Origin of the sequence: Atopobium fossor DSM 15642, from assembly GCF_000483125.1 — a bacterium.
Lineage (GTDB): Bacteria > Actinomycetota > Coriobacteriia > Coriobacteriales > Atopobiaceae > Atopobium > Atopobium fossor.
Genome location: NZ_KI519553.1, coordinates 173,014 through 221,113 on the forward strand (window position 1 = coordinate 173,014; position 48,100 = coordinate 221,113).

39 protein-coding genes and 1 tRNA gene (1 of these 40 cut by a window edge) are annotated in these 48,100 nt (G+C 45.9%); 31 read left to right on the forward strand and 9 right to left on the reverse strand.

From position 1 onward, the window contains the following. A protein-coding gene (locus G469_RS08255) for a flotillin family protein (protein WP_084522291.1) crosses the window boundary here: on the reverse strand, positions 1 to 1,406 show its 5' portion. It extends 190 nt beyond the left edge of the window; only the first 1,406 of its 1,596 coding nucleotides appear in the window; it begins with the start codon at positions 1,404 to 1,406; its stop codon lies beyond the left edge, outside the window. A gap of 286 nt (positions 1,407 to 1,692) precedes the next feature. On the opposite strand from G469_RS08255, the gene G469_RS0103535 reads away from it, so the two are divergent. Continuing rightward, a complete protein-coding gene (locus G469_RS0103535) occupies positions 1,693 to 2,424 on the forward strand; it encodes a nitroreductase family protein (protein ID WP_028263871.1) in 732 nt (243 codons plus the stop codon). A gap of 5 nt (positions 2,425 to 2,429) precedes the next feature. Here G469_RS0103535 and G469_RS0103540 read toward each other — a convergent pair whose 3' ends face one another. From G469_RS0103540 to G469_RS0103560, 5 genes are all read right to left on the reverse strand, one after another. After that, on the reverse strand, positions 2,430 to 3,209 hold the full coding sequence (locus tag G469_RS0103540; protein ID WP_028263872.1) for a class I SAM-dependent methyltransferase: 780 nt from the start codon (positions 3,207 to 3,209) through the stop codon (positions 2,430 to 2,432). Positions 3,210 to 3,360: 151 nt separating this feature from the next. Next, positions 3,361 to 6,273 carry an ABC transporter permease gene (locus G469_RS0103545; RefSeq protein ID WP_028263873.1) on the reverse strand — a complete coding sequence of 971 codons (2,913 nt, stop codon included), beginning with the start codon at positions 6,271 to 6,273 and terminating at the stop codon, positions 3,361 to 3,363. A gap of 12 nt (positions 6,274 to 6,285) precedes the next feature. Next, entirely contained in the window at positions 6,286 to 6,981 is a 696-nt protein-coding gene (locus G469_RS0103550) for an ABC transporter ATP-binding protein (protein WP_028263874.1), read from the reverse strand. A 108-nt stretch (positions 6,982 to 7,089) separates the two neighbouring features. Next, positions 7,090 to 8,214 (reverse strand): sensor histidine kinase, encoded by a 1,125-nt coding sequence (locus G469_RS08260; protein WP_051353744.1) that lies wholly within the window; start codon positions 8,212 to 8,214, stop codon positions 7,090 to 7,092. Further along, on the reverse strand, positions 8,205 to 8,918 hold the full coding sequence (locus tag G469_RS0103560) for a response regulator transcription factor (protein ID WP_028263875.1): 714 nt from the start codon (positions 8,916 to 8,918) through the stop codon (positions 8,205 to 8,207). The genes G469_RS08260 and G469_RS0103560 overlap by 10 nt, the downstream gene beginning before the upstream one ends. 313 nt (positions 8,919 to 9,231) lie before the next feature. On the opposite strand from G469_RS0103560, the gene nifJ reads away from it, so the two are divergent. From nifJ to G469_RS0103580, 4 genes are all read left to right on the forward strand, one after another. After that, positions 9,232 to 12,771 (forward strand): pyruvate:ferredoxin (flavodoxin) oxidoreductase, encoded by a 3,540-nt coding sequence (gene nifJ, locus G469_RS0103565; RefSeq protein ID WP_028263876.1) that lies wholly within the window; start codon positions 9,232 to 9,234, stop codon positions 12,769 to 12,771. Positions 12,772 to 12,970: 199 nt separating this feature from the next. Next, positions 12,971 to 13,423 carry a hypothetical protein gene (locus G469_RS08895; protein WP_051353745.1) on the forward strand — a complete coding sequence of 151 codons (453 nt, stop codon included), beginning with the start codon at positions 12,971 to 12,973 and terminating at the stop codon, positions 13,421 to 13,423. A gap of 144 nt (positions 13,424 to 13,567) precedes the next feature. Continuing rightward, positions 13,568 to 14,620, forward strand: coding sequence for an ABC transporter substrate-binding protein (locus G469_RS0103575; protein ID WP_028263877.1), 1,053 nt, complete (start codon positions 13,568 to 13,570; stop codon positions 14,618 to 14,620). A gap of 41 nt (positions 14,621 to 14,661) precedes the next feature. Next, the gene (locus tag G469_RS0103580; protein ID WP_028263878.1) at positions 14,662 to 16,095 is read left to right on the forward strand and encodes an ATP-binding cassette domain-containing protein; all 1,434 of its coding nucleotides are present in this window, start codon (positions 14,662 to 14,664) and stop codon (positions 16,093 to 16,095) included. A 29-nt stretch (positions 16,096 to 16,124) separates the two neighbouring features. Here the strand turns inward: G469_RS0103580 and G469_RS08270 are convergent, their stop codons facing one another. Genes G469_RS08270 through G469_RS0103595 form a run of 3 tightly spaced genes read right to left on the reverse strand, consistent with a single transcriptional unit; the run spans position 16,125 to position 22,084 of the window. Beyond that, on the reverse strand, positions 16,125 to 18,290 hold the full coding sequence (locus G469_RS08270; RefSeq protein WP_084522293.1) for a HelD family protein: 2,166 nt from the start codon (positions 18,288 to 18,290) through the stop codon (positions 16,125 to 16,127). A 14-nt stretch (positions 18,291 to 18,304) separates the two neighbouring features. Beyond that, positions 18,305 to 18,895: a ribosome biogenesis GTP-binding protein YihA/YsxC gene (gene yihA, locus G469_RS0103590; RefSeq protein WP_028263879.1), complete on the reverse strand. Its 591-nt coding sequence runs from the start codon at positions 18,893 to 18,895 to the stop codon at positions 18,305 to 18,307. A gap of 54 nt (positions 18,896 to 18,949) precedes the next feature. Continuing rightward, positions 18,950 to 22,084 carry a glucose PTS transporter subunit IIA gene (locus G469_RS0103595; protein WP_084522294.1) on the reverse strand — a complete coding sequence of 1,045 codons (3,135 nt, stop codon included), beginning with the start codon at positions 22,082 to 22,084 and terminating at the stop codon, positions 18,950 to 18,952. A gap of 143 nt (positions 22,085 to 22,227) precedes the next feature. Between G469_RS0103595 and G469_RS0103600 the strand changes: the two genes are divergently transcribed. From G469_RS0103600 to G469_RS0103725, 26 genes are all read left to right on the forward strand, one after another. Continuing rightward, positions 22,228 to 22,707 carry an S-ribosylhomocysteine lyase gene (locus G469_RS0103600; RefSeq protein WP_028263881.1) on the forward strand — a complete coding sequence of 160 codons (480 nt, stop codon included), beginning with the start codon at positions 22,228 to 22,230 and terminating at the stop codon, positions 22,705 to 22,707. A 4-nt stretch (positions 22,708 to 22,711) separates the two neighbouring features. Continuing rightward, positions 22,712 to 23,833, forward strand: coding sequence for a hypothetical protein (locus G469_RS08275; RefSeq protein ID WP_156908400.1), 1,122 nt, complete (start codon positions 22,712 to 22,714; stop codon positions 23,831 to 23,833). Between the two features lie 52 nt (positions 23,834 to 23,885). Further along, positions 23,886 to 25,361, forward strand: coding sequence for a vWA domain-containing protein (locus tag G469_RS08280; protein ID WP_051353746.1), 1,476 nt, complete (start codon positions 23,886 to 23,888; stop codon positions 25,359 to 25,361). 21 nt (positions 25,362 to 25,382) lie between these two features. Beyond that, entirely contained in the window at positions 25,383 to 26,951 is a 1,569-nt protein-coding gene (locus tag G469_RS0103615) for an ATP-binding protein (RefSeq protein ID WP_028263883.1), read from the forward strand. Next, a complete protein-coding gene (locus G469_RS0103620) occupies positions 26,951 to 27,607 on the forward strand; it encodes an HAD family hydrolase (RefSeq protein WP_028263884.1) in 657 nt (218 codons plus the stop codon). The genes G469_RS0103615 and G469_RS0103620 overlap by 1 nt, the downstream gene beginning before the upstream one ends. 101 nt (positions 27,608 to 27,708) lie before the next feature. Next, positions 27,709 to 29,262, forward strand: a complete 1,554-nt coding sequence (locus G469_RS0103625) for a C69 family dipeptidase (protein ID WP_028263885.1) — start codon at positions 27,709 to 27,711, stop codon at positions 29,260 to 29,262. A 27-nt stretch (positions 29,263 to 29,289) separates the two neighbouring features. Continuing rightward, positions 29,290 to 30,342 carry a S66 family peptidase gene (locus G469_RS0103630; protein ID WP_028263886.1) on the forward strand — a complete coding sequence of 351 codons (1,053 nt, stop codon included), beginning with the start codon at positions 29,290 to 29,292 and terminating at the stop codon, positions 30,340 to 30,342. Positions 30,343 to 30,362: 20 nt separating this feature from the next. Then, entirely contained in the window at positions 30,363 to 31,427 is a 1,065-nt protein-coding gene (mnmA, locus tag G469_RS0103635) for a tRNA 2-thiouridine(34) synthase MnmA (RefSeq protein WP_028263887.1), read from the forward strand. Continuing rightward, on the forward strand, positions 31,414 to 31,836 hold the full coding sequence (locus G469_RS0103640) for a 6-pyruvoyl trahydropterin synthase family protein (protein WP_028263888.1): 423 nt from the start codon (positions 31,414 to 31,416) through the stop codon (positions 31,834 to 31,836). The genes mnmA and G469_RS0103640 overlap by 14 nt, the downstream gene beginning before the upstream one ends. 60 nt (positions 31,837 to 31,896) lie before the next feature. Further along, positions 31,897 to 32,940 carry a glycoside hydrolase family 5 protein gene (locus G469_RS0103645; RefSeq protein ID WP_028263889.1) on the forward strand — a complete coding sequence of 348 codons (1,044 nt, stop codon included), beginning with the start codon at positions 31,897 to 31,899 and terminating at the stop codon, positions 32,938 to 32,940. A 9-nt stretch (positions 32,941 to 32,949) separates the two neighbouring features. After that, positions 32,950 to 33,876 (forward strand): 16S rRNA (cytidine(1402)-2'-O)-methyltransferase, encoded by a 927-nt coding sequence (gene rsmI, locus G469_RS0103650; protein WP_028263890.1) that lies wholly within the window; start codon positions 32,950 to 32,952, stop codon positions 33,874 to 33,876. A gap of 48 nt (positions 33,877 to 33,924) precedes the next feature. Then, positions 33,925 to 35,532 (forward strand): methionine--tRNA ligase, encoded by a 1,608-nt coding sequence (gene metG, locus G469_RS0103655; RefSeq protein WP_028263891.1) that lies wholly within the window; start codon positions 33,925 to 33,927, stop codon positions 35,530 to 35,532. 3 nt (positions 35,533 to 35,535) lie between these two features. Continuing rightward, on the forward strand, positions 35,536 to 36,450 hold the full coding sequence (gene rsmA, locus G469_RS0103660) for a 16S rRNA (adenine(1518)-N(6)/adenine(1519)-N(6))-dimethyltransferase RsmA (protein ID WP_028263892.1): 915 nt from the start codon (positions 35,536 to 35,538) through the stop codon (positions 36,448 to 36,450). Between the two features lie 10 nt (positions 36,451 to 36,460). Beyond that, entirely contained in the window at positions 36,461 to 37,543 is a 1,083-nt protein-coding gene (locus G469_RS0103665) for a TatD family hydrolase (RefSeq protein ID WP_028263893.1), read from the forward strand. Between the two features lie 57 nt (positions 37,544 to 37,600). Further along, on the forward strand, positions 37,601 to 38,782 hold the full coding sequence (locus G469_RS0103670; RefSeq protein ID WP_028263894.1) for a CPBP family intramembrane glutamic endopeptidase: 1,182 nt from the start codon (positions 37,601 to 37,603) through the stop codon (positions 38,780 to 38,782). A gap of 68 nt (positions 38,783 to 38,850) precedes the next feature. Beyond that, positions 38,851 to 39,558: a ComF family protein gene (locus G469_RS08285; RefSeq protein WP_035425374.1), complete on the forward strand. Its 708-nt coding sequence runs from the start codon at positions 38,851 to 38,853 to the stop codon at positions 39,556 to 39,558. Between the two features lie 310 nt (positions 39,559 to 39,868). Beyond that, positions 39,869 to 40,852, forward strand: coding sequence for a substrate-binding periplasmic protein (locus G469_RS0103680; RefSeq protein ID WP_028263895.1), 984 nt, complete (start codon positions 39,869 to 39,871; stop codon positions 40,850 to 40,852). Between the two features lie 153 nt (positions 40,853 to 41,005). Continuing rightward, positions 41,006 to 41,578: a ribosome hibernation-promoting factor, HPF/YfiA family gene (hpf, locus tag G469_RS0103685; protein WP_028263896.1), complete on the forward strand. Its 573-nt coding sequence runs from the start codon at positions 41,006 to 41,008 to the stop codon at positions 41,576 to 41,578. Continuing rightward, positions 41,571 to 42,575, forward strand: a complete 1,005-nt coding sequence (locus G469_RS0103690; RefSeq protein ID WP_035425376.1) for a DegV family protein — start codon at positions 41,571 to 41,573, stop codon at positions 42,573 to 42,575. Before hpf ends, G469_RS0103690 begins: the two co-directional genes overlap by 8 nt. A 15-nt stretch (positions 42,576 to 42,590) precedes the next feature. Further along, the gene (locus tag G469_RS0103695) at positions 42,591 to 43,628 is read left to right on the forward strand and encodes an NAD(P)-dependent oxidoreductase (RefSeq protein ID WP_028263898.1); all 1,038 of its coding nucleotides are present in this window, start codon (positions 42,591 to 42,593) and stop codon (positions 43,626 to 43,628) included. Positions 43,629 to 43,639: 11 nt separating this feature from the next. Then, positions 43,640 to 44,158 (forward strand): hypothetical protein, encoded by a 519-nt coding sequence (locus tag G469_RS08290; protein ID WP_051353747.1) that lies wholly within the window; start codon positions 43,640 to 43,642, stop codon positions 44,156 to 44,158. An 8-nt stretch (positions 44,159 to 44,166) separates the two neighbouring features. Continuing rightward, positions 44,167 to 44,943, forward strand: a complete 777-nt coding sequence (locus tag G469_RS0103705) for an NYN domain-containing protein (RefSeq protein ID WP_028263899.1) — start codon at positions 44,167 to 44,169, stop codon at positions 44,941 to 44,943. Positions 44,944 to 44,994: 51 nt separating this feature from the next. Beyond that, a complete protein-coding gene (locus G469_RS0103710) occupies positions 44,995 to 45,561 on the forward strand; it encodes a hypothetical protein (protein WP_028263900.1) in 567 nt (188 codons plus the stop codon). Between the two features lie 149 nt (positions 45,562 to 45,710). Further along, positions 45,711 to 46,571, forward strand: coding sequence for a hypothetical protein (locus tag G469_RS0103715; RefSeq protein ID WP_028263901.1), 861 nt, complete (start codon positions 45,711 to 45,713; stop codon positions 46,569 to 46,571). A 135-nt stretch (positions 46,572 to 46,706) separates the two neighbouring features. Then, the gene (locus tag G469_RS0103720; protein ID WP_028263902.1) at positions 46,707 to 47,897 is read left to right on the forward strand and encodes a purine-nucleoside phosphorylase; all 1,191 of its coding nucleotides are present in this window, start codon (positions 46,707 to 46,709) and stop codon (positions 47,895 to 47,897) included. Positions 47,898 to 47,974: 77 nt separating this feature from the next. Further along, a tRNA-Thr gene (locus tag G469_RS0103725) sits at positions 47,975 to 48,050 on the forward strand. Positions 48,051 to 48,100: the final 50 nt, after the last annotated feature.

The following is a 48,100-nucleotide window of genomic DNA, read 5'->3' on the forward strand; positions in this document are numbered from 1 at the left end:
GCATCATAGGTTTCGGCGCGCATAACATCACTTAAATCCACGCCAGTCACGCTCTTAACCATGTCAAATGCAGCCTTAATAGACTGAGGTGCAATGGCCGAGACACTCGATGTAGGAGCACCAGTACCATCAGATCCGTCGCCACCTGCGCCACCAGTAGTGGAGTAGATGTTAATGGAATCAATGCCCTCAATAGGCTTGGCTGCAGCGGCAATAATTTCGGGCAGCACATTAATAATCTGTTGTGCAAGAGCAGCCTGGCCATACTTCTTAAGGGCCTCAGCTTTCTTGTCCATGGCTTCCGCCTCAGCAATGCCTTTGGCGCGTGCGGCTTCTGCCTCTGCTTCACCACGGGCCTTAATGCCCTCGGCTTGCTTACGAGCAGCATACAGTTCTGCCTCGGACTGCTTTTGCTTGGTTACCAAGTCTGCCTGAGCCTTTTGCTCTGCAGCATAACGCTCGGCGTCTGCCTGTTTACGAATGGATGCGGCAAGCTCTTGCTCCTTAACCGCAACTTCTTTCATCTTGAGCTCGGCTTCGCGGTCTGCCTTGGCAATCTCAGCGTTTACCTGTTCGGTATTAATGGCTTTTTGCTGACGCTGAGCCTCAATGGACATGGCAGCGTCTGCCTTAGCGGTTTCTGTATCTGCCTCTGCCTTGAGTGCAGCCTGCTTAAGTGCAAGTGCATTGTTTTGCTCGGCAATTGCGGTTTCGGACACAATGCGTGCATCGTTAGCAATCTTGTTAGCGTTTGCCTGCGCAACTGCAATTTCCTTTTCGGCATTGGCACGAGAAATCTCTGCTTCCTTGCGGATGCTTACCGTGTTGGCAATACCAAGATTTTCGATAACGCCCAGGCCATCATCATCGATGTTCTGGATATTAAACGAGACAATCTCTAAGCCCATGTTGCTCATGTCGGTGGAGGCATTGTCCTGCACCAGTGCTGCAAAGGCCTTGCGGTCGTTCATAATCTCGGTGAGCTTCATGCCGCCAATAATTTCGCGCAGATTACCTTCCAGTACACTGCCTACCATGGCATTAATGTACTCAGAATCGCGGTTCAGGAAGTTCTCGGCAGCTTTTGATAGGCCATCCTCTGTGTTAGACACCTTAATGACTGCCACGGAGTCAACCATGATGTTGATGTAATCCTTGGTGGGGATGGTCTTGGTGGTATTGACGTCTACGGATAGCATTTTAAGAGATAGCTTATCCAAGCGCTCAAAAAATGGAATGCGGATGCCAGCTTTACCAATTAGGTAGCGAGGTTTCTTGCCACTACCAGAAATAATGTATGCCTGATCAGGTGGTGCCTTAATATATCCCTGAGAGAGAATTACAATTATCAGAATAATTGCCGCAACAACTGGGAAAACAGGTCCCCAAACAATAAGGTCTGCCATTACTTCACCTTTTTCTATTAGCAAACCAATAACGACAATAGGAATTATATACAAGTTATATTGCTTCTTATGCGAGTGGGTTTCCATCATGATTCTGTCATAGATGGCTACCGAGAAAAGCTGTAAGAATGTCTCCGATAATACTTACAAACTGTATTTTGCGCCATCAACTTACTCCTATGGAGAATCGCTTATCAGCTGTGCATAGTGGTGGTTACTCTTGTTAGCTGCTATAGCTTTTTGGGCACAATACATAACAATATTGCAACGTTAGAGATGAGACGTTATGCCCTTAGAACCCACAACCGATGTAATGGTGCTTATTCGCAATCGTCATGCAGTACGAACTTTTATCGAGAAGCCCATTCCGCAAAAAGTAGCCCAAGTTTTGCAGGCTGAAGTGGACCAAGCAAACGCGCAATCTGGCTTAAGTCTTAGGCTTATGCTCAATGAGCCTACTGCATTTACAGGCTTTTTGGCACACTATGGAAAGTTTTCTGGTGTGGCTAACTATTTAGTAGTTGCTGGTCCTAATAATAAAAATTTGGATGAAGTTTGTGGCTACTATGGCGAGAAAATCGAGCTTAAGGCAGCAGAACTCGGCCTTAATTCCTGTTGGGTAGCACTTACATTTTCCAAAGCGAAGGTCAAGCAATTGGTGGCTCCAGGACACAAGCTCCTTTGCGTTATAGCTTTGGGTTATGGATCTACGCAGGGCGTGCAGCATGCGTTCAAGCCAGAGGCTACGCGCTTTAAGCAATTACCGTCTACAGATAACAAGGCAGATGCCTGGTTTGTTGCTGGTTGTGAGGCGGCAAAATATGCTCCAACTGCCCTCAATAGGCAATCGTATTGCATTGTTCAAACGTCACCTCACACAGCCCGCATAGAGAATAAGGGTGGATCTTATTCAGCCATCGATTTAGGGATTGTGCGGTATCATTTTGAATTGGGTGCGCAGGCAGTTGCGGGAATTGATGCCTTTAACTGGGATAATCCTTTACCGCTTATGTCCTAGTAATACTACCATTCAAATACGGCAAGGCGGTTGTTGATATTTTTTCCGATGATAGCAAACAGCTTGCCACGCAGTGTATATTTACGCATTTCCTCGTTGTAGCTATGTTCTGAAACTACACGCAAACGCGGCTCTAACGGTAGATATTCTTCTGCTGATTTAGTTCCCCAGCCAAACTGTGCTTTGGTGTTTTTTACCGCATCATGATGCTGCGAGTTTCTTTCAAGTATGGGATGATGCAACTCAGCAAGCAAATAACCATGCTCAAAAGAGTCACAGAGCATATGCAAACAAGTTTGTACTTGTTGCTTTGAGAAATACTCCAACACGCCTTCCATAATTACGATGGTTGGGTTGGATTGGGGAATATTGCAGGTCCAATAGCCATTCAGAGCATCGCCATCAAGCATGTGGCAACGCTCGCTATTTTTGTATACCTTTTTGCGAACGGCAATTTGATCGGGAAGATCTACGTCAAACCAAGTGATTTTGCCATTATCTACCTGCGAAAATTTATCATCAAAACCACAGCCAAGGTTAACGCATACTGCCTGAGGATACAGTGCAATAAGGCGCTTAAGCTCGTTTGCAAACATAATAGTGCGTGCTACAACGCCCTCATGTGACAAGAATGGATCAAATTTACTTACATCCACACCAAGCGTTTTGATAATCTCTTGAGCTTTGGGATCGCGGATGCGCGGATTTGGGCGAGAGGTCTCACTTGCGCGTATAGCAAGGGTAATGAGCGCTGTTTCTTGAACGTCACCAAACTGTAAATCCATACGCTACCTCCTTGTGTGTCGTAGAGCAATGGGATCGCGAGCATACGAGGCGACACGCAGAAAGCTGCGACCTAGGCATGACGTCGCAAAAAATACTTGCGTATAGTATACGCAAGTATTTGTTAAAAAGTTAGATTAAGATTACTAATCGTTAGATGACTTCATTGCGAAGCACTTCAACCACGTTGGTGGCATGTGTTTTACGGAGCGCATACACGACACTTACAATCAAAACTACAACCACACAAATAGATGCATCAAGTAGAGAAGGCAATGGCAGTTTAAATGTTAAAAGACTGTTATTTATAGATGACGTATCAGCGCTGTCAATAACCAACTTCCAGAAAATCCAGCATGCGCCTATGGAAAGTACAGCTCCTATCACCAAACCACGCAGAGCATAGCTCAAACATTCGCAAAATATCATGAGGTTAAACTGTTTTTCGTCCATACCAACAGAGCGCAAAACAGCAAATTCGCGTGTACGAAGCATCATAGAGTTACATAGGGTGTTGAATACGTTTGCAATAGCAATAAGAACCATGATGCCAGTAAAGAGCAAGAGGAACAGTAGCATAGTTTGGGTAACAAGTTGTTGGTTCTGACGATCTGTGCTGAGGTCAGATATGTGATAGCTCTCGTTTGCCAAATCTGCTGCTTCCAAAGCATCGCTCAGCTGTTCCGTTGCCTTTGCAGAATTTTGAGCGGTGTAGTACACGTTTACCATTGTGTCATTAGCAGGAGTTATGATCTGATTGGCAAGCTCGGGGGCCATGAGTATGTTCAGGCTTCCGTTGTTGTCTTGAGGCAAATAAGGGGCATCTGTCTTGGTGTTTTGGACAAGTGCAATGCTTGTGACGGTATGGGTAGCTATTTTATCGCCCAAAGCATCTAATGGTGTATAGATGGGTTCAGCTGTGGTGTCAGAGGTGTTAGAACTGCTAGAGGTATCTGTTTGATTAGAGTCACTATTGAGTTCACTGGGGTAGATGGGAACTACAAGTGTGCCCATAGAATCAAACCATAGGTATAGACCACGCTTGTGAGACCAGGTGTACAAGTCCATACTATTTAAGTTGGTAAAGGGCTCAATTATCTGTTGCTTCTCATTAAAAACAGCAGCCATATTGTTTAGAACAAGAATTCCATTGTCTTTGTCTACGTGATATTTCTTAACAAGCTTATCCCATGTTTCCTGGCTGGGAACACGTACAGAAAAAGTATCTACATAGGTATTAGAGTGCTTGCTGTAATTACTATAGTTACTGGATGGGCTATGGCTGCTAAAAGAACTGGATACATATTCTTTCATAGAGCTGGTAAGTGCATCACCACTTGTTGTTGCAGATACTTGAAAATCGATTACACGTTCTTGACAGGTTAAACCTGGAATATTGTTCTCAATGTCTTCTAGAATTTTGCTGGAATCTACTGCGGTTTTGTTGTTGGTAGAGTAGAGAGTGATTGCAATGTCTGCATCGGAATAGTTATTTTGAGCATCAATGATGGGCAGTAAGATACGCACAAAATTACCGGTAATAACGATAAGCGTTACGCTCACAGCAAGAGAAACCACAATGGTTGTTCCGCGCGAGCTACTGCGGGATAGATTACGTGAGCTTAATGTGCCTGCAATACCTGCAAGGCGCGCATAGATTCCATGTGTTGTGGAAGTAATCTTGCATGTAAGGCGTTTGCTCATTTTAATATCAGCTGTCTGGCGAATGGCGCTCATGGGAGAAAGCCTACTTGCGCGTAGGGCAGGAACAGCGGCGCCAATGAGTAACACAACAAGTTCAAACGCGGCAGAAAGTGCTAAGGCAAAACTACTTACACTGAGTGATACCGTTTGTCCATCGTTGGAATTAAGCAGTACAGTAAAACCTTGTTTGGCTATTTGTAATGCTGCAGCAACACCGCCAATACCTGCGATAATTCCTAGCGGAATGCCAATAACACCAATGAGTATAGATTCCAAATATACTGTGCGTCGCATCTGTTTTTTGGAAGCTCCAAGGCTGGATAACAGACCAAACTGTCGTGTACGTTCGGCAACGGAAATAGCAAACGAGTTGTAAATCAACACAATGGAAGCCACACTAATAATTACTGCCAAGAACACGCCAAAATTCCATAGTGCATCCCATGTCGCCGACTGTCCACGCAAGCCTTGATACCTCAAAAGATTTGAGTGAAAAATCGTGCGTGTAATGGTGTTGGGATTTTGCTGGTCGGCGGAGTTTGTGTTGTTGGATAATATTTTGTCAGCAACATCAGGGTTTGTGGAAAGTATGCTGTCTACAAAGTTGGTTAATTCATCTTGTGTTGAGAAACCCGTCAGCTCAAACCACACCATGCCTTGACCTTTGGTGGAGTAATTGGCAGAGTTGGGGGATGCCAAAGCTACCAAGAGGTTGTCTCCTGCTACCAAAGAGTTACCAAAGAAGGGACTTGTAGCTTCATAAAAGCCGCTTACGGTATAGCTGCGTAGTTCAGCTGTTTCACTGTTGGCTGTTGTGGTGTTTGCGTCGGATATGTTTACATGAATAGTGCTGCCTACATTGATTTTCTCGTCAGACCAAAGATTGGCGTCTGTAAATTGAGTTTCGCGAAAGCGTTCGGGAAGTGCCAGCTGGTTGGTCTGAGTGGGGTAGGTACCCTCGGTAATGGTGGGCGTTATGGTTAACCCGCGTGTGGTATCTGCTGAACCCTTGATTTGTTGTGGAAGCGTACGAATTTGGAACACGCCATCTACATCGTGGGTGTATATCTTACCAGAAAGCTGTGCGGTGCCCAATACGGTAGAAGAAGCTGCTGCACGTGTATGCTCGCTTGCTACCAGCTTATCTACATGTTTAGGGTCCACATTTTGGGACATAGCACTCCATGAACCCTCAGTGGAAATAGTGCGCTTGAGCATGGCTGCATGGATACTAGTTACTGTGGTAAACACACCACAAATCAGCGCAGTAGACAACATTACACCAATGATAGATACCACCGTACGTGTTTTATTGGCACCTAATGAGCGCTTAGTAAAGTTAAACATAATAGAGTTTTTCATGGTTTCCACCGCCTACAAAGAGCGTGGGGCATTGCGGCGCTCGTCAGACACAATGCGACCGTCTTCTATAGCAATCACGCGTGAGGCCATAAGTGCTACATCTTCATCATGCGTAATGACAATCAACGTCTGTTTAAGGTCCTTGTTGCTTGCTCGAAGCAACTGCATGATTTCTGCAGAGTTTTTGCTATCCAAATTGCCAGTGGGCTCATCTGCCAAAACAATAGCTGGCTCATTCATAAGGGCACGCCCAATAGCTACACGTTGCTGCTGACCACCAGAAAGCTGGTTGGGAAGATGATTTTCATAACCATTGAGGTTAAGTGCATATAGCAAGGTCTTAAGTCGCTCGTCGTTAACCTTACGACCATCGAGGCGCACAGGTAGCGTCATATTTTCTACGGCTGTTAACACAGGTATGAGATTATAAAATTGGTACACCAAACCGACTTCACGACGGCGAAAAATTGCCAACTGTTCATCGCTGCGAGCATAGATATCCTCGTTGTTAAGACGCACGGTGCCCGATGTAGGGCGATCAACACCGCCTAACAAATGCATTAATGTAGATTTTCCTGAGCCCGAGCTACCGATAATGGCAACAAATTCACCGCGCTCAACCTCAAAACTAACATCGCTCAGTGCTGTAGTCTGTGCTTGGCCACGACCATATACCTTGCTTAAATGTTCAACTGACAGAAAGCTCATTATGCCTCCCTTAACAGGTGGATTGTCACTTTCTATCCTGCCAAATTATCCTGTCAATTCCGTGACAGTTAGATGACAGTTCTGTCATTGTTGGACAACCTCTTTGTGTTAGACAACAGTTTTGTAAAATGCAATCTCAAAGCACGCGCCTATAGTCTGGCCATTGACGTCTTTTTTATTGAGTGCGCGAATACGCCCACCCTGAGCAAAAATAAGAGCTTGTGCCAAAGATAAACCAATGCCTACGCCGCTAGGATTAACAGGCGATGCGTTGCTTGCAGTATGAGACAAAATACCGTCCGCAGATACATCGGTCGCATTGTGAGTGGCTGGTATGTCCCTGTCTTGCACCGTTGATGTTGTACGCCCGCGATAAAAGCGTTCAAAAATGTGGGGGAGTTCCTGCTCATCAAAGCCGGTTCCACTGTCTGTAATAACAATGCGACATGCTAGACTGTCTTCACTGACTTGTATGGTAATAGTGCCGCCAACAGGGGTGTGTTCCAAGCAGTTTTTAAGTACATTTTGTAGTGCCTCACAAGACCAGGCAGGGTCACCTATAAAGCTGGCATCTGCATCAATGTGCTGCTCAATAGTAATATCTGCCAGGTCAAGCGCTACTTCGAGTGGTCGTAGTGCATCACGTACCAGTCCCACTACCTGTACCTGTTTTTGTTCTAGATGAATAGCTCCCGCGTCAATACGCGCTAAGCGCAGAAGGGTTTCTATGAGCCAGCGCATACGATCAATAAGTTGCTCACCATGACGCAAGCGACGCGACACTTCAGGGTCTGCTGTGTGTTTACGAATGAGTTCCAGCTCTAAGCCCAAACTGGTCATGGGGGTACGCAGCTGATGGCTAATGTCTGCTAGCGAATCTCCCAAAGACTGACGCTCTACTTCAAGCTGGGTGTTTATGCTTACTAGCTTGCCAAAGGTTTTATCAATTTGATTGCCTAACAGCGCCAACTCGCCCTCACGCATATCTGCAAAGGAAAGAGGATTGTCTGCGTGTAGTGCATCATCCACGCGTTGGGTAAGCTTGGCAATTTGCTTGGTATGCCACATGGTAAAACCAATGTGTGCGCAGGTAAGTGCTAGGGCCATGACGCCTACAACCACAGCGTTTTTATTGCCAGCAAAAATCCAAGTAACAGCCGTGCATGCCAATCCAATAAGCAGCAAGCATATTAATTCTGCTTTTATATGCCTGTTGTGCAGTACTAGTTCCATGCTGGGGCCGCCTTATAGCCGCGTCCGCGCACTGTCAAAATTATGCGAGGCTCTACGGGGTCATCTTCTAGTTTTTGACGTAGTCGCTTTATGTATACGGAGATAGTGTTGTCGCCAACATATGCGCATGCATCATCCCACAAAGCTTCTCGTAAGGCATCGCGTGTTACCAAAGAGTCAGGGTGTGTTGCCAATACCAACAACAGCCTGTATTCAATGGCAGATAAATCAATTTCCATACCAGTCTTGGTTACTCGAGCGCGCGTTACGTCAATCACCACATCGCCCGTTTTGAGCAACGATTCTGTTACAGGACGTTGTCTGCGTAAAATGGCAGTAATACGGGCCATGAGCTCGCGTGGCCTAAAAGGCTTGGCAATGTAATCATCGGCTCCCATCGAGAATCCCGTAACGGTGTTAAATTCATCTCCCGAAGCCGTTAAAAAGACTACTGGCAGGTTGGGCTGAACCGCTTTAATTGCGGAACATGCAGCAAATCCGTTGCCCTGTGTCAGGCTAATATCCATGAGTACAATATCAAATGGTGTGGCCTCACCGAGTTTCTTGGTAGTACCTGTGGCATATGCAATGGCTGCATCCTGTGTATCACAACAAATAACCGTTGCGCCCTCGCTTGTTAACAACTCAGAAAGCGAATGCACTATTTCCCTATCGTCTTCCACTAACAAAATTCGAGCCTTCATAGCATGCCCTTCTCGATATCTTTATGCATACTTTATCCGAACTTGTGAATATGCTTGTGCATGAGTTGTTGTACATGCGGGTATAGGAGTAGTTATATCCAAAGTATTAAGTAAATCCCACTTAACTTTGGGAAATTATAGAAAAAAATACTCAGTCTATGCAAAAGTTTCTTTTTTAGAACACGTATGCATGGAGTATTATGAGAAGGGCATGACTGTGTCTCCTTTAGGGAGGAGGTTGGTCAGCAGCCATTTAAGCGCTTTATTAATACTGCTTGTACGAAAGCAGTTCGCTATGTTCGAAGGAGAGGAAATGGCGAGAAAATTTAAATCCATGGACGGCAACGAGGCCGCCGCATGGGTGTCGTACGCCTTCACGGAAGTTGCTGGTATTTACCCCATTACGCCTTCCAGTCCTATGGCAGACCATGTAGATCAGTGGGCAGCTCGCGGACTCAAGAACGTTTTTGGCACGCCTGTTAAGGTTGTAGAGATGGAGTCTGAGGGTGGCGCTTCCGGAACCGTTCACGGTTCTTTGGGCGCAGGTGCTCTTACCACTACCTACACCGCTTCTCAGGGTTTGCTCTTGATGATTCCCAACATGTATAAGATTGCCGCAGAGGGTTTGCCTGCGGTATTTCATGTGAGTGCTCGTACCGTAGCTACCCATGCACTTAACATCTTTGGTGATCATTCTGATGTTATGGCTGCTCGCCAGACTGGTTTTGCCATGCTCGCAGAGGGCAATGTACAAGAAGTAATGGACCTTTCTCCTGTTGCTCATCTTTCCGCAATTTCTGGCAAGGTTCCTTTTGTAAACTTCTTTGACGGCTTCCGTACTTCTCATGAGATTCAGAAGGTTGCTACTTGGGACTTTGATGACTTGGCAACTATGCTTGATCATGATGCTGTACAGGCTTTCCGCGATCATGCTCTTAACCCAGAGCATCCTGCAGCTCGTGGTTCCCACGAAAACGGTGACATTTTCTTCCAGCATCGTGAGGCTTGCAACACCATCTATGATGAGCTTCCTGCCATTGTTCAGGGTTATATGGACAAGGTTAATAAGAAGCTTGGTACTAACTATCACCTGTTTGATTACTATGGCGCTCCAGATGCAGACCGTGTAGTAGTTTGCATGGGCTCTTTCTGCGATACCTTAGAAGAGGTTATCGATTACCTTACCGCTCAGGGCGAGAAGGTAGGTCTCGTAAAGGTGCGTTTGTATCGCCCTTGGTCTGTAGATGACTTTATTGCAGCACTTCCTGCAACGGTTAAGAAGATCGCTGTCTTAGATCGTACCAAAGAGCCTGGCTCCATTGGTGAGCCTTTATATCAGGATGTTGTTTCTGCTCTGTATGAGGCTGGCAAGTCCGAGCTTACCGTTGTAGGTGGCCGCTATGGCTTGGGCTCCAAGGACGAGCCACCAGCAGCAGCATTCTCTGTATACGATGAGCTTAAGAAGGATGCACCTCAGCGTGAGTTTACTCTGGGTATTGTTGACGACGTTACCAATCTATCCCTGCCTATGGATCCCGATGCTCCCAACACTGCAGCTGAGGGTACCATTGAGTGCAAGTTCTGGGGTCTTGGTGGCGATGGTACGGTTGGCGCAAACAAGAACTCTATTAAGATTATTGGTGATCATACCAATAAGTATGTACAGGCCTACTTCCAGTACGATTCAAAGAAGACTGGTGGCGTAACCATTTCCCACCTGCGCTTTGGTGATTCTCCCATTCGCTCTCCTTACTATGTAACTAAGGCAGACTTTGTTGCATGCCACAATCCCAGCTACGTTATCAAGGGCTTCAAGATGGTCCGCGATGTTAAGCCTGGTGGCAGCTTCCTGCTTAACTGTCAGTGGAGTGATGAGGAGTTTAACAAGCATTTCCCTGCAAATGCTAAGCGCTATGTTGCCAAGAACAACATTTCTATCTACCTCATTGATGCAATTGACCTTGCACAAAAGGTAGGTATGGGTAAGCGTACCAACACGGTATTGCAGTCTGCATTCTTTGCGCTAGCAAATGTATTACCTGCGTCTGAGGCTTTGCAGTACATGAAGGATGCTGCCGAGAAGAGCTATTCCAAGAAGGGCCAGGCTATTGTCGAGGCCAACTGGAAGGCTATTGATGCTGGTGCAACGGCATTCCGCAAGTTTGAGATTCCTGCAGATTGGGTAGATGCTGCAGACGAGCCTAGTCACCTTACCCTTGAGGGCCGCGAGGCTATTGTTAAGCAGGTCAAGGAGCTTCTGACTCCTATTAACCTTATGGATGGCGACTCTTTGCCCGTATCTGCATTTGCTCACAATGCAGATGGTCAGTGGGAGCTTGGTGCTTCTCAGTACGAGAAGCGTGGCACTGCAGTATCCGTTCCTCATTGGGATGAGACCAAGTGCATTCAGTGCAACCAGTGCGCATATGTATGCCCTCATGCAACCATTCGTCCTTTTGCTATGACCGCCGAAGAGGCAGCTGCTGCTCCTGAGGCTACGCGCATGCTTGACCTTAAGATGCCTAAGGATACCGGTTACAAGTTTGGTATTACGGTTAGCCCTCTGGACTGCATGGGTTGCCACAACTGCGCAAACATTTGTCCTGCAAGCGCTTTGACCATGGTTCCTCAAGAGGACGAGCTTGATCAGCAGCCTGTCTGGGACTACATCTACAGTGAGGTTAAGCAGAAGGATGAACTGTTCTCTTCTAAGAATGTTAAGTCTTCTCAGTTCCACAAGCCTTTGCTTGAGTTCTCTGGATCATGTGCTGGTTGCGCCGAGACCAGCTATGCTCGTTTGGTAACACAACTATTTGGCGATCGTATGTATATCTCCAATGCTACCGGTTGTTCTTCCATTTGGGGTAACCCTGCAGCTACATCGCCCTTTACCGTTACTGCTTGTGGTCATGGTCCTGCATGGAATAACTCTTTGTTTGAGGACAATGCAGAGCATGGCTTGGGCTTTGAGATTGGCTACGAGTCTCAGCAAAATCGCCTCGTTGCTGCAACGCAGGCATTGCTTGAGTCCGGTACTGTATCCAATGAGTTTGCAGAGGCTGCAAAGGCTTGGATGGATAACCGCAACGATAACGGTCGTTCACAGGACGTATCCGCAGCTTATATTGCTGCTCTTGAGGCTAATGGCTCTGATGCTGCTAAGGCAATCTTGGCAGACAAGTCCTTCCTCTCCAAGAAGTCCTTCTGGATCTTTGGTGGCGATGGTTGGGCATACGATATTGGCTTTGGTGGCTTGGATCATGTTTTGGCATCTGGTCGCAACGTCAATGTCTTTGTCTTTGATACTGAGGTTTACTCCAACACTGGTGGACAGGCTTCTAAGGCATCTAACTTCGGTCAGGTTGCACAGTTTGCAGCCGCTGGTAAGGATGTAAAGAAGAAGTCCCTGGCAGAAATTGCCATGAGCTACGGTTATGTGTATGTTGCTCAAGTTGCAATGGGCGCTAACCAGTCTCAGACGCTCAAAGCAATTGCCGAGGCAGAGGCTTACGATGGTCCTTCTCTGATTATTGGTTACAGCCCCTGCGAGATGCACTCCATCAAGAAGGGTGGCATGCAGCATGCGCAGGAAGAGATGAAGAAGGCAGTTGAATGTGGTTACTGGAACCTCTTCCGCTTTAACCCGGAGGCCGAGAAGGGTAAGAAGTTTAGCCTAGACTCCAAGGCTCCGAAGGAAGGTTACCGTGAGTTCCTTATGAATGAGGCACGTTATGCTCGCCTTACCACGGAGTTCCCCGAGCGTGCAGAAGAGCTTTTTGCCCGCAATGAGCAGGCAGCAATGGATCGCTATGAGCACTTACTCAAGCTCAAGGAGCTTTACGCTGAGCTATAAGTTCTAGCCTGCAACATAGGGTTTGTTACGAACCGGAAGACTTGGTCTTCCGGTTCTTTTTTGTAAATGAGCATATTTAAATAGGTTATTATGTATCTAAAATAAAACATCGATTTATTTTTGATAATCTTTATTGTGAGCTTGCTGTTTCTAAAGAAAAGGTAATAGCTTTTATCGGATTCGGTGGGTTGGAGTAGGGATGAAGACACGTGTTCTGAGAATATCTGTCGCTTTATTTGGTTTGCTTGCTATAGCGGGGATTATCTTTTTGCTTGGAGCGTTACGGGAAGCAAATCATTTTAAAAAAGGAATTATCGACGGGTTTAATATTGATGGTGTATATAGAGAGCATCAGAAAATTGGTGGTAACTTTTCCTTTCATACAGAAGGTAATAACCGCTGGCAGATGGTTGATTTTGAAGGAAACATTACTAATGGGACTTTTAAAATAGCAGAGGATCCAAACATATTTTTCCTAACTGATGCAGAGGAAAACGAGTATGGTGTTGTTCATTTAGCATATGTATCTCCTGAGGGAGATCAAGGATACCTATATCTCAAAAATAAGTCTGGCACAGTAATAGTATTTGATAAAGTAAGTAAGCATCCAGGTTTCATGTATGATAACGGCTCTATAGAATACTTTAACTAAAAATGTGCCTTGTCACAGAGGTTCATCCTGTGAGCAATTCAAGCCATAACCACCTTTTACCGGATTTGTTGATGTGTTTAGCGCGCGACTAATAAAATGAGAGAGTAAAACAGTGCTCATACATGCTTATTAAAGGAGATTTGTATGAAACAGTTGGTTTCTCGTCGTGAAGCGCTTGGTATATTGGGGGCTAGCTGCTTTTTGACATTGTCAGCTTGCTCTTCTTCTAAAGATGAACGCTCTACTTCCAAAACCAATCAGACTTCCAGTACAGTAACGGTGCGCGTAGCCTCTCTTAAGGGGCCAACTGCTATTGGATTGCTTCCCATGATGAAGGATGCCTCTGGTATTCCAACCACAGATATGGCTACTACTCCTCAAAAGGCTGATGGTATTACCTACTCCTATACCATTTCTGGCGCACCCGATCAGGTACTGCCTCTAATTATCAAGGGCGATGCAGATATTGCTTTGGTTCCTTCTAATGCCGCATCAGTGCTCTACAACAAAACTAAGGGTGGTGTGCAGGTTATTGATATTAATACCTTGGGTGTATTGTCTGTGGTTACGGGCGATACTTCTGTAAACACCTTTGCTAATCTTGAGGGTCGTACAGTATACATGGCGGGTCAAGGCGCGAGTCCCGAGTACACCTTCCGCTACCTGCTTAAGCAGGCTGGCCTTACAGATAAAGTTACTTTGGAGTTTAAGAGTGAACATACCGAATGTGTGGCTCTTCTTGCGTCCGATCCTAAAGCTGTAGCAATTCTTCCGCAACCTTTTACTACCGCTGCTTTGGCCAAGGATACCAATCTTAAAGCTCCTATTGCTTTGGTTGATGTATGGAATGAGTATGCTAAAGATTCTGGCAGTCAATTTGTTACGGGCGTAACGGTAGTGCGCAAAGAATTTGCTCAGCAGTATCCCGATGCCATCGTAGATTTTCTCGACCGACATAGTCGTTCGGTTCATGCTGTTAATGAGGACCCTGTATCTGCGGCTCAACTTGTTGTTGAAGCAGATATTGTTCCTAACGAGAAAATAGCCCAAGCTGCAATTCCTGGATGCAATATTGTGTGCGTGACGGGCGGCGAGATGAAAAAGGCCTTGTCTGGTTACCTCAGTGTGCTTCACGACTTTGATTCTGCTTCTGTAGGTGGTAGTCTGCCTCAGGACAATTTTTATTACAGTATCTAAATGCAAGCACGTGATACATGTCTTTGAGCTCAAGGAGAGCCGTGCAAAGTTCTGAGAAGCACAATGTAATTGGTGTACTTTCTGGCGGGATACTGGTGCGCATTGGTGCGGTTGCACTTTGGCTGGTGGTTTGGCAGTTTGTGGCCAGCGTTATTGGAAATGACCTCATTTTGGTAGGTCCGCTTGTTGCTGTCGAGCGCTTAGTGCACATTATGGTTTCTGAAACCTTTATACCTGTGGTGAGTTTCTCATTTGTACGTATTGCTCTTGGCTTTTGTATAGCGTTTGTAGTTGCCTGTGCTTTAGGTGTGGGGGCATCTTACTCAAAGTTGCTCAAAATGGTGCTTCAACCAGTGGTTTCCATGCTTAAAAGCACTCCTATTGTGTGCATTATTGTTGTGCTGCTTATATGGGTTGGCTCGGCAAGCGTGTCGGGTATAGCGGTGTTTTTAGTTGTATTTCCTGCAATCTATCTAGCAACACTGCAGGGTATAGAGAGTTCTTCGCATGACATGCGATGCTTGCTTGAAGTGTTTGACGTGGGTCTAGTACACCAATTTTTGGTTGATGGGTATCAGCAGGTACTTCCATACTTGATTGCTACGAGCAAAAATGCCTGCGGCATGGCTTGGAAGGCTGGTGTTGCTGCAGAGTTAATAGGAACACCTGCAGGCTCTATGGGTCTCTTCATTTACCAAGCAAAGTTGCTGTTTGAAGTGGGGGATGTTTTTGCGTGGACTATAGCCATAGTAGCGCTTTCTTGGTTTAGCGAGAAGTGTTTTGTATGGCTGCTTACGCAATCTGGTACGTGGGCATTGCGTTTGGCTCTTCCAAGATATGTTGAGACTGCTTATATTGACAAAGCTGATGCTAAGACGCTGGTACATTTTCAAAAAGCAACCCTCGGTTATGATGGCAATGCTACGGCAACTGATTTTGATTTCACACTAAACATGGGTAATCGTGTTGTGGTTTGTGACCCTTCCGGTACAGGTAAAACTACGCTTATTAATACCATTGCGGGAATAATTCCGCTTATACAGGGCCAAATGAACAGTGCTTCTGAGTTGCGTATTTCTCTTATGAGCCAGCAGAGCTTACTTATAGAAGCACTGTCTGCTGTACAAAATGTTCAACTAATATGCGGTGCACGTATAACAGAGCATGATATTCGTGCAGTATTGAGCGAGCTCTTGTCACAAGATGAGACGAGTGATCTTCTAGATAAACCAGTATGCCAATTGTCTGGTGGACAGAGACGTCGAGTTGAGCTTGTGCGAGCGCTGTTACATGATTCACAGCTGGTATTGCTTGATGAACCCTTCTCATCATTAGATGCGGCAGCGCATGAACATGCTGCTCAATTTGTGTTAAAGCATTTGCATGGGCGTGCTTTACTTGTGGCTTCTCATGCTACAAAAGAAGCGCAGTTGCTTAATGCAACCGCGCTTGAGCTTTTTAATAACAAACCTTAATAACAAACCAATGGATGCATAAAACCTAATTAGCGGTTGGTGGCAAGCGCACACGTTAAAGCTGGACTCAGTTCACCTTGAGCCAAAATGGTTACTTGATGCATGGCACGGCTAATAGCTGTATACAAGCGACGACGAGATAAATCTGAGTTGTCATATTCGGTCGCTTGCGCATCTGGGATGATGACCTCATCAAATTCCAATCCCTTTGCTAAGGCTAGGTCAATGAGAATGACTCCTTCTTTAGGTAGAGGTTCATTATCATGTATTCGCAAGACGCTATCACCAAGTTGTTTGGCCATCCAAGAAGCGCGGTCTTTATGAGCGCAAATTACTGCAGTTAAACCATCACGCTCATGAGCCTGAGCTACCGCCTTGCGTAGTCGCGTCACATATTCGTTGGTATTCTCGATAGCCATGATTTGCGGCTCAATGCCAGGACGATGCACGGAACTTAAGGTGCGCTGCTCATCGGGATCAAGTAGGCTTGCAAAAAGCTGTGTGATCTCAGGGGAAGAGCGATAGCTGGTAGTGAGCTTGATGTCCTCAATGGAGCCATGACTTTGTGTAAAAATAGCCTTAAGCTCATCAAAGCTAGCGGTACCTTCAAAAATGGCTTGGTGTTTGTCACCAAGTAGCATGAAGTGCGCGCGCTTAAAGTAGCGTGCCAACACAATAAGTTGCGTTGCTGTGTAATCTTGCACCTCGTCGATAAGCACAAAGCGCGCGTCACGAGCGTTTGCACCGGTAATAAGCATCTTGAGATAAAGCCACTCTGCTGCTGTGAGATGGTCTGTCTTAAGCATACGCATACCAATACGGTCAAAGCGCAGCCAATTTGCCTGCTCAACCTCTTCATGTGCGTCCGAGAAAAGTAAATCTACATAGCGTTTAGCATATGCTTGAGTTTCTTCGTCGTTAACGGGATTGAGGGATTCTCCAAACAGTTCTACCTGCTCTTCTAAGGTAAGGGACAGCATCTCTTCTTGAAGATCTTCATTTTTGGCTAATTGGCCCATGCGGCGATTAAGACGCTCGTGCAGTTCGTCCTTGGTAAGTGCAATAAGCTTGGGGCTAGGAGGAAACTGAGAAAACTTTGCAAGTGCAGATGCAATTTGCTGCGGCTTAAGCAATACCGTGTCATGCATGCGGATTTCTTTGAAATCCTCATTTTGAAAATGTAAATCTTTTAGTGCAAGCTCGAGAGCTTTTAATGACTCTGGAGAATCGCTTGCACCAGAATTACGCTCAGAAAGGCCAAGCTTTGACATGAAGCTTTTCCAAGTAAAGACCTGTGGGTTTGACTCACCAAGCGAGGGGAGTACCTGATCTATATAGGATTCAAAAACGCTATTAGGGGTAAAGAGATATACCTGATCAGGGCGTAGCGTTTCTCTTTCTTGATAGAACAAATAAGCAATGCGTTGGAGCAAGACAGAAGTTTTGCCAGAACCTGCAATGCCGTCTACCAGCAAAGCGGGTACATCCTCATGTCGGACAATTTGGTTTTGTTCACGTTGAATAGTTGCCGTGATGGCCTGGAGTTTTTCGGAATGATGCCTCTTAAGGGAGTTGAGCAGCATGGAATCTTGGATGGCTACGGTGGTGTCAAAATAGTTATGTAAGATGTTACGGGAGATATCGTACTGACGACGCAGCTCAAGAACAACCTTGCGTTCCTTACCGTCTACAAGGTAGGATGTCTCGCCCATTTGTTGATTGTAGTAGGTTTCTGCAACAGGAGAACGCCAGTCCACAATGAAGGGACGGCGTGCATCATCCGTAACACCAGCGGCACCAATATAGATGTCACGTGCAGGACGATTAGGCCGCATTTGTAGGCGGACCATAGCAAAATAGGGGCGTTGGAGTGCCAAAAGAATACGACGTAGTTTGTCTACCGAGAAATCATGGTATTGGTTATAGGCATCAATAACGGCATTGAGCGTCTCAATGGCAGCTAAGGTTTCCATAGTTTCATCGGCACCACCAAAGTCTACACGAATCTCGTCCGAAAGATCACGTAGGTCTTTAGCTGCGCCTTCATGAGCAGTTTCTAGCTCTGAACTTAAGGCATCCCGTAACTCTACCAGCTTGTTGTAGGTTTGAGTGAGATGCTCTTGCTCTGCAATAAATATAGGATCCTGATTGGAGTTGTGATCAGGAGTATTTGCATCAAACATATCTTGGGACATATAACCTATTTTCTTTAGTCTTCTTCAATAGCGTTAGCAATAAAGCGCTTGAGCTCATCAATGCCCTGCCCTGTTTCGGAAGAGGTAATTACCAGAGCCATACGATCCAAGCCAAACTGTTTAGCAAGGGTATTGGCCTGTGCATGTTGTTTAGATTTACTGAGCTTATCTGCTTTGGTAAGGGCGACTATAAAAGGAATTTGGTTTGCCGCAAGGAACTGCAGCATTTGCATATCCAACTTTTGCGCATCGTGACGAATATCTACTAAAGCAATAACCAGGTTAAAGCTACGATTATCGCTAAAATAACCATCAATGAGATCCGCCCAACGTTGGCGTTCACCCTTATTTACCTTAGCAAAACCATAGCCAGGAAGATCTACAAAGCGGATACCGTCAGCCTCAAAAAAGTTGATATTTGCTGTTTTACCAGGCTGAGAAGAAACTCGGGCGAGTGCTTTACGACCAAAGAGCTTGTTGAGCAACGAGGACTTACCTACATTGGAGCGACCGGCAAAAGCAACTTCTGGAGTGGTGGACTCAGGAAGTTGTTGAGTGGTGCCAAATGAGGCTTCGTAACGTGCATTTTGATAGTTAATAGCCATGAGGTCCTCTCAGATGCAGGCAGAACATTAGATATGTAATTTTACCAGCGAATATTAGCTGTGCTGCACATCCTCAAAAAAGCCCACACGATAGTTGGTAAAGATAGCCGTTGCTTCTTCTTGCGTAGCATCCAAATCTACATCCGCCCAAATACCAAAGTCATGATCATCTTTGGGGTCACTAAAGATTTGATGAACATGCCATACGCGTTTGGTTTTCTCATCAGATTCATCTATTTGAAGATAGGCAACAGAGCGAGCATCTGCATCTAACAAGATGTCATCGTGCGCTTCAAAGTAGGTATCCAATGCATGTTGCCATATAGCCTCGCGCCATCCCCAATCTGTATCAAGCTCACCAAGCTTATCGGTACGCCCAAAAGCTGCTAAACGTACTCGTGCGAACAAAGCGTTACGAACAAGGAGGGTAGTGCCACGACGATCTACAACTACCACATCCGAGGCATTGGGTGCAGCAAGATCTGCACCCTGATTCAAAGAGCTGTCAGAAGACCACTCATCAATTAGACTGGAATCTGTGGTGCGTACTACGATGGAAAGCCAGCTAATAATGTCATCAAGACGCTCATTTATGAAGCTTGTTGGAATGGTATGAGCCAATATACGATATGCGTCAGACAGGTAACGCAGTAGTGTGCCTTCAGAGCGAGAGAGCTTGTAGTAACTAATGTAGGTCTTGAAGTCGTAGGCAGACTCTACCATTTCGCGCAGTACGCTTTTGGGAGCCAAGGCATAGTCTGCTGCCCAGGGAACCTTCTCGCAATAGCTTGCAAAAGCTTGATTGAGCAGATCTTCTAAAGGTTTGGGATAGGAAATTTCTTGAACGCGTTCCATGCGCTCGTCATAGTCTATGCCTTCTGCTTTCATGGCAGTAAGTGCCTTAACTCGTGCTTCCTTTTCTTGTGCACGCAGTATTTGGCCAGGGTTATCCAATGTAGCTTCAATCATGGAAATAAGGTCTAAGGCATAGCCAGGCTCTTCTGGATCAAGCAATTCGAGCGCTGCAAGCATAAAGGGCGAGAGGGGCTGTGTAAGTAAGAAATTATCCGGTAAGTTTGTCTCAAGCGTATAGTTGGCAGGACCAAGAGGCATATCTGCAGGAGTATCGCGAGAAATTACCTGTGCATCCAACAAGGTTGCCAGCACCTCATCTATGCGCTGCGAAAGCTCTGCCTTTTGTAGGTCTGACTGCGCAGAATCATTCACGAGCGCATGTAGGCGAGTCCATGCATCTCCGCCCTGCTCCACCTCTGCCAACACCATGGAATTGGTAATTTTAAGACGGGGCATAAGTGCTTCTGGCGTGGCCTCAATCAAGCGTTCAAATGTTTGACCATTCCAACTCACAAAGTCTTTGGGAGGTGTTTTGGTTTTTATTTTTCGTGCTTTTTTGGGATCTCCAGCAGCTTTGAGCAAAGCGCGTGCACGTTCAATATCGTATTCATTTGCTTGAGCAATAACGCGACCTTCAGTGTCGAAGCCGGAGCGGCCAGCACGTCCAGCAATCTGGTGGAATTCACGTGCATTAAGACGGCGCATATGGCGGCCATCAAATTTGGTGAGCTGGGTGAGTAAAACGGTGTGAATGGGCACGTTAATACCTACACCTAAGGTGTCTGTGCCACAAATAACGGGAATGAGTCCTTGCTGTGCAAGGCGTTCTACCAACAAACGATAGCGTGGCAACATTCCAGCATGGTGTACTCCAACGCCTGTAAGCAGTAAACGTTTTAGTGTTTTGCCAAAAGCAGTGTTAAAACGGGCACCTTTAAGGGCATCTTTGAGTTGTTCTCGCTGATCTTTAGTAGAAACGCCATAGCTGGCCAGCGCCTGAGCGCTTTTAACAGCAGCTTCTTGCGAGAAATGCACAATGTATAAAGGAGCATCGCCATCGCGTAGCGCAAGCTCTACGGTAGCCTCCAAGGGTGTTTCGACAAACTCATAAGACAAAGGTACAGGGCGCGGTGCGTTCAATACAAGATCTACCTTGCGTCCTGTGTGTTTTGTAAGAGATTGTGCAATGTTGGATACGTCTCCCAGTGTGGCGCTCATAAGTAAAAACTGTGTATGGGGAAGGGTGAGCAAGGGCACCTGCCAGGCCCATCCACGTTCAGGATCGGCGTAATAGTGAAATTCATCCATGACTACGCAGCCAATGTCTGCCTTATCGCCAAAGCGCAGTGCGTCTTGTGCGAGAATCTCTGCAGTGCAGCAAATAATAGGTGCTTCTGCATTAATGACAACGTCGCCGGTAATCATGCCAACATTGTCCTTGCCTAGGACATCGCACAATGCAAAGAACTTCTCGGAAACCAGTGCTTTAATAGGAGCGGTGTAATATGCACGACGATCTGTGCATACGGCAATAAAGCACATACCAAGTGCCACTAACGACTTGCCCGAACCTGTTGGTGTACCCAAAATCACATGATTACCTGCGGCAATACTCAGAAGAGCTTCCACTTGATGATCCCATGGGTCTATGTCTTGATCCGTTGTCCAATCCAGATAAAGATCTAAGGCCTCATCTGTAGGAATATTTGCGTAGCTTTGATCATCAGGCCAAGGAATGCGATCTCCCAATGTTGGCTGTGGGGCGCGCGAGGATGGTTCAACATTGCTGGTGGAATCTGTAGCATGTTGCTTTGTAGGGATAACAAATGCACTAGAGTTGACTTCTAAAAATTTTTCTTTCTGCTGAGTATTGCGACGTGGTTGTAAGTAAATTTCATCTTGAGCAGCACATATGCCTGCGCCACTTGTGACTACCACCATAACTGTAGGTTTGCGTCCAGATTTTATAATAGCGGCGATATCTGCATGGAGCAGTACATCTCCCATCTGAACAATGTCTCCCACCTGTACCTGTACAAGGAAGGGTTTGCCGTCCAGTTCTACGGTATCTATGCCTACATGCACCAGTATTTCTAAGCCGTAAGTGCTACGAATGCCTACTGCATGGCCTTGTGCAGCAACAGCGGTAATTGTGCCAGAAAGGGGTGCTACAACGCTTATTACACCACTGGTTTGTGTAGCATCTGCAGGTTCGATAGCGGCGCCTGGTCCAAGCATGCCTTGTGCAAAGGCGGTATCCGCAACGTCTGTTAAATGCATAATCTTGCCTGCAACAGGAGCGTAGAGTATCTCAAGGGTGGAAGCTGCGGTCATAGCAAGCCTTTCTGAGCAATGTTTGTCTGATTAATCCTACCCCACTGCTCAGACATAATTGGGTACAAGTGCATATACTTACTGGTATACCCCTTACATCCTATAAGGTGTGCAATATAGGTATCCGCCTTGAAGGAGCGACTATGGATAAGATTGCAAGTTTTACCATCAATCATCTGGTGCTTGAGCCTGGTGTATATGTGTCTCGCAAAGATCAAGATCATGCGACACAGGCTATAGTTACTACCTTTGATTTACGTATGACCGCTCCTAATCGTGAACCCGTCATGAATACAGCAGAGCTGCATACCATCGAGCATTTGGGTGCCACGTTTTTGCGCAATGATGAACAATGGTCTAGTCGTGTGGTGTACTTTGGCCCCATGGGTTGTCGTACAGGTTGTTACCTTGTGGTATTTGGAGACTACAATTCACGCGATGTCCTTGATTTAGTCATTCGCATGTTTGAATTTATCAGGGATTTTGAAGGGAGTATTCCGGGTGCCGCTCCAGAGGAATGCGGCAACTATCTGGACCAAAACTTAGATATGGCTCACTGGTTGGCCAAACGTTATTTAGATAATACGCTGTATATCATCGACGAGTCGCATCTTGTTTACTAGGGGCATGCCTAAAATGCCTGTGACACATGGAGAAGCTAAACAGTTCTTAATGGCAGTTAGAGAAGCTCTGGTAACAGGTCAGCAGGTACAAGAAGCACTTGATGCGCTACGGCCACATGCAGCTGGGCTTGATGCAGTAAGTTGCGTGGATGTGCTTGAGCGAGCGGCTTGCTTAGGAGATCTTGTAGTTCTGCAACAGGTATGGGAGATGCTATCTCCATTTGCCTATCCATCATGGGCACTTGCGTTGGCCTTACGTTGTGGTCATGAAAACTGTGCTCGATGGCTACTTATGCAAGGCGTAGATCTTCTAGGAGATCCTGATCCACAGGTTCGTCGTGATATTGCAATGCCTGTACATGATGGCGTATATACGCGCTTTGACCTGGTACGATCCAGCCCTACTTTATTTTTAAACCTTATGGATCAAACGGTTTCTACCGAGGTTTTTGAGGAATTTACTGGTAATGAACAGCTGGCTGGTTCTGCATATTCCTTTAGTACCAACTTACAAAATACCTGTGACGTTGTGTATAAACTAGCTGCTACCGGTCTATTTGATGCAACAGTTTTTGATGATATATATCGTGCTTGTGTAGTGCGTGCATGGCATAGCATTAGGCATGCCTCGCAGCGTGATGATGTTACGGCGGATATCTGTTTTGATTTAGCAACTAAACTGCTTGAGTTGTATCATACCAAGCAAATAGGCTCGTCTATCATAGAGCATGTTATGGGTTCATTAGTGGTTCCTCGTGCAGATAAGCGCGTGGTGCGTTTTGTGTGTCAGCAGATGCCTTCGGCTTTTTTAAGCCGGCTTACTGCACTTACTTGGCTACAGGCGGATGTGGACCTTGTTACAGAAATGGTTCCGTATTTGCTTCCGAGTACTTCTGTTGTACATAATGCAACTTTGTTGTGCGTGCTGGCAAAAAACGGCAAGATTGCGCAGCTTAAACAAGTGGGCATCTGGGCCAATTCTTTTGACGAGAAGAGCTTTGATGATGCCATTTTGGCTGCATCTCAAGAAGGCTATGCAGAGGCTGCCAGTTGGCTTTTAGGGCGCAAGCAGGAGCTTTTCTTGCCAACATCAACCGATGATTTTCTCGATAGTTTTTTGATTTAACAGTTGTGTTCGAGCGCTGCAGTAGCATGGCAGACAGTGCAAGGGGGTGGATGTGGATTCTCATGAGCAGACTCTTGCGCTGCGTATTATGCAGCTCACGCAAGAGACACTGGTGGCACATAATCATTTTTTAGCAGGCTCAATTGCCTTGCTACGCCTTGAGGTACAAAAGCAGTCTCAGAGCTTTTCTACTAATGGCTCGACGCTGTTTATAGATGCACATCAGGTTATTTCTGCCTACTTAGATGAGCAGCAGCCTCCCGTACATGATTACGTTCACGTGCTGGCACATTGTTTGTTTTTACATCCGTTTGTGGGTACACGTGTACAGCGTAAGGCATGGAGCCTAGCGTGTGACATTGTTGCAGAGATGGTAGTGGCAGACATTGTGGGTTCTCGTACGGGTGAACGCGGCAGCAAAATTGAGGCTACGCTGGAGTCTTTGTACGATAATTTTGCTGGTAAACTCACAGCTGAGCGCTTGTATCATAGTTTTATAAGTGGCGGATATTCCAATATGCTATCTGCATGGGAGCCACTGTTTTTTGTAGATGACCATAGTCTTTGGTTTACTCAAGATTCCCAAACAACACCGCAGCAACAAAGAAATACAGATGCGCTCAACAACCAAGATTCTGCTACTGGTTTGGCTGCCCATACACCCAGCAAGAACTCGTTTACGGATTCGGATAAAGATTCTTGTTCAGATCAACAACAGCCAACCGCAAGTCCCACTGCCAAGGATGCAGATTTTTCACTTACGCCTGAGCAAATCAAGCGGGCAGAAGAAAGTTGGTCTAAAGCGGCACAATCCATGCGCGTAGATTTAGAAACCTTGTCACGCAAGCGTGGCTCCAAGCTACGTGGACTCATGCATCAACTTAAAGTAAGCCAGCATGAAGAGGTGGATTATCGCGAGTTTTTGCGTCAATTTGCAACGTACCAAGAGGATATGCGCTTATCAGAAGATGAGTTTGACTACGTTTTTTATACCTACGGGTTGTCTTTATATAAGGATATGCCGCTCATAGAACCGCTGGAATACAGTAATAAAAACCGCATACGTGACTTTGTCATTGTGATTGATACCTCAAGTTCGGTTACGGGCAAAATTGTGCAGCAATTTGTAGATACCACCTATGATGTGTTGTGTAGTACCGAGTCATTTTTCGAGAAAATCAATGTGCATATTATTCAATGCGATTTACAAGTTCGGAGCGATACCAAAATTACGAGTGTGGCAGAAATGAACCAATGGAGACGGAAGATTGATCTACATGGTTTTAGTGGAACCGATTTTAGACCAGCTTTCCGCTACGTTCAGGAGCTGCGCCAAAAGGGAGAGTTTGATGACCTTGCAGGGGTTATTTACTTTACCGATGGTTGGGGTACGTATCCAGAAACGATGCCACCATTTAAGACAGCCTTTGTTTTTTATGATGAAGATCACCGTCCCGACTTGGTTCCTGCATGGGCTATTCAGCTTACTATCAATTCGGGTCAGTTTGAATCTATGTCCGTTTATTAAGCTCACTACAAGGAGCCGTATATGAACATCAGCGAAGCAACAGTACAGATAGAAGGTGCAATTCGTGCCTACCTATCCAAAGATGAGTTTGGTGCCTATCGCATTCCGTTTATGATGCAGCGCCCTCTTATTCTTATGGGACCTCCAGGCATTGGTAAAACTGCTGTTGTTGCTCAGATTGCTCAGCGTATGCACATCAATTTTGTGAGCTATTCCATTACTCATCATACACGGCAGTCGGCTTTGGGCTTGCCGTACATTGATACATCCGAGTTTGAGGGCCAGCAATATCGTGTTTCTCGTTATACCATGAGTGAAATCATTGCAGCGGTTCATGACGCTATCGAGAAAAGCGGCGTAGCCGAAGGCGTACTCTTTTTGGACGAGATTAATTGTGCAAGTGAGACACTCATGCCTGCTATGCTGCAGTTTTTGCAGTACAAGACCTTCGGTCAACATCAATTACCTGCTGGCTGGATTATTGTTTGTGCTGGCAATCCTCCTGAGTACAACCGTGCAGCACGTGAGTTTGATCCCGCTATGATGGATCGTATGAAGCGCATAGATATTGAGGCTAATCTTGATGTTTGGCAAAACTACGCGGTAGCTCATGGTGTTCATCCAGCTATTACAACATTTTTATCCAATAAGCCGGAAGCTTTCTATAAGGTTCGCGCTGCTGCAACGGGCGCACGTATCGTTACTGCACGTGGTTGGGAAGATCTTTCCCGCATGCTTTATGCGTATGGTGCTGAGAAGATTAAGGTTGACCTCAACCTTATTTCTCAGTACATCCAAGACCAACATGTGGCGGAAGATTTCTCCTTATACCTAGATTTATTTTGCAAGTACGAAGATGACTACAAGGTGTCCGATATTTTGGAGGGCTCAGCAAATCAGGTCATTACTGCTCGTGCTACCGCTGCTCCTTTTGACGAGCGCATTGCTGTGGTCAATCTGCTCATTACAGTCATTCTTAATGAGGTACATGCTCAGCAAGCTTATGAAAAGTCCTGCCGAGCTATTAAGTTCGAGCTCCTTGCTTTTGCCCCTAAGACAGACAATGCTGCTTCATTAAGCATACTTACCAAGATCGATGAGCAAGCAGCTCAGGTTGCCGCCACGTTAGTGGATGCTCAAAACACCGGTAAAGCGTCTTCTGGACAGTTGGCAGAACTTACCAATAGAGCTGCTATTTGGGAGCAAATTCGCGCGGCGGCACATCGTGCAGCTATGGAGACTTCTGTGCAAAGTCCATCATCGTTGGATACAGACTCCATGATTTTCTCGGCAGCTAAGATGGCATTCAACAAAGCATGTTGCGTAATGGCAGATGACGCGCGCAACATCACAGCACATGTAGATAATACTCTGACATTTTTAGATGGATGCTTTGGCAGTGGCCAGGAGTTACTGGTGTTTGTGAGTCGTTTATCTTGTGATCAAGCGTTTATGGCATTTGTTTCCGCCCATCCTCTTGAGTCTTTTGTACAACAAAGTAAGAATCTGATGTTTCATGAGCGTGGTCTTGATCTGCTAAAAGAGGCTCAAGCTCTTATCCAAGATGATGCTAACGGAGGACTTGAGTAATGATTCAAGCAGCATTATTTGATCAAGATGGGCTTTTGTTTGATACAGAAAAGCTGTGGCAGCAAGCATGGAAGCCTGCGTTAGCGGATTTTGGTCTTACGCAAAAGGAAGGTCTTGCTCAAGATTGCTGTGGTACGGCAGGTGAACAAAGTTATACGGTGATTCGCCGTTACTATGGTAATGAGGTACCAGCGCAACAAATTCGTGATCGCCTGTCATACCATGCACGTATTCTTATTTGGAATAACGTCAGCAAAAAGCCGGGTGCAGATGAGTTGCTTGAATACCTCAGGCAGCAAGGTGTTTTATGTGCTGTGGCAACCTCTTCGGATAGAGAGCTTACTCATCACAATCTTGAAGCAACGGGATTGTCTCGATATTTTGATGCAGTTATTACGGCAGACCAAGTTACTAAAGCCAAACCAGATCCAGAAATCTTTTTAACAGCTGCAGCACATGTTGGTGCTCAGCCAGCACAGACTTTGGTTTTAGAGGACAGTTTTTCTGGTGTTCGTGCTGGAGTAGCCGGTGGTTTTATCACCGTTATGGTTCCAGATTTGTCTGAACCAACGGCAGAGATTGCACAACTTGCTTATGCTGTGTGTCCCAGTTTATATGCGGTAAAAACCAAACTCGTAAAGGGAGAATTGGGGTAGACCTAACACATCAAAAGAACGTTGATGAATACAAGATACCCAACGTCATATATAGGGCTATGCATACAACGTGTAAAAACCTTTGAAGAAAGGACAACATAATGGCTTGTACAACTATTTTGGTGGGTAAGAAGGCGTCGCTTGATGGTTCAACCATTATTGCTCGCAATGAGGATTCTGGCTCTACTGAATTTAACCCCAAAAAATTCAAGGTTATTCAGCCATTAGATCAGCCTACTACCTATACCAGTGTTTTAAGCCACGTATCTATTCCCTTGCCTAACAATCCCATGCGTTACACCTCTGTGCCAGAGGCGGTAGATGGGCATGGTATTTGGGCTGCCGCTGGTGTTAACGAGAAAAACATTGGTATGACTGCAACAGAAACCATTACCTCCAACGAACGTGTTTTAGGTGCAGATCCTTTAGTTGAGTATCACCCTGCTAAAGGCAATCCTGGTGATGCGGATTATCAGCCTGAGGTTGTGGGTGGCATTGGTGAGGAAGATATGGTTACCCTGGTGCTTCCTTATATCAAATCTGCTCGTGATGGTGTCAAGCGTTTGGGCGCTTTGCTCGAGAAGTACGGCACTTACGAAATGAATGGCATTGCATTTTCTGATACGGATGAGATTTGGTGGTTAGAGACCATTGGCGGACATCACTGGATTGCACGTCGCGTTCCTGATGAAATGTATGTGACCATGCCAAATCAGCTGGGTATTGACGCATTTGATTTGGACGATGCAGAGGGCGAGCAGCGTATCTGTATGGCTAGTGCAGACTTGCGTGAGTTTATTCAAAAATATCGTCTCGATAAGCTGGATGGCAATAATGAGCTGAGCTTAGGCTGGATTGATGTAGATCCACAAGCTGGTCATACCCTTTTTAATCCTCGTTTAGCTTTTGGCAGCAAGTCTGATGCAGATCATGTATATAACACACCGCGTGCTTGGAACATGCACCGTGTGCTTAACCCTCATATGGAGTGGGATCAGAAGGGTGCTGGTTGGTTGCCCGAGGACGACGATATTCCTTGGTGTCTTGAGCCTGAGAATCCCATTAGTATTGAGGATGTAAAATACGTTTTGTCCCTACATTACCAGGGCACTCCATACGATCCCTATGGTCACTATGGCGATGATTCACAGCGCGGCAAGTATCGCCCTATTGGTATCAACCGCAATGGTGAACTTCTTATTATCCAACTGCGTCCTTACATGCCTCGGGCAATTCAGGCGGTTGAGTGGCTTGCCTATGGTTCCAATGCTTTTAACGTTTTGGTTCCTCTGTATGCCAATACAAACGAGAATCCCGAGTATATCTCTAACACTACTGCTCGCGTGACCAGTGAGAGTTTCTACTGGGCCAACCGTCTTATTGCTGCTTTGGCAGATGCTCACTATCGCGAGTGTTCTTCTCATGTGGAGCGCTATCAAGAAGCGTTTGGTTCTGCTGCACGTGCCATGCTTAACCGCTGCGACGATGCGGTTATCGAGAAGAACCTTTCATATGAACATGCTGCTTCCGAGCTGGCCCTTGCCAACCAAAAGCTTGTTGATGAGCTCAAGGTTCAGACGGATGACCTGCTCGATAAGGTCTTGTTCGATGCAAGCCTAGGTATGCGCAATGGTTTTTCTCGTTCTGATGCATAACCTCAAGTTTTAGTAGATAGGAATAGCGTGCAGTATCCTCAATCACTTGCTCCATCTCAAGTTATTGGTGTCGTAGCTCCTTCGTTTGGGGCTACGACCGAGCCTTATATCTCTGCGACTGCTTCTGCATACAAGTGTTTTGCCAAGCTTGGTTATGCAGTACATGAATGGAGTTGTGTTCGCGCAAGTGATGGTATAGGCATTTCTTCCACTCCTACACGCTGTGCACAAGAACTCATGGATGCTTATTGTGGCAACCAAGATGATGTTCTTATTTCTGCTGGCGGCGGAGAGCTTATGAATGAGGTTATTTCTCACCTTGATTTTAGTGAGCTTACAGCTGCTCGACCCAAGTGGTTTATGGGGTACTCAGACAATACCAATTTTGGATTTTTGCTTCCAACACAGTGTGATGTAGCTTCTATCTATGCGCCGTGTGTTGCAAGTTTTGGTATGCGTCCTTGGCATCCAGCGCTCAACGATGCCTGGAGGGTGTTAACTGAGGCTCAAGCTGGTCAGACGCTACGAGTTAATTCGTATGAGAGTTGGGAACTCACTTCTTTAAAGGACGAACAACATCCATTGGCTCCTTACAACACGACCGAAGTTTCGGATATTGCAGCTTACAAATCAGGTAATCTTGTCAGCCAGCTGCATGTACAGGGTCGCTTACTTGGTGGTTGCTTGGATATCCTTATTAATCTTTGTGGTACTCGCTTTGATTGTGTGAGTCAGTTTAATGAGCGTTATGCTGCTGATGGTGTTGTTTGGTATCTAGAAGCTTGTGATTTGGGCCCCATTCAAGTACGTCGTGCCTTATGGCAGTTGGCAGAAGCTGGCTGGTTTTCTCGGGCAAAAGCTTTTATTTTTGGACGTCCCTTACGTAAGGACGACGAGGAGTTTGGTCTGACGCAAGAACAAGCAGTCCTTTCTGCCTTTTTGGAGCTTGGCATTACGGTACCCGTTATGCTTAATGCGGATATTGGACATTTACCTCCTATGATGCCACTGGTTTGCGGTAGTTTGGGAACAGTGGATTTTAAGAATGATAACCTGAGCGTCTCTATGGCGTTGGTATAGCAAGTTGTGAGGTTTGTTGTATGAGTAAAGTTCTTGTAGCAATGAGTGGTGGTGTAGATTCTTCGGTTGCTGCTCAGTTATTGCTTGAACAAGGACATGAGTGCATTGGTGCCACTATGATGCTGGCGCGCAATAGTACCTGCTGTCGTTTGGAAGATGCTATTGATGCAAAGTCAGTTTGTATCAAATTGGGTATTCCACATCTTACGTTTGATCTTACTCGTGAGTTTGACCAAGAAGTTATCAAACGTTTTGTAGACGGTTATGCTGCAGGAGCTACACCTAATCCCTGTATTCAATGTAATCGATGGCTTAAATTTGGTTTGCTGTGGAAACGTGCTCAGGCGTTAGGTTGTGAATATATTGCAACAGGGCATTATGCTCGTACTCAGCGTGACGAGAATGGCATCATGCAGCTATATGCTGGTGCGGATGTTCTTAAAGATCAGAGTTATGTCCTGTATCCAGCAGTGCCCGAGGTACTTGAGCATTTGCTTCTTCCGCTTGGTGATATTGCATCTAAAGATGAGGTTCGTGCAATAGCTACGCGCTGCGGTTTTGATAATGCCCACAAGCATGATAGCCAAGATATTTGCTTTGTTCCCGATGGAGATTACGCTGGTTTTCTTGAGCGTCAGGAGGGCTTTGACTCTCGTGCGGGCGATATTGTGGATGAACAAGGTAACGTATTAGGACGTCACAAAGGCATTGCTCATTACACTATTGGTCAGCGTAAGGGGCTCAACGTTTCTCTTGGTAAACGCATGTATGTAGTGGACATCGATCCCGTGTCTCATACGGTTGTGATGGGGGATACAGATGCTCTGATGAGCCAGGATTTTGATGCCGTGCAAGCGCTGTGGCCTTCCGGTGTTTCACAAGAGGTAATCCATGCAGACGCAGTGGTGTCTTATCACGGATACCGTCATCCAGCTACGATTACTAAAACCGGAGCAGAGACATTTCACGTTCATACCGATGAACCAATTCGTGCCATTGCACCTGGTCAGTCTGCTGTGATTTATGATGGCGACCGTGTGGTATGTGGTGGCATCATTATTAAGGGGAATCATGTACGCACTTAAGACAGAAGCCGCTTTTGACTCGGCACATTTTTTGACAGATTACTATGGTAAGTGTGAGAATCTCCATGGTCATCGCTGGCGTGTGGTTGTGTATATTGAGCAAGATGACCTGCAAGAAGAAGGTACCATGAAAGATATGGTTGTGGATTTTGGTGTTTTCAAAAAGCAGGTACGTACGTTGGCAGATAGCCTAGATCATACCTTCTTAATTGAGGAAGGTTCACTCAAACAACAAACGCTTGATTGTCTTGCCAATGAGGGTTTTACGCTTACGATTTTACCGTTCCGAACCACTGCAGAAAATCTGGCGCGCTACTTTGCCAATCAACTCAAACAAAAGGGTCTGCCTGTGGTACAGGTAGACATGTATGAAACGCCTTTAAATTGTGCAAGCTATCGCTGCGCATAACGGTATTGTAATTAAAACTGTAGTAGTGTAGTGCTATTACATAGGTAAAAGGAGGTTCCAATGGCGCAAAAAGCATTACAAGGCGTAAACCTTGATGGTTGGTTAATGCTTGAGTCTTGGGTGACCCCCGAACTATTTTCAAAAACTTCAACACTTGATCCTATTGCCCTAGCAAACAAGCTAGGCAGTGAAGCATATGCGAAGCTCATGCATAAGCATGTAGAGAATTTCATTACAGAATTTGATTTTAAGCAAATGGCATCTCGTGGCTACAATGCTGTTCGCCTTCCAGTGCCCTGGTATGTATTTGGCGAACAGGGCCCTCTACCTGGTTTTCATACAGGCTATATTGAGTACGTGGACAAGGCTTTTGAGTGGGCGGAGAAGTTCGATATCAAGATTCTTGTCAATATTGTTCTTGCTCCAGGTGCCGAGAAAACCGGTAATGCGCTTCGTATGAAGACAGACTTTACACCTGCCCGCCGTAGTGCACTGCTTGAAATTGTAGGAATGCTTGCTGCTCGCTATGTTGGACGCAGTTCATTTTTAGGAATTGAGCCTTTGGATGAGGTCGTTACCTTTCGTCGCCGTGGTTTGAGCGTTGAGCCCGGTATGCCACTTTCTCACTTGCGGAATCTGTATCGTGATGCGTATGCAGAAATTCGTAGATGTGCTGGTAATAGACCTGTTGTTGTTTTTTCTGATGCTGGTCGCCATAGTCATTGGAAGCATTTTATGGCATCGAGTCGGTATGAAAATGTTTGGCTGGATACCCATCTGTATCGTCCAACTTCCATGCCCGTCTCGACAGGCGCAGCAAATGCACAGCTTCTTTTGAGTGCAAGTAGAGAAGCGCTGGCTCAAGCGTGTACCAGTGGCTTGCCTGTTATGGTGGGTGAGTGGTCAGCTGCACTGTCTGTACCTGGTAAAACTACCACTATTGAGGGACGCATTGCACGTGAACGCCTTTTTGTTGCTCAGCAAATGAGCTTGCTTTCTGTTTGCCCGGCATGGTTCTTCCAAACTTGGAAGACATCCAATAGATTGCCCGGCTGGGATGCACGTGTTGCTCTATCCAACTTCGAGCGCGATATGCTTCGCTAGGGTTACAGCATGGCAAAACAATCTGTGCAAAAAGCACCCTTCGACACTCAAAACGCTGTAGTATCCAATAAGGGCATATTATCTGTTGTGGGAACACCCATTGGCAATTTATCTGATGCCTCACCGCGTGTTATTCAAACACTTGCAGGTGCAGATGTGGTGCTGTGCGAGGATACACGTGTTACCGCTAAGCTCATGAGTCGTTTTGATATTCATGTGCCGTTGGAACGTTGCGATGATAACGTTATTGCTTCTCGTACTCAGTCGGTACTTGAACGTTTATCTGCTGGTCAGCATATTGCTTTTGTATCTGATGCAGGTATGCCCAGCGTATCTGATCCAGGTCAATATCTAGTGGATGCAGCTCTTAACGCTCAGTGCAAGGTTGAAGTAATTCCGGGTCCCTCAGCAGTTATTTGTGCGTTGGTTGCTTCTGGCTTTGCTATGGATCATTTCTTCTTTGAGGGGTTTCTCGCACGTAAAGCAAGTGAGCAGCTTAAACGCCTTGTTGCTCTGGCAGCTGTTCCCGGCGCACTTGTGCTATATGAGTCCCCACATCGCGTAGAGGCTACCCTTAAGAATATCGCTGAGGTATTTCCTCAGCGTCAGGTGGCATTGGTACGAGAACTTACTAAGGTGCATGAAGAAGTGGTGCGCGCTATGGCTCCCCAGTTAGCTCAAAGCATTGCTCAGCGAGAAAACCTGCGTGGTGAGTGCGTTATTGTGATTGCGCCTCCCTCAGAGCAAGAGTGTGCACAGGTACAGGCAGATTTAATGATGGCAGGCAATTCCACCACTTTACAAGAAGCTATTGAGCAAGGTTTGCTTGAAGGTCAATCTAAGTCAATGCTTGCAAAAACTCTTTCTAAACAATTTGATATCCCACGTTCTGAGGCGTACGACCGCATCGTGCAGTACAATCAGAATTTGCAATAAATACGTTATAGGTGTCCATGCCAAATCCGTCATGAGGAGACTTACGTTATGGCAGATAAAAAGCCTTTTTACATCACTACGCCCATCTATTATGTAAATGCTGCACCTCACTTGGGGACAGCATATTGCACCATTCTTGCAGACGTGCAGGCGCGTTATCGTCGTGCGATGGGCTATGACGTGAAATTTTTAACCGGTATGGACGAGCATGGCGAGAAGGTCGCGGAGGCCGCAGCCAATCATGGTATGTCTCCACAGCAGTGGTGCGACAGCCAGGCACCTTTGTTTAAGAATTTATGGCAGCAGCTTGAGATTTCTAACGACGACTTTATCCGTACGACGGATGAGCGTCAGTTTACAGCCGTTCAGTATCTTTGGAATAAGATGCAAGAGGCTGGTTTTTTGTATAAGGGCAGCTATGACGGTTGGTACTGTGTTCCCGAGGAAACCTACTTTACGGAAAATCAGGTACGCAAGTCTGATGAGGAGCACAAGACCGAAGGTCAGCACCTCTGTCCTGATTGCGGGCGTCCTTTGGAGCGTGTGCAGGAGGAATCTTACTTCTTTAAGCTTTCTGCTTTCCAGGAGCCTTTGCTTAAGCTGTTTGAAGAACACCCTGATTTTGTGCAGCCAGCTTTCCGCATGAATGAAGTTCGTAGCTTTGTAGAAGGTGGCTTGCAGGACCTTTCTGTTTCTCGCACCAGCTTTGACTGGGGCATCCCCGTGCCCTTTGATACCAAACATGTAACCTATGTTTGGTTTGACGCGCTGCTCAACTATATGACTGCGGTTGGCTACGGTGTAAATACGGATGAAGCACGCTCTCAGCTTGCTCATTTTTGGCCTGCTCAATATCACCTGGTAGGTAAGGATATTATTCGTTTCCATTGTGTTATTTGGCCTGCCATGCTTATGGCAATTGGTGCTTCTTTGCCTGATCATGTCTTTGCTCACGGTTTCTTGACTGTGCGTAATCCAGAAACTGGTGCAGCAGAGAAGATGTCTAAGAGTCGTGGCAATGCCATTGCTCCTTCTGATGTTATTGATTTGTTGGGTATTGAGGGATACCGCTACTACTTTATGACCGATGTTTCTCATGGCGAGGACTCCGCTATTAGTTTTGAGCGTATGGAACAGGTATACAACGCAGATTTGGCAAATAGCTGGGGTAACTTAGTATCTCGTACCCTTAACATGAGTGCAAAATATTTTGATGGTAGTACCCCTAATCTTAATGGCTGGGTGGACCATACAGGTGTTTTGCGTGAGGTAACCGATGGTTTGGTAGAGCGTTATTGTGCGTGTATGGAGCAGTTTGATTACGTTGGTGCAAAGAACACCGTTATGGAGCTGGTTCATGCAGCCAATCACTTTATTGAAGATAGTGCCCCCTGGAATGTTGCTAAAGATGAAACTCGTACAGAAGAGCTCCGTAACATCATTGCGGATCTTTTGGAAGCTATTCGTATAAGTGCATTACTCTTTACGCCCTTTATGCCTACAACATCTGCAGAAGTATTGCATCGTATGAGCTTGGACGACCAAATTGCTTGCAATAGTCTTTCTGAGGCTTGTACTTGGGGTGGTATTGCAAGTGAGGTAGCCGTAACTAAGGGTGATGCACTATTCCCTAGGCTTGCTGCCAAAAAGGAGTAGTTTGTGTATTCACCTCTTGCAACACCTACAGCAACACGTACTGCTCTCGAAGAGTTTGGTCTTGCCACCAAAAAACGGCTTGGCCAGAATTTTTTGGTGAGCGACCACGTTATTGGTCATATTTGTGAGCTTGCCAAACTGGATGCTTCTTCGAGCGTTGTACTTGAAGTTGGTCCTGGTATTGGTACGCTTACGGCAGCATTGTTGCCACGAGCTCGTGCAGTGTGTTCTATAGAGGCAGATCCAGAGCTTCCTCAAGTCTATGCATCTACGCTTGCTCAAGATGGCGATAAGTTCGCACTGGTGCAAGCCGATGCGCTTAAGGTAACCCCCTCTATGATTGCAGAGGCCTTAGCTCCTGTAGTAGGTAGTGGGGCAGACAGTTTACCCAATATCTTTGTTGCAAACCTCCCATACCAAGTTGCTGCAACTGTGTTACTTAAGTTTTTTCAGCAAATTCCTACGCTTTCTCGCGCGGTAGTTATGGTTCAGGCAGAGGTGGCAGATCGTATTGCAGCTGCGCCGAACACCAAAGCATATGGTGCATATACAGCTAAGCTTGCGCTTTATGGCGCCGTTTCGGGTAGATTTGAGGTTGGACCAGGGAACTTTTTTCCGCCACCTCATGTCAACTCTTCTGTTGTGCGCATAGATCGCACTACGGCAATACATCCTACAACGCAAGAGTCATTGAGAAAATCAGAATTGGAGCAGGTTACTCAGGTTATTGATGGTGCTTTTGCACAACGTCGCAAAACGTTACGTAACTCTCTAAGCTCTTCGGGATTCTCAAAAAGTGTTATTGATGCAGCTTGTGAGGCATGTGAAATCAATCCTGCTGCTCGTGCAGAAACACTTACTGTTGCGCACTTTATTTCTCTTGCTTTTGCGCTAAAACAGTCAGAGTACTGTGCGTAAAGGGGGGTATATGACAACACAGATTCAAGAACTCTGGGCTTTTCAAAAAGAAGCTTTGCATAAAGCTATACGCAAACAAGGCGTGCAGTCTGCTTTGGGTATTTTTGAGGAAAACCTGTTTTTTGATAAGAAACATCGCCCAGTGCCTGCCGCTCGTCCTTTGGCTCCTGTAGCAGATACCCATGGTCATCTTGCGAGCTACAAAAAAACTACTGCTGCTGTGGCACTTACTCGTGCAGCTTTAGCTGGCGTGCACATGTTGGTGGTGCCCTTGGATCCAGTGGATGAAATTCCACGCAAATTTGTGACGGTAGCAGCGTGCAATACTTGGATTGATGAGCAGATAGAAGAAGCACATATACTTCTAGATCTCTGTATGCAGGAAGGATTGTCTATTCCAGAAATTCCAGGATACGAAGACGCAACTCAACTGTTGGACAGTATCTATGTGGTGGCAGGTGCTCATCCCTATTCTGCTCAGGCTTATGTGGATGCACCTAAGCAAGCACGTGCCAAGCTCGAGGAGTTTCTCGATAGTCCACGCTGTGTGGGCATAGGAGAAATTGGTATTGATTTTGGCCCCTACAATGAGTTATCTGCTCAGGTTCAAAAGCAAATCTTAATTAATCAGTTACATATTGCACAAGATCGTGAACTGTGTGTGGAATTACATGTGCGTGATGCGCCCGAGCCAAATAATGCAGCGGCTCACGAACTTGTGTTGGAAGCATTGAGAGAAACAGGTATACCAAAACAAGGTCTTGAACTGCATTGCTACACAGATGGACCTCAGGTATTGCAACCCTTCATTGATCAAGGTGTCTATGTGGCATTTGGCGGGGCCTGTACGTTTAAGCGTTCAGATGATATTCGTGAGGCCCTGGCAATAACTCCTCTTAACCTTATTTTGTCCGAGACAGATTCTCCGTATATGGCACCCGTTCCTTTGCGTGGTCAAGAGTGTGAGACAGCCATGATTATGCATACGGTAGATAGCATTGCTCAGGTTAAGGAGGACACTGGATTGGTTACGCGCAAACAAACCTACCAAGCTTTATGGGATAATGCTTGTAAATTTTTTGTACGAGCGTAAAAAAATGAGTTACTTTGAGCAGTACTGACATTTTACTATCGATAAGGACGTCGGTTCATGACCTATTTTGTTAAACCACATCGTCGTTTTATGCTCAGCTTATGTGTGCTGGCATTTGTGCTGTTACAGGTACTGAGCGTTGGAGTTGCTATTGTATATGCAATAGGCTCTTATATAGTCACCCTTACTGATCCGGATACTAATATTGTCATGTTGCTGGTTATTGGTATATCTGCTTTGGCGAGTGTGTGGGCTTTGTACCTGCTTGGTGGCAAGCGTGCCATAGCTTTTCATAAAGAGGACCTGCTTTATACACTTAAACACAGTAAGTACCTAATTGTGCTGGCATGTCTGCAATTGCTTCTTTCCCTGACCACTATCTTTTCTGGTGAACAAGCTGTTATAAGTACTTGGCCCATTGCTATGGCGCAAACCTTCTTTATCTGCGTTTTTGTGGGCATTTCTGAAGAAGCGACCTATCGCGGCATTATCTTAGGTGGTTTACTTGCACGTTTTGGTAAAACACGCAGAGGGTTTAATGGAGCCATTTTGGTCGCCGCACTTATTTTTGGTGCTGCACATATTACACCTGGTACAGAGCTCAATGCTGTTAATATTGCACAACTGGTGCTTAAGGTTATACAGACGGGTATCTTAGGACTGTTTTTCTCGGCATTTGCAATAAAGCGTACGAGCTTCTGGGGTTCTTCACTCATTCATTTCTTATGGGACTTTATCTTGCTGTCTGGTGCGGCGCTTGTAAAGCAATCTGTCGAGATAAGCTATACTTCGAGTGGTGAAGAGGGAGTGGCAATAGCTATTTATTACCTTGTCATTATTGTGTTGCAAATTCCTTTGATTATTAGTTCATTCCGTACGTTTAGGAGCACGTCAGCCCCTTATTGTGGCTGGCTTTCCGACGTAGTGACATTTGACGAGAATGGCAATGAATCTGTAGTAACCACCCCTCAGTTAGTTGCTGCTATCAATAATAATGAGCAGTCCGCAGAAGCAGTACTTGCCAGTATGAATCCTTCTGCACCTCAGGTTTCTGGTATAGCACGATCTTCAATGCCTGTTGTCTCTCCTAATCAAAAATCGGTTCCTGCGCCGCCCTCTGGTTTTTATGATCTGTCTGGATTGGAAGATCCTGTGCCAAGTACCACAGACACATCTCTGCCATCAGATGTTCATATCCAACAGTCTGATGACCGTCCGCCTAGACCTATGGGCTTGTAGGGACATACCGCTACGTAAAGAAGCTACACTAGCTATACGACTCCTTTGCAAACTAGCAGGGGAGTCGTATGTCTTTTTTATCTAAACTTACCAATTCCACCAATGAGCTTCTTTGGCCTACGCGTTGTATAGGATGTAATGTGCCAGGAGAGCTCTTGTGTCCCAATTGTCAAGAAAGCCTAACGTGGGTTGATCAACAATGGGCTTGCTTGGATTGTGGCGCCCCTTTTGGATGGCTTACCTGCTCTTCTTGTGACCATAGTTGGGAGGAACTTGATGGTGTGATATGTGCTACTTCATTTATGGGGACCTGTGCTCATATGGTAACTGCACTTAAAGATGAGCATGAGACTCGTCTTGCGGCAATAATAGCAGCGGCAATGGCAACCGCTTTGGATGAAGCTCAAGGTTGGAATCATATTAATCTTGCAGCCATTGATGCAATCATGTTTGTGCCAGCAACTCATAAAGCGTTTGTACGACGGGGGTTTGACCATATGGAGCTCGTTGCCCGTGCACTTAGTTCGTTTATAGACATTCCACTGGTAGATGTGTTAGTCCGCCATGAAGCGCACGATCAACGCAAACTCAACAAAGCTCAGCGTGCTGCTAATCTTTTTGGCACTATCGAACTTATTAATGAGGTATGTGCGGCTCATGTACTGCTTGTAGATGATGTAGTAACTACCGGTTCCAGCATGCGCGCTTGTGCAAAGATTCTTAAAGTTGCAGGAGTTAATCAGGTTATTGGATGCGGCTTTTCAAGAGTATGGTAGCTGCTGGTATAATGTGCTGGTCTTTCATCAGGCTGTGGTTGCGGGTACTATAGGGTGCCCTAGTCCAAGGCAGACGAGGCCAAAAGGATCCACGTAAGCTTGAGTGTGCGCACTCAAGCGAGCATGGCTCGTCCTAGAAGTAAGTCGTACCGTCCGTAATAGGTAAGAGACATTCCGTCTCGCGGGCGAGAGGGTTAGTAGTAAGCATGTCGCGGCATGTGCGCAAACGCTCCAGTATGCGAGTGTGGGGTCAAATACCAGGTCAGCTGGTGGAAGACATTTGATTAAGCGAATATGTAAGGATTTTGTAATGTATATAAAGCTGCGCTTCGTGTTTGCTGCAACGCTTGCTGCTGCCTGTGTAACTGGCTTAACCGGTTGTTCAATTCCGCTTGTGGGTGAAATTACTCAAACTTCCGTAACTGATGCCTATCAGACGCAGGTTAATGCATTATCTTCTCCTATTTCGGATGAGTCTTTAGTTACTCCTAAAACGCTTACTGTTGGGCTTACTGCAACAAGTAACATGGCTCCTTATGTCACTGCTGCAGAGGGAAATGCTTATCAAGGTATAGATATTGACCTTGCCTCTGTCTTGGCAGAGCAGCTGGGTTTGCAGGTAAAATTTGTGAACGTATCCAGTACCGATGCACTTGGTCAGGATTGTGACATTGTGATGAATGTGGGGAAGGATAGCGCTTCATCTGACTTTAGCGTGGTGGGCAATTATACCGCTGCTGCTACAGGCTTTTTTACCAAGGGTGAGGTTTCTACAGTCAAAGCAACAGATATTTCAGGCAAAAAGATTGGTGTACAAAGTGGTTCAGCCACTAAAACTATGCTCGAAGGTTCCTCCCTTAAAGTGGTAGAGCAGGAATACGAAAGTCTTAATGACGCTTTTGAAGGTCTCGAAAAGGGCGATGTAGACTTTGTTTTGTGCGATGTTCGTCCAGGTTCTGCGCTTGCTCATACATATACAGACTTGTCATTTGCAGGTACCATTGACAGCCCCTCTTTTATGGGTATTGCTGTACTTGATTCCAATACAGAACTCAAAAGTGCTTTGGATACTGCTTATAAAACGGTTACCGATGCAGGCTTGCAAAAACTGATAAATACACGTTGGATTGGTAGCATGCCTTCGCTTTCTGAGCAAACTAAGGTCACCGATATTCTTCTCAATGTAAATAAGCCATCTACCAGTTCAAATGTAAACACTTCATCCACGAGCCTCCCTACAACTTCTGATGTAAATGATGGATCTACTGCTGGATCTAATGCAGCAATTCTTTAATTTTTAGCATATATAGCCCAATCGATTGTTGGATTGTTGCTTGAGGGTACTTCTACCGAAATGGGTGAAACATCGCTCCAAATTTAGGGTACGTCTAAAGTAAGAAAATGCTTACATCCGAGTAAGCATTTTTCAAAAGCTAGGAGGTACATTATGGTTGACATCAAAGTATCTGGTCGCAAAACTACCGTTACTGATGCTCTACATGAGACCGTAGTAGAGAAGATTGGCGACGCCCTGAAGGTTTTTGATATTTCTCCAATGTCTTGTGACGTTGTTTTACGTGTGGACAAAAATCCGTCTAATCCTCATGCACAATCGGTTGAGGTAACAGTTTTTGTTCGTGATAACGTAGTGCGTGTAGTTGCTTCATCTGCAGATATGTATGCTGCTATCGATGAAGCTGCCAATAAGGTTTCTCGCCAACTCCGTAAGTACAAGACACGCGTTGTTGATCGTCGCCAGCGCGCAGCTGCTCCTGAATTTGAGCCTGAGATTTCGGATTTATCTGAACTCTTGGAGCCTGAGGATGACGAGCTTGTTCGTGAGAAAATTATTGATTTGACACCCATGACCGAGGAAGAGGCATTGGTTCAGACTGATCTTATCGGTCATGATTTTTATGTTTTTGAGAATGCAACCACAGGTTTGATTAACGTGGTATACCGTCGTCATAATGGCGGATATGGCATTATTAAGCCCAAGATTGAGGATGTACATGAGTAGTTCTTCCGAGACATCGTCCGGCTCTATTATGGATTTAGCAGGCGATGATATTGAGCGCTTTCACGCACGTAGAACCTGTCACATCATTGTAGATTCCTGCGCAGACTTTGATCCAGATGTGGCCTGCCAGCTGGGCGTAGAGGTTATTGAGTTTCCCTATGTTATAGATGGCGTTGAGTATTTTGATGGCAGCTGGAAGTCCATGACGGCTCATGAGTTTTATGACCGCATGCGTAAAGGTGCTCGTGCAACAACATCGGCCGTAACACCTGGTCGTTACTTGGAAGTATTTACCAAAGCAGCTCAAAATGGTTTGCCCACATTGTATATGGGCCTTACGGGTGGTCTGTCGTCCAGCATTGATGCTGCGCGGCAGGCCGCTGCTATGGTTAAAGAGCAATATCCAGATTTTGAACTCTATGTGTTGGACAATCTATGTCCCTCAGCTGCGGCGGAGCTTTTATCAATTGAAGTTGTACGCCTTGCTGGCAACGGTCTTTCTGCGCGTGAATTGTATGACTGGGCACGTGATGCACGCTACTTTATTCAGGGGTACTTTACACTAGATAATTTTGATACGCTTGCCGCTGGAGGTCGAATTCCTCCTGCAGCAGCGCAAGTTGGTGGCAAACTAGATATCAAGCCTGAGCTTTCTTATGACCTCAATGGTTCTCTTACTCTTCGTGGCATGTGTCGTGGCCGAAAAAAAGCTCTGCGTGCCATCATTAAAGACTTTAAAGAGAACTACTCGCATGACTCTGCTTTGCCAATTGCTATTGCAACTTCGGATTCCGAGAAGGACGGCGACTGGATAGAAAAAGAAATTCGTAAGGAGCCTGGCTGCGAGGATGTTGTAATTATTCGCAGCCAAATTGGTCCTGTAATTGGTTCTCACGTAGGACCCGGTATGGTTGCACTGGTCTTTTGGGGTGGCGATCGTCGCGAGAAAATTTCGCTTACAGATCGTATTGCTCGCAAAATTAAAAAATCAAGCTAGTATCGAGGGTAGTACATGGCACATGCAAAGATTGAACAAGTTGCTTTTATTGGTACCGGTATTATGGGTGCGCCTATTGCAGGTCATATTTTGGATGCAGGGTATAGCCTGACGGTTTACAACCGTACAAAGGATAAAGCACAAGAACTTATTGACCGTGGTGCTACTTGGGCATCTTCACCTGCGGAAGCTGCTAGTAAGGCAGATGTGGTCTTTACCATGTTGGGCTATCCCACAGATGTTGAGGATGTATATCTTGCAAGTGATGGCTTGCTTAAGGCTGCTAAAAAAGGTGCCTGGCTGGTAGATCTTACTACTTCGGCTCCAAGTCTCGCTCGTGATATTCATGATGCAGCAGAGGTTTTGGGCATGCATGCGTTTGATTGTCCTGTGACGGGCGGTCAGGCTGGTGCCAAAGCTGGTACGCTTACCGCCATCGCAGGCATTTCTGAGGCTGATGCTGTTGCTGTTGCTCCCGTACTTGCAACTTTTACCAGCAAAATCTTTTACTTTGGTAGCTCTGGTAAGGGTCAGACTGCCAAGTTATGTAATCAGGTCTCTCTTGCTTCGTGCATGGTAGGTATGGCGGATGCTCTTGCCTTAGCCCAACAAAGTGGTTTGGATGTGCAGCAAATGCTGCACATGGTTGGTAGTGGTATGGGTTCTTCTCGTGCGCTGACCGAACTTGGGCCTAAGGCTGTGGAAGGTGACTATCGTCCTGGTTTTCTTAACGAGCACATGCGTAAGGATATCTCACTTGCATTAGCAGAAGGTCAGGATATGGATCTTGCTCTTCCTGGTGCTCAGACTGCGTACACTCTTTACGATTTGCTCTGCCAGATTAAGGGTGCCCGTTTGGGCACACAGGCATTAGCTTTGCTCTATGCAGAAGAGGCTGATGCAGTAGCTGCTGGCTTGGACTGGTCGGTTTTGGATATAGAGGAAGAAGACGAGCCTGAGGCAGATCATGAGTGCAGCTGCGATCACAAGCATACTCACGAACATTGCCATAACCATACGCATGGCACACATTGCCATCATCACCAACACTAGGAGCTTATAGCGTGGGCGATTCTTTGCAGCAAGCCGCAGGTAGTAACATTAGTTTTGCCGTTGCTATTGTCGCGTTAGTACTCTTTGTTTTTGGTACCGTTTTAGGCGAGCATCTGGCTGAGTCTTTTGGCTATAAACTCGTTACACGACGTGACTATGTACTGGCAAACATTGCCTGGTTTGTGGGGGGTATTGCGCTATCCAGTATTGTGTGGGCAACGGGATGGACCACTTTAGCGGCATTTAGTTTTGGCATGATTGCTGGAGGTATGGCTGGCTTTAAAATTGCATTTGGTGAGTCTGTTGGCCCATGGAAGTTTGTAGACAAGTTCTTTAATACCAACAAACGTCATGTCGCTGCAGCAAACGATGCTCATGCAGATGCTCGTAGAGAAGCACGTCGTAAGTGGAAAGAAGGTAAGGGACCCGAACCTGAACTTATGAGTGTGCAACAGCCCTCCAACACACAACAGTCTTCTTACAAGAAGCAATCGGCTGGCTCCAATGCTAAAAAAGCTAAGAAAGGATAAGCCTTTTCGTGGATGATATAACTCAAAGTTCCATGGCTGTATTTATCGATTACGAGAATCTTGCGCTGGGCACAGGTAAGCGCAAGCGTAATGGTCATCAAGAACCCGGCCCTGCTCCCGAGGTTAAGCGTATTTTTGAGCGTCTTGTTGATAAGGGCAGAATTGTGGTAAAGCGTGCTTATTGCGATTGGCAACGCTTTGATACAGCGATAACGCCTTTGCATGAACTGGGCATTGAGCTTATTGAGATTCCAGATCGTGCTTTTACCGGTAAAAACTCTGCAGATATTCGTTTAGCCGTAGATGCAGTAGAGATGTGTCTTAACCGTGAGCATATTGATACTTTTGCTATTTTATCTGGCGATTCTGACTTCTCACCGCTGGTATCTAAGCTTAAGGAGTTTGGAAAGCAAGTAATTGGTGTAGGCATGAAGGCTTCTACTAGTTCGCTTTTAGCAGAAAACTGCGATGAGTTCATGTATTACGAAGACATTATGAGCGCAGGTCGTATTCCCGACTTCACCGCCAAAGTTCCTGTTGAGAAGCACGAATGCTATCAACTTTTGTTTGAAACCATTGACGCCGTTCAATCAGAAAGTGACTCTGCTATTTTTGCATCGCAGCTTAAAAGCACGATGCGCCGCAAGCGCCCGCAATTCTCGGAACGTAGTTATGGTTATCGTAGTTTTACTAAGCTGCTTAACGAGGCAAGTTCGTATGGTTTTATTAAAATTCATACGGATCAAAAGAGTGGAACAGCCGTTGTAGATGGCTTTTGCGAGTAAAATCGCACATTCATGGGGTTATGAGGTACACGTTTGTAAGGGGATTTTAGTATGTCTGATGTTTCGTCCGGACAAATTAAACAGCTTGTGGAAGCACTTTCGGGTTGTGTGCGTCGTGAGCGTCAAGAGGCAGCTCATGAGTTAGCTTTGGCTGCCAAACAGGATAGCTTGCTTGTGCGCGAGCATGTAGATGCATTGGTAGAAGCCTTGCATCTTCCAGAAGCTCAAACACGTTGGGAAGTCTTGGATGCTCTGTCCATCTTATGTGCTGAGAACCCCGATGAAGTAGCGGGTGCTTTTGCAGGTGCTGAAGAATCTTTATTTGACGAAGCATCTTCTACCGTGCGCTTGTCTGCATTTCGTATGCTTACACGTGTGGGTGCTACATCACAGGAACGCTCCAAAAAGGCATGGCCTTTGTTGGATGAGGCTATTCAGTGCTTTCATGGCGATGCTGAGTATCGTGATATGTTGGCATGCTTGCTTGAGTTTGCGCAGGGAGACATTGCAGATGATGTGCGCGATGCCCTGGTAAATCGCGTAGCATTCGATGCAGAGTCTGCCCGTGGCTATATTAAGTCTTTCTCGGCAAATATTATTGATGCTGCAAAGAAATAAACAGACAAGCTTAAGACTCAAGAGGATTGCATAGAGGTTATTCTCGCTTGACGGATGTTCATTAGAGCTACACCACATAGTATGGCCCTCGTGCTAGTCTTATGCATCGAGTAACGTTTATTGCACTATTTCTATCGAAAGGTACGTGTATGACAGAGCTTGAAAAGAAGACTTCTGCACCTGCAAAGAAGTCTGTTTCTATGCCAGTTTGTATTACTGCATCTGTGATTGCTTTGGTTCTTGGTGGCGTTATTGGTCACTTTGCCTTTGGTTCTGCTGGTATGGCAAATAGCAAGACCATGTTTACCGAGAAGGAATTGGATACCGTTGTTGGTACCATGACCTACGAAGGCAAGTCCGAAAGCATTACTGCTCGTGAGGCAATTGAGGCTACTACTTCCCTTGATGCTGCCAAGAATGATGATGGCAACTATAATGCCCCTTCTGCAGACAGTGTCCTTTCTGTTGCTCGCAACAAAGTGCTTGCTCAGGCAGTTGAGAAGGAAGGCATTACAATTTCCGATGACGATGTAAAGTCTTATGCTGAGTCTACTTTGGGCAGCAGTGATTATAAGACCCTGGCAACTCAGTATTCCATGACTGAGGACCAAGTAAAGAATCTTGTAAAGCAGTCTGCTGGCGTAAAGAAGCTTCACGACAAGATTGTGGACGCTAGCAATCTTGTTGCTCCTAGTGCACCTACCGCTCCTGCAGATGGTGATACCGCTGCTGCTTCTGCAGATTATGGTAAGTACATTATTGACCTGCTGGGCGATGAATGGGATGCCAGCAAGGGTGACTGGGCAAAGACTGATGGCGTTTATTTTGCTGCGCTTAAGAATGAGAACTTCAGCGCAGATTCTGCAACGTATGCACAGGCACAAGCCGCTTACTATGTTGCCTATCAGAAGTATTCTACCGAGTACACCAATGTCAACGCTAAGTGGACCGAGTATGTAAACGAGCGTCTTTCCAAGGCTTCCATCCAGGTTAATTCGCTTGCTTCTTAATGGTACATCTGGGTGCTCTGCATCTTGTGTATAACGCGTAGTATAGAGACGAGGGTTTGGGCTCTCGTCTCTTTTTTGTAGCGCGAGCGTTTGGATATATGTTCTATAGTGCTAAGTAGTTTATAAGGAGTGCTTATGCGTGCGCTTATCAGCAAATGTTTGTTGGGAGTGCCTTGTCGCTATGATGGGGGAGCTAAGCACTGCGATTTTGTAGCAAATTTTGCCAGTAAGGTGGATAAGCTGGTTGTTTGTCCAGAGCTTGCCGCACAGTTATCAGTGCCTCGTCCACCTGCAGAGCAACAGGGTTCGCGTGTAGTGTCCAAAGATGGAACAGATGTGACGCAGGCATTTGTGGATGGCGCACAACATGAGTTTGCCCGTTGCAATGATTTTAAGCCTCAGGTGGCAGTACTTAAGGCAAAAAGTCCCTCTTGCGGAGTGGATAGGGTCTTTGACGGAAGTTTTACAGGCAATTTAGTTTCAGGTGATGGAATATTTACTCAACTACTAAAACAGGAGGGGATTTGCGTGGTTACAGAAGAAGTCCTACAAGATATTAAGCCCTCGGTCGAGCATCCAGTTGCCATCATGTTAGGCACTGGTTTAGGCCATTTGGCAAGTTTGGTAACACCTGTTCGTCGTATTGACTATCGTGATATTGATGGCTTTCCTATGGCGGCAGAGCCGGTAAGTGGGCATAAGTTTGAGGCAACTATTGGTACAGTAGATGGTGTGCCTGTTGTAGTGTATCCCGGTAGAATTCATCTGTACCAAGGGTATAGCGCAAGCGAGGTTGTGTCACTTGTACGTCATGCACATCGCTTGGGCTGTAAGGATATTATCTTTGCCTGTGCTACCGGTGCTGTGTCTGGTAACGCTACACCTGGTCTAGGTGTTCTAACAGATCATATTAATCTGACAGGTGCAAATCCTCTTGCCAATAAGGATATGTTACGAGATCTTGATACACCTTTTGTGGGCATGCAAAATGCGTACTCTTCCTACTTGCGCTGTTTGGCTCTTGGCGTTGCAGAAGATTTGGGAATTAAGCTGCAAGAGGGTGTTTATGCGGGCACACTTGGTCCAAGTTTTGAAACTGTTGCAGAGGTTAATGCGCTGCGAGCCTTTGGTGTGAGTTATGTGGGTATGTCCACGGTGTGCGAAGTTATTATGGCTCATGCGCTGGATATGAACGTGCTTGGACTCACATTAGCTACTAATGAGGCCGGAGATCCCACGGTTGACCATGAGACCATCCGTATGCAGGCCGAGAAACACGCGGATAATTTTGAGCGCTTGGTTCGTGGTATTCTCCACTTGTTGTAGTGCCTAGAAGCACTTAATGCAGTTTGTGATAAGACCTTGCATGAAGAGCAATTTATACGTATAGTTATCAGTCGCACGCCAGCTTAGCTCAGTTGGTAGAGCACCGCTCTCGTAAAGCGGGGGTCGCAGGTTCAAGTCCCGTAGCTGGCTCCATATTTATGCAGGTAGATGGCTTATAGTCGTCTACCTTTTCTTTTAGCGCC

Bases quoted from the DNA above. Each gene is read 5' to 3' on its own strand.
- G469_RS0103535 (WP_028263871.1), top strand. From the start codon at position 1,693: ATGCCCTTAGAACCCACAACCGATGTAATGGTGCTTATTCGCAATCGT.
- G469_RS0103540 (WP_028263872.1), bottom strand. From the start codon at position 3,209: ATGGATTTACAGTTTGGTGACGTTCAAGAAACAGCGCTCATTACCCTT.
- G469_RS0103545 (WP_028263873.1), bottom strand. From the start codon at position 6,273: ATGAAAAACTCTATTATGTTTAACTTTACTAAGCGCTCATTAGGTGCC.
- G469_RS0103550 (WP_028263874.1), bottom strand. From the start codon at position 6,981: ATGAGCTTTCTGTCAGTTGAACATTTAAGCAAGGTATATGGTCGTGGC.
- G469_RS08260 (WP_051353744.1), bottom strand. From the start codon at position 8,214: ATGGAACTAGTACTGCACAACAGGCATATAAAAGCAGAATTAATATGC.
- G469_RS0103560 (WP_028263875.1), bottom strand. From the start codon at position 8,918: ATGAAGGCTCGAATTTTGTTAGTGGAAGACGATAGGGAAATAGTGCAT.
- nifJ (WP_028263876.1), top strand. From the start codon at position 9,232: ATGGCGAGAAAATTTAAATCCATGGACGGCAACGAGGCCGCCGCATGG.
- G469_RS08895 (WP_051353745.1), top strand. From the start codon at position 12,971: ATGAAGACACGTGTTCTGAGAATATCTGTCGCTTTATTTGGTTTGCTT.
- G469_RS0103575 (WP_028263877.1), top strand. From the start codon at position 13,568: ATGAAACAGTTGGTTTCTCGTCGTGAAGCGCTTGGTATATTGGGGGCT.
- G469_RS08270 (WP_084522293.1), bottom strand. From the start codon at position 18,290: ATGTCCCAAGATATGTTTGATGCAAATACTCCTGATCACAACTCCAAT.
- yihA (WP_028263879.1), bottom strand. From the start codon at position 18,895: ATGGCTATTAACTATCAAAATGCACGTTACGAAGCCTCATTTGGCACC.
- G469_RS0103595 (WP_084522294.1), bottom strand. From the start codon at position 22,084: ATGACCGCAGCTTCCACCCTTGAGATACTCTACGCTCCTGTTGCAGGC.
- G469_RS0103600 (WP_028263881.1), top strand. From the start codon at position 22,228: ATGGATAAGATTGCAAGTTTTACCATCAATCATCTGGTGCTTGAGCCT.
- G469_RS08275 (WP_156908400.1), top strand. From the start codon at position 22,712: ATGCCTAAAATGCCTGTGACACATGGAGAAGCTAAACAGTTCTTAATG.
- G469_RS0103615 (WP_028263883.1), top strand. From the start codon at position 25,383: ATGAACATCAGCGAAGCAACAGTACAGATAGAAGGTGCAATTCGTGCC.
- G469_RS0103620 (WP_028263884.1), top strand. From the start codon at position 26,951: ATGATTCAAGCAGCATTATTTGATCAAGATGGGCTTTTGTTTGATACA.
- G469_RS0103625 (WP_028263885.1), top strand. From the start codon at position 27,709: ATGGCTTGTACAACTATTTTGGTGGGTAAGAAGGCGTCGCTTGATGGT.
- mnmA (WP_028263887.1), top strand. From the start codon at position 30,363: ATGAGTAAAGTTCTTGTAGCAATGAGTGGTGGTGTAGATTCTTCGGTT.
- G469_RS0103640 (WP_028263888.1), top strand. From the start codon at position 31,414: ATGTACGCACTTAAGACAGAAGCCGCTTTTGACTCGGCACATTTTTTG.
- G469_RS0103645 (WP_028263889.1), top strand. From the start codon at position 31,897: ATGGCGCAAAAAGCATTACAAGGCGTAAACCTTGATGGTTGGTTAATG.
- rsmI (WP_028263890.1), top strand. From the start codon at position 32,950: ATGGCAAAACAATCTGTGCAAAAAGCACCCTTCGACACTCAAAACGCT.
- metG (WP_028263891.1), top strand. From the start codon at position 33,925: ATGGCAGATAAAAAGCCTTTTTACATCACTACGCCCATCTATTATGTA.
- G469_RS0103665 (WP_028263893.1), top strand. From the start codon at position 36,461: ATGACAACACAGATTCAAGAACTCTGGGCTTTTCAAAAAGAAGCTTTG.
- G469_RS0103670 (WP_028263894.1), top strand. From the start codon at position 37,601: ATGACCTATTTTGTTAAACCACATCGTCGTTTTATGCTCAGCTTATGT.
- G469_RS08285 (WP_035425374.1), top strand. From the start codon at position 38,851: ATGTCTTTTTTATCTAAACTTACCAATTCCACCAATGAGCTTCTTTGG.
- G469_RS0103680 (WP_028263895.1), top strand. From the start codon at position 39,869: ATGTATATAAAGCTGCGCTTCGTGTTTGCTGCAACGCTTGCTGCTGCC.
- hpf (WP_028263896.1), top strand. From the start codon at position 41,006: ATGGTTGACATCAAAGTATCTGGTCGCAAAACTACCGTTACTGATGCT.
- G469_RS0103690 (WP_035425376.1), top strand. From the start codon at position 41,571: ATGAGTAGTTCTTCCGAGACATCGTCCGGCTCTATTATGGATTTAGCA.
- G469_RS0103695 (WP_028263898.1), top strand. From the start codon at position 42,591: ATGGCACATGCAAAGATTGAACAAGTTGCTTTTATTGGTACCGGTATT.
- G469_RS0103710 (WP_028263900.1), top strand. From the start codon at position 44,995: ATGTCTGATGTTTCGTCCGGACAAATTAAACAGCTTGTGGAAGCACTT.
- G469_RS0103715 (WP_028263901.1), top strand. From the start codon at position 45,711: ATGACAGAGCTTGAAAAGAAGACTTCTGCACCTGCAAAGAAGTCTGTT.
- G469_RS0103720 (WP_028263902.1), top strand. From the start codon at position 46,707: ATGCGTGCGCTTATCAGCAAATGTTTGTTGGGAGTGCCTTGTCGCTAT.